A 55,656-nucleotide genomic window follows, 5' to 3' on the forward strand; every position below is an offset into this window, starting at 1 on the left:
GCTGAGCGGCGGCAACCGCGACGGTTCCCGGTTCCCGGACCCGGACCGGCTCGACATCACCCGGCAGGCCGCCGGGCACCTCGCGTTCGGCCACGGCATCCACTACTGCCTGGGCGCGCCGCTGGCCCGGATGGAGGGCGAGATCGCGATCGGGACGCTGTTCGACCGGTTCGACGTGGCGCTGACCGTGGAGCCGCACGAGCTGCGGTGGCGCCCGGGGGCGCTCATCCGCGGCGTCGAGGAGCTGCCGGTTAGCCTGACTCCCCGTGGAGCACGATGAGCTGCTGAAGCTGGACCAGGCGCACGTCTGGCACCCGTACGGCCCGATGCCGGGCACCCACGAGCCGCTGGTGGTCTCCTCGGCCGAGGGTGTCCGGCTCCGGCTGGACGACGGGCGCGAGCTGGTCGACGGCATGTCGTCGTGGTGGGCCGCGATCCACGGCTACCGGCACCCCGTGCTCGACGCGGCGGTGCGCGACCAGCTCGGCCGGATGAGCCACGTGATGTTCGGCGGCCTCACCCACGAGCCCGCGGTGGCGCTGGCCGCACGGCTGGTGGAGATCACGCCCGAGCCGTTGCAGCACGTGTTCCTGTGCGACTCGGGGTCGGTGTCGGTCGAGGTCGCGATCAAGATGGCGTTGCAGCACTGGCGCTCGCAGGGCAGGCCGGCGAAGCGGCGGTTGCTGACCTGGCGCGGCGGGTACCACGGCGACACGTTCCAGCCGATGGCCGTGTGCGACCCGGAGGGCGGGATGCACTCGCTGTGGCGGGGCGTGCTGCCGGAGCAGGTGTTCGCCTCCGCGCCGCCGCGCGACCTGGAGACCGCCTACGTCCAGGAGCTGTCGGACCTGGTCGAGCGGCACGCCGACGAGCTGGCCGCGGTCATCGTGGAGCCGGTCGTGCAGGGCGCCGGCGGGATGCGCTTCCACGACCCGCGCTACCTGCACGTGCTGCGGGAGCTGACGCTGGCCAACAACGTGCTGCTGATCTTCGACGAGATCGCCACCGGCTTCGGCCGCACCGGTGAGCTGTTCGCCGCCGACCACGCCGGGATCAGCCCGGACATCATGTGCCTCGGCAAGTCCCTGACCGGCGGTTACCTGTCGTTGGCGGCGACCCTGTGCTCCCCGCGCGTGGCGGACGGCATCTCGCGCGGCGAGGTGCCCGTGCTGGCGCACGGCCCGACGTTCATGGGCAACCCGCTGGCCTCGGCGGTGGCGCTGGCCTCCACCGACCTGCTGCTGGCGCAGGACTGGCGGGCGTCGGTGCGGCGGATCGAGGCCGGGTTGCGGTCCGGGCTCGCGCAGGCGCCCGGTGACGTGCGGGTGCTCGGCGCGATCGGCGTGGTGCAGCTGGACCACCCGGTGGACATGGCCGCCGCCACCGCCGCGGCCGTCGACCACGGCGTGTGGCTGCGGCCGTTCCGCGACCTGATCTACACCATGCCGCCGTTCATCAGCACGGACGACGACGTGGCCGCGATCGCCGCCGCCGTCGTCGCCGCGGCCGAGGCGTCACATGCGCAGCAGGGTTGAACCCCAGACCAGCAGCAGCACGCCGTAGCCGATCGACGCCCACCCGACGACCTGGTCGGACTTGTCGCGCAACGACCGCACCACCCGCGACAACGGGTACAGGACCAGCGCCACCACCGGGAACACCACCAGCGAGCCCACCAGGCCGTAGGCGCCCGCGAACACACCGGCCCAGTAGTCCGTCGGGAGGTAGATGTCCTCGGCCCACCCGACAGGCAGGCACAGGACGGCCACGCCCATCCACACGATCGCGATCCGCACGAGGCGCAGTCCGGCGACCTTCCCCGCGGTCTTCTCGTTCACCACGGCCACACCGAGGGCGATCCACGCGCCGCCCCCGAACAACCAGCCCACGACGGTCGACACCACGGGGATCCGGCCCACCACCACCCCGACCGGTGGAATCACCCAGTGCCACAACGCGTAGTGCGCGCCGATCGCACCGATCACGGTGCCCACGACGAGCCCGGTCCACCCCCACCCGCCCAGCCTGTCCAACCAGTGGGGCGGCTTCCGCCCGGGCCGGGGGTTGCGCGGGTGTCTCCGCGTGCTGACCTCCGCGCCGTCGCGGCCCTGTCTTCGCTTCTTCCTGCCCAAATCAGGCCTGCTGCCGGACGGCGTCGGCCAGTTGCGCGTTCGTCGGCTCGACCAGCACCCGGCCGTCGGGCAGCACGATCACCGGGATGTTCTTGCGCCCGCCGGCGAACTCGATCGCGCGGTCGCGGGCCGCGTCGTCCTGCTCGACGTCGACGTCGGTGAACGGCACTTCGTGCTCCCGCAGCCAAGCCTTCGCGCGCCGGCAGTCGGCGCACCAGTCCGCACCGTAGAGAACGATCTCACTCATGGAGGTGACTGTAGAACGCGGACGACCACCACGCTCCGTATAGGCCTAGGGTGGTTGCCCGTGAGCGTCCTCGTGATCACCGGCACGGGCACCGAGGTCGGCAAGACGGTCGTCGTCGCCGCCCTGGCGGCCCTGGCCGCGGCCGACGGTCGGCGGGTCGCCGTGCTCAAGCCCGCGCAGACCGGTGTCGCCGACGGCGAGCCGGGCGACCTCGCCGAGGTGGTCCGCCTCGCGGGCCCCGTCACCACCCGTGAACTGCGCCGCTACCCCGAACCACTGGCCCCGGCCACGGCCGCGCGCCGATCCGGGCTGCCCACCCTGCACCCCAGCGACATCGCCTCGGCGGCCGTGGCGCTGGACGAGACGCACGACCTGGTGCTGGTCGAGGGCGCGGGCGGGCTGCTGGTCCGGTTCGACGGCGCGGGTTCGACCATCGCCGACGCGGCCTGGGCGCTCAACGCCCCGGTGCTCATCGTCGCGCACGCGGGCCTGGGCACGTTGAACATGACCGCGTTGACCGCCGAGGCCCTGCTCCGCCGCGGCCTGGAGTCGATCGGCGTGGTGGTGGGCCGCTGGCCCGCCGCGCCCGACCTGGCCACCCGCACGAACCTGGTCGACCTGCCCGAGGCCGCGGGCGCGCCGCTGCTGGGCGTGCTGCCCGACGGCCTGGCGGCGCTGGGGCGGGCCGAGTTCGTCGAGCGCGCCCGGGAAGGCCTGTCGCCGTGGTTCGGCGGCACGTTCGACCCGGAGAAGTTCGCCGCGCCGCACACCTGCTGAAGCCCGGGGTTGAACGAACCAGTGACGCACATCGCTGAGTAGCGCACGGGCCCGTGCGGCAGACTGCACGGCGGACCACCGCCTGAGTTGATCGAGGAGAAGTCGTGACCGCAGCCCCCGAACAGGTCGATGTCCTCGCCGTTGCCCGCGAGCAGGTGCTGGAGCAGGGCGTCGGGCTGTCCGAGGAGCAGGTGCTCGACGTCCTCCGGCTGTCCGACGACCGGATCCCGGAGCTGCTGGAGCTGGCGCACGCGGTGCGGATGCGCTGGTGCGGGCCGGAGGTCGAGGTCGAGGGCATCGTGTCGCTCAAGACCGGCGGCTGCCCCGAGGACTGCCACTTCTGCTCCCAGTCCGGCCAGTTCCCCTCGCCGGTGCGCTCGGCGTGGCTGGACATCCCCGGCCTGGTGAAGGCGGCCCGGCAGACCGCCGAGACCGGCGCGACCGAGTTCTGCATCGTCGCCGCCGTGCGCGGGCCGGACAAGCGGCTGCTGTCGCAGGTGCGCGACGGCATCAAGGCCATCCGCGAGGACGGCAACGACATCCAGATCGCGTGCTCGCTCGGCATGCTCACCCAGGAGCAGGTGGACGAGCTGGTGGACATGGGCGTCCACCGCTACAACCACAACCTGGAGACCGCGCGCTCCCACTTCCCGAACGTGGTCACCACGCACTCGTGGGAAGAGCGGTGGGACACGCTGACGATGATCCGCGCGGCGGGCATGGAAGTCTGCTGCGGCGGCATCATCGGCATGGGGGAGACGTTGGCGCAGCGCGCGGAGTTCGCCGTGCAGCTGGCCGCGCTGGAGCCGGACGAGGTGCCGCTGAACTTCCTCATCCCCAACCCCGGCACGCCCTACGAGAACTACCCGGTCGTGGAGGGCCCCGACGCGCTGCGGACCGTCGGCGCGTTCCGGCTCGCCCTGCCGCGCACGATCCTGCGCTTCGCCGGCGGCCGTGAGCTGACCTTCGGCGACCTCGGCGCGAAGCAGGGGATGCTCGGCGGTGTCAACGCGATCATCGTCGGCAACTACCTGACCAACCTCGGCCGCCCGGCGCAGGACGACCTCGACATGCTGAGCGAGCTGGCCATGCCGATCAAGGAACTGAGCAAGACCCTGTGACCACTGGGCTGGGTGCGGTGACTTTCTGCGGTTATTGCGGCAAGGCGCTCGCGGAGGCGGACCACTCCGCGTGCGCGTCACGGCTGGGCGTGATCGACCCGCCGCGGTTCTGCGCGGAGTGCGCGCGCCGGATGGTGGTGCAGGTGACGCCCGCCGGGTGGACGGCCACGTGCAGCCGTCACGGGGAGATCACCTCCGCGCGGTAACCTGCCCTGCATCTGGTCACGGGTGCAGGGAGGTCGTCGGGTGGCGGAGCAACCGGTGGACGAGCGGGCCGCGCCCGTTCGGGTGCCACCCGCGCCGGCGTTCGAGTACTACTACGTGGTGCAGCGGCCGCGCGTCGTGGTGAAGCGCGACCTGCTGCCCGCGTTCTCCGTGCTCTCCGCGATCTCGCTGTTCGGGCTGCCCGTGGGCTGGCTGTGGGCCTGGCTCGCGCCGCCGCAGAACGTGGTGGCGCAGCAGGACGGGTCGATGATCCCGGTCACCGGCGAGAGCTACCACCGGCTCGACGGGCTGATGCTGTTCGTGCTGATGGGCCTGGCGGCCGGGCTGATCACCGGCATCGCGGTGTGGCTGCTGCGGGAGCGGCGCGGCCCGGTGGTGATGCTCGCGGCCACGCTCGGCGCCCTCGTGGCCGCCTACCTGGCCCAGTCGACCGGCGTCGGCACGGCGGGCGGCAGGTACGCCGTCAGCGCCGCGCCCGAGGTCGGTGACGTCATCGCCCTGGCCCCGGTGCTGGAGACGTGGTGGGGCTTGCTGGCGTGGCCCTTGGGCACGGCGCTGGCGTACGGCTGCCTGGCCGCGTGGAACGGTCTGGACGACCTGGGTCGGCGGTTGGGTTAGAGCCGGTAGGCCGTGTCGGGCACGTCGGTGACGAACATGTGCCCCGGCGCGTGGGTGATCGCGAACGGCGGTTTCGACGCCATCACCGCGGCCTGCGGCGTGACACCGCACGCCCAGAAGACCGGCACGTCGCCGTCGTGCGGATCGGTGCGGTCGCCGAAGTCCGGCCGGTCCAGGTCGTCGATGCCCAGCGCCGCCGGGTCGCCCACGTGGACGGGGTCGCCGTGGACGGCGGGCATCCGGGCGGTGACCTCCCTGGCGGTGTCGACCAGGTCGGCCGGGAGGTAGCGCATCGAGACGACCAGCGGGCCGTGCACGCGGCCGGCCGGGCGGCACTCGCGGTCGGTGACGTACATCGGCACGTTGCGCCGCTGCTCGACGTGCCGCAGCGGGACGTGCGCCTGCTTCAGGGCGGACTCGAAGGTGAAGCTGCACCCGATGAGGAACGCGACCAGGTCGTCGCGCCAGTGCGCGGAGGCGTCGGTGGGCTCGGCGACCAGTTCGCCGTGCTCCCAGATCCGGTAGCGGGGCAGGTCGTGCATCAGGTCGGCGTTGCCCGCGAGGACCGTGGTGGTGCCGCCCCGGTCGGTGACGTCCAGGACGGGGCACGGCTTGGGGTTGCGCACGGTGAACAGCAGCACGTCGTAAGCCCAGTCCTGGGGCACCGCGATCAGGTTGGCCTGGGCGTAGCCGTCCGCGAGCCCGGCCGTGGGTCCCTGGTGGCTCCGCCGCACCTCCTGCGGCGTCATCGTGGTCATCGCAGTTCGACGCCCTTCGTCTCGGGGAGGCCGAGCAGGGCCACGACGGCGATGCCGTAGGCGATCGCGCCGAAGATCATCGCGCCGCCGACGCCCATGCCCTCCGCGAGGAATCCCACCAGCGCGGGGAAGAACGCGCCCACCGCGCGGCCGAAGTTGTAGGTGAAGCCCTGGCCGGTGCCGCGCAGCTCCGTCGGGTACAGCTCGGCCAGGAACGAGCCGAACCCGCTGAAGATGGCCGAGGTGGTGAAGCCGAGCGGGAACGTGACGAGCAGGATCAGCCCGTTCGCGCCGGCCGGGATCTGGGTGAACACCACGATGAGGATCGCGCTGAGCACGGCGAACAGCGTGAACGTGCGCTTGCGGCCCAGCAGGTCGGTCAGGTAGCCGCCGGTGATGTAGCCCGCGAACGCGCCGCTGATGAGCAGGGCCAGGTAGCCGCCGGTGCCGACGACGCTGAGGCCCCGTTCGGTCTTGAGGAACGTCGGCACCCAGCTGGCCAGGGTGTAGTAGCCGCCCTGGACGCCGGTGGCGAGGAGCGCGGCGAACAGCGTGGTGCGGCCGAGCTTGCCCTGGAAGACGGCCTTGAAGCTGCCCCGGCGCGGGCTGGTCTCCAGGGCCCGTTCGGCCCTCGGCGCGTCCTTGACGTTGCGGCGGACGTAGAAGACCAGGATGGCGGGGATCGCGCCGGTCCAGAACAGCACGCGCCAGGCGACGTCCTGCGGCAGGAAGCTGAACACCACGGTGTAGACGATGACGCTCAGGCCCCAGCCGACGGCCCACGAGCTCTGGATGAACGCGACCGTCCGGCCCCGGTACTGCGGCTTGCAGTACTCGGCGACCAGGATCGCGCCCGCCGCCCACTCGCCGCCGAAGCCCAGGCCTTGCAGGGCGCGGAAGACCAGCAGCATCTCGTAGCTGGTGGCGAAGCCGCACAGGACCGTGAAGACGGCGTAGGTGATGACCGTGATCATGAGGGTGCGGACGCGGCCGATGCGGTCCGCGAGGATGCCCGCGATCGCGCCGCCGAGGGCGGAGACGACCAGCGTGACGGTGTTGAGCAGGCCCGCTTCGCCCGTGCTGATGCCGAAGTAGGCGGTGATGGCGAACAGTCCGAGGGGCAGGACCTGGAAGTCGTAGGCGTCCAGGCCGAAGCCGCCGAACGCGCCGACGAAGGCGCGCTTGCCGTTGCGGCCCAGCGTGTGGAACCAGGCGAACGGGCCTTGACCGTTCTTGGTGGTGTCGACGTCCGTGGTGCTCATGTCGGGATCACCTCGCAGCCGTGTGGGTGTGCCGTGGCCCACACGTTAGAGGATTGTTGAACAATCCCACTAGAGGGCAATAGGACGAACCAACACGTCAACACTCGATCGTGACGGTACCGCTCCACGCGAAAACGGGGGCCCGCCGCGATGGCGGGCCCCCGTTCGTGGATGTCGGGTCAGCCGGGCTGCGAAGACGCGGCGTACAGGCGTTCCCGCTCGCGCTCGTCGTCGGTGACCTCGATCCGCTTCACCGCGTAGCGCAGCATCGGCGGCGCCATCAGCGACGTCACGACCGCGACCAGCACGACGATCGTGTACCCGGCGGTGGTCAGGACCCCCAGGCGCAGGCCCACCATCGCCACGATCACCTCGATCACCCCGCGCGCGTTCAGGCCCGCGCCCAGGGCCAGGCCCTCCCAGTGGTTCAGCTTGCCCAGCCGCGCGCCCAGGTACGCGCCGACGAACTTGCCCACGATGGCGATGACCAGCACCACCGCCGCCGACAGCAGCACCGCGGGCTCGGCCAGCAGCGTCAGGTCCATCCGCAGGCCCGCCGTGGCGAAGAAGATCGGCGCGAGGACGCCCATCACGAACGTGCGCAGCGGCGCGATCTTCGTCCGGTCGAGGATGCCGGAGGTGCTGATCAGGATGCCGCACAGGAACGTGCCGAAGATCGGCTCCAGGCCGAGCGCGTGGGTGCCCGCGGCGCACGCCAGCAGCATCACGACCACGACCGCGATCGTCACCGCCGGGTCGGACGACTTGTTGGCCAGGGTCAGGCCTGCCTTCACCACCGGACGGCCGACCAGGTACGTCAGCAGCAGCACCGCCACCAGGCTGCCGATGGTCAGCAAGAGGTGCCCGGCGCGCAGGCCGGTGGTGGCCATCGCCGACACCACGGACAGCAGCGACCACCCCACGATGTCGTCCACGGCCGCCGCGCCGATGGTCAGCTGGCCGATGTTGCGGTGCAGGATCTTCAACTCGACCAGGGTCTTGGCGATCACGGGGATGGCGCTCACGCACATCGCCACGCCGAGGAACAGCGCGAACGCCAGGCTGCCCTTGTCGCCCGACAGCAGTGACGCGGGCAGCGCGAAACCGACCGCGACACCGGCGGCCAGCGGGATGAGCAGGCCGCCCAGGCTGACGTAGACGGCCGTCTTGCCCTTGCGCCGCACCAGCGTCATGTCGATGTGCATGCCGGTGAAGCCCACCAGCAGCAGCACGCCGAGCTGGCCCACCGCGTCGAGCAGGTGGATCTGCGCGGCCTCGGCCGGGAACAGCCAGCTCGACGGGCCGGGCAGCACGTGGGCGAGCAGCGACGGGCCCAGGATGACGCCCGCGGTCAGCTCGCCCACCACCGCGGGCAGGTTGAACCGGGTCGCGAGCTTGCCCAGCGCGAACGCGACCCCGAGCAGGACGGTCAGCTGGAGCAGGAAGACGAGCATCGGGTGGGCGCCGATGGGGCTGGGCGGTGCCGCGAGGACGAACATCTGGGTACCTCCGCCAGGCTGGTGTCGCCCACAGGGGTACGTCGTGAGGCGGCCCGAGCGGAAGTGCGGACTCGGGCCGGACGCCCGATCGGTCAGCGCGTTGTCAGCGCGCCGTCAGCGACGGGCCCGCCTCAGGCGTCGACCGCGCTCTTCCTCCGGTCGTACCCGGGGTAGAACTTGCGCAGCAGCCCGAACGTCTCGGCGAAATCGAGTTGGCCCGAAGTGGGCTGGTGACCGATGAACGTGTAAGTCACCCGCGAACCGAGCGCGGGGAAGAAGATGCGGGACGCGGTGCCGATCTCGCCCATGGCGATGACAATCATCTCGGTATCCCCGGAATTCACCAACAATGACGCCAACACCTTCACGTCCGCGCCAGTGGTGGCCATTGTGGAGATTTTCACGATATCCGCACCGACCGCTTTGGCGTCGCGCACGATCGTGTCGAGCTCACCGATTTCCGGCGTGTGGTCGAAATTGTGGTACGACACGATCGCCAACGCGTCGTGCGCGTGCGCGGCGGCGACCACGTCGGCCACCACCTCCCGCGAGGACAACTCCACGTCCACGGCCTCCACCAGCGGCGCGACCTCGCGGAACAGGTCGAGCCGCGCCGCTTCGGCACCGCTCCACCCACCGCCCTCGGCGGCCGAGCGCACGGTCGCCAGCACCGGCAGGCCCTCGAACGCGCGGACCTGCTCCAGAACGTGCGCGACATCGGTCCGGGAGAACCGGTCGATGCGCAATTCGGCCACGTCGACCCCGGCCGAACGCGCTGCCGCGGCCGCGCGCTCGCTGTCGTCGTCCGCGAAACTCACCGCGACCAACGGCGGGTCGAGTTCGAGCAGCGCGCGCATGGTGTTCATTCGCGGCATCTTACACCGCCGGGGGGAAACGGTCAGTTGCGATGCGGCAGGTGACCCAATTCCGACAACGGCGCGGGCACGGCGCTCAACGCGTCCAGGATGCCCGCCTCGCGGTGCAGCACTTTCCGCACCATGCGCAACCGCCGGGCCGGCGAGGTCTCCTCCAGCAGCCGCTGCCGGTCCTCCAACGTCAGCAGGCAGTCGCCCGCCAACGCGTACGCCAGCTCGGGCAACGGGATGTCCGGTCCCGGCGGCCGCCGCCCCACGCTCTGGTACGCCGCCTGCCGGTACCGGCCGTGCGCCGCCCGCGCGCTCTCCGCCAGCAGCGGCAGGACCTCCTCGACCTCCGGCGGCGCGGCCGTGTCCGGCAGCCACCGCACCGAAGCCACCAGGTACGGCGCGCTGTCCTCGTGCACCTCCAGCAACCGGAACCGCCGCCCGCCCCTCGTGGTCAGGTCGAACCGCCCGTCCGGCAGCCGCCGCGCCTCCTGGAGCACCGCCGTGCAACCGATCTCGGACAGCGCCTCGACGTTCTCCGCCCCGACCTCCCACCCCTGCTTGATCGACACCACGCCGAACGTCCGCTCCGGCACCGCGCCCGTCACCAGGTCGACGGTCAACTGCCGGTACCGCGGCTCGAACACGTGCAGCGGCAGGGACGCCCCGGGCAGCAGCACGGTGCCCAGCGGGAACAGCGGGAGCGTCGTCGTCACGAACCCAAGCTACGGGCGGCCGGTGGCCTCAGCACGGCGAACGGGTCGGTGACGCGCATTTCGCCCGACACGAACCGGAACAGCGCCGCAGGCCTGCCGCCGGCCGGTCCGGGCTGCACGGTCCCGCCGGTCGGCTCCAGCAGCCCCCGCCGCGACAGCACGCGTTGCAGGTTGGTCGCCGACACCTTGTACCCCAGGGCCGCGGAGTACAGCGCGCGCAGCGCGGAGATGGTGAACTCCGGCGGCGCCAACGCGAAGCCCAGGTTCGTGTACGACAGCTTCGACGCGAGCCGGTTGCGGGCACGGCGGCAGATCGCCTCGTGGTCGAACGCCGTCGCCGGCAGCGCGTCCACCGGGTGCCACTCGGTGTCCGACGGCACCACCGGGTCGATGTGGGAGGGCACCAAGCCGAGGAACGCGGTCGCGACCACCCGCGGTCCGGGCACCCGCGCGGGGTTGCTGAACACGGCCAACTGCTCGACGTGTGACAACTGTCGCACGTCGACCTTCTCCGCCAGCTGACGGCGGATCGAGGCCTCGACGTCCTCGTCGCCGCCGAGCCCGCCACCGGGCAGTGACCAGCGGTGAGCGTGCGGTTCCCGAGCGCGCTCCCACAGCATGACCTGGAGTGATCCGGCTCTCACCTGGAGCACCGCGGCCAGCACCTCATGTCCCGCGAGTCCCACTCGGCTGATACTATCGGCCACGTTTTCGACCGATAGGCGAAAACCTGGCTCAAGGGAGGAACCCATGGTCGCCACCGCCTACGTGGAGCGAACCTCCGACGGCGCCTACGACGGGATCGCGCCGGACGCCGCGTGGCGGGACGAGGTGCTGGAGCTGGCGCGGGAGCGGGACGCGGTCATCCTCGCGCACAACTACCAGCTGCCCGAGATCCAGGACATCGCCCACCACACCGGTGACTCGCTGGCGCTCAGCCGCATCGCGGCCGCGAGCGACGCGTCCACCATCGTGTTCTGCGGCGTGCACTTCATGGCCGAGACGGCCAAGATCCTCGCCCCGCACAAGACCGTGCTCATCCCGGACAAGCGGGCGGGCTGCTCGCTGGCCGACTCGATCACCGGCGACCAGCTGCGCGCGTGGAAGGCCGAGCACCCCGGCGCGGTCGTCGTCTCCTACGTCAACACCACGGCCGAGGTGAAGGCGGAGACCGACATCTGCTGCACCTCGTCGAACGCGGTGGACGTGGTGCGGTCCATCCCGGCCGACCGCGAGGTGCTGTTCCTGCCGGACCAGTTCCTCGGCGCGCACGTCAAGCGTGAGACGGGCCGCGAGAACCTGCACATCTGGGCGGGCGAGTGCCACGTCCACGCGGGCATCAACGGCCCGGAGCTGGCCGAGCGCGCGGCGGCGAACCCGGACGCCGACCTGTTCATCCACCCCGAGTGCGGGTGCGCCACCTCGGCGCTCTACCTCGCGGGCGAGGGCACCGTCCCGGCGGAGAAGGTGAAGATCCTCTCGACCGGCGACATGATCGTCGCCGCCCGGCGGACCAGCGCGAAGTCGGTGCTGGTGGCCACCGAGATCGGGATGCTGCACCAGCTGCGCCGGGCCGCGCCGGAGATCGACTTCCGCGCGGTGAACGACCGGGCGTCGTGCCGCTACATGAAGATGATCACCCCGGCCGCCCTGCTGCGGGGCCTGCGGGAGAACAAGGACGAGGTGCACGTGGACCTGGAGACCGCGAAGCGGGCGCGGGGCGCGGTGCAGCGCATGATCGAGATCGGGCAGCCCGGCGGCGGCGAGTGAGTGCGCCCGTGTGGGAGGCCCGCGCCGACCTGCTGGTCGTCGGCACGGGAGTGGCCGGTCTGACGGCGGCGCTGCGCGCGCGTGAGCTCGGACTGCGGGTCCTGGTCGTGACCAAGGCCGCCGCCGAGGACGGCAACACCCGGTGGGCGCAGGGCGGCGTGGCCGTCGTGCTGCCCGGCGAACACGACGAAGGCGACACGGTCGACGCGCACGTGCGCGACACGCTGGTCGCGGGCGCCGGGCTGTGCGACGAGGCCGCCGTCGAGGCGATCATCGCGGGCGGTCCGGCGGCGGTGGCCCGGCTGCGCGAGCGCGGCGCGGTGTTCGACGCCGCGCCGACCGGTGGACTGGCCCGCACGCGGGAGGGCGGGCACAGCGCGTTCCGGGTGGTGCACGCGGGCGGTGACGCGACCGGTGCGGAGGTGGAGCGCGCGCTGTTGGCGGCGGCGTCCGACGGGCGGGTGCCGGTGCTGGAGCAGCACATCGCGGTGGACGCGGTGCGCACCCCGCTCGGCCAGGTGTGCGGTTTGCTGGTGCTGGACGGCCGTGGTGTGCCCGGCGTGCTCAGCGCGCCGGCGGTGCTGCTGGCCAGCGGCGGCCTCGGGCAGCTCTACCAGGCCACGTCCAACCCGGAGGTGGCGACCGGCGACGGCCTGGCGCTGGCGTTGCGCGCGGGCGCGGTGGCGGCGGACGTCGAGTTCGTCCAGTTCCACCCGACCGTGCTCTACACCGGGCGCGGCGCGCGTGGCCGCTGCCCGCTGGTCACCGAGGCGGTGCGCGGCGAGGGCGCGGTGCTGGTGGACGCGACCGGCGCGCGGGTCATGCGCGGCGTGCACCCCTTGGCGGACCTGGCCCCGCGTGACGTGGTGGCCGCGGCGATCACCCGGCACATGGCGGGCGCACCCGGTGGGGTGGACGACCACGTGTTCCTCGACGCCACGGGCATCTCCGACTTCGCGCGCCGGTTCCCGACCGTGCACGCGGCCTGCCTGGCGGCGGGCGTCGACCCGGCGGGGGAGCCGATCCCGGTGGCCCCGGCGGCCCACTTCGCGTGCGGCGGCGTGGTGTCCGACGTGGCCGGCAGAACGGGTGTGACCGGCCTGTACGCGGCCGGCGAGGTGGCCCGCACCGGGCTGCACGGTGCGAACCGGCTGGCGTCCAACAGCCTGCTCGAAGGCCTGGTCGTGGGCACGCGGGCGGCCGAGGCCGTGGCGGCGGACCTGGCGCTGGGCGTGCTCGCCCGCCCGGCCGCGGTCGCCTCGGTGCGGCTGCCGACGGCGCCGGTCGCCGACCGGGACTCGCTGCAACGCGTCATGTCCCGGTACGCGGCGATCGGCCGGGACGCCGAGGGCCTGGCCGTGGTCGGCTCGGTGCTCGACCTGTCCACTGTGGAGCGCACCTTGGACAGCCGGGAGCTGGTCGAGGACGCCGCGCTCACCGTGGCCGCGCGGGCGTTGATCGCGGCGGCGGCGCAGCGCCGGGAGTCGCGCGGCTGCCACGTGCGCACCGACTTCACCGAGCGGGACGACGTGGGGTGGCGGCGCAGCCAGGTGGTCCGGCTCAACCCGTCCGGTCAGCCGGTGCTGGCCGATCCCGTACCGGCCAGGGGAGTGGCATGAACACCGAAGACGTGCTCGCCGGTGCGAGCACCGCACTTGAGTTCGACCTGGCCGACGCGCGTCGCGTGATCGCGACGGCGTTGGCCGAGGACCTGCGGTACGGCGCGGACGCGACGACCGAGGCGACCGTGCCCGCGGACGCGGTGGCCGTGGCGGAGTTGACGCCGCGCGCGGCCGGTGTGCTCGCGGGCATCCCGGTGGCGCTGGAGGTGTTCCGGCAGGTCACCGACGTGGAGGTGCTGGAGCGGCGGCGTGACGGCGACAAGGCCGTGCCCGGCGAGCCCGCCCTGGTCCTGCGCGGACCGGTGCGCGGCCTGCTCACCGCCGAGCGCACCGCGTTGAACCTGCTGTGCCACCTGTCCGGCGTGGCCACGCTCACCGCGGCCTGGGTGGACGAGATCGCGGGCACGAAGGCGCGGGTGCGCGACTCCCGCAAGACCCTGCCGGGCCTGCGGCTGCTGGAGAAGTACGCGGTGCGGTGCGGCGGCGGCGTCAACCACCGGCTCGGCCTGGGCGACGCGGTGCTGATCAAGGACAACCACGTGCGGGCCGCCGGGTCGGTGCGGGCGGCGTTGGCCGCCGTGCGCGCCCACGCGCCGCACCTGGCGTGCGAGGTCGAGGTCGACTCGTTGGACCAGCTGGACGAGGCCGTGGCCGAGGGCGCGGAACTGGTGCTGCTGGACAACTTCACCGCCGCCGACTGCGCGGAGGCGGTGCGCCGGGCGGGCGGTGTCCGGCTGGAGGCGTCGGGCGGGCTGACCCTGGACGTGGCCAGGGCCTACGCCGAGACCGGCGTCGACTACCTGGCCGTCGGCGGCCTCACGCACTCCGCCCCGGCGCTCGACCTGGGGCTGGACCTGCGCTAGCCGCGAGCAGGGGACGGCCCGCGCCCAAGGTCCAAGGCCCAGGCGCGGGCCGGGTTCGGTCAGGAGTCGCGCCGGTTCATCCGGTCGTCGCGCTCCACGTCCACCCGTTCGCCGCGGACCTCGCCGCGGACGTGCTCCTGCTCGGTCACGGTCTCCTTCTCCAGCCGCACCTTCTCCACCGGCTTGGCCTTCTTCTCGACCACCGGCTCCTGCCTGCGCAGGGTGACCTCGGTCTCCTCCTCGGCGAACGCACGGCCGGTCGGCGCGCCGTCGGCGGGCTCGCGCACCACGCGCACCTCCTCGTGCGACACGGGGACGGACACGTCCTTCTGCTCGGTCACCGTGTGCTTGACCAGGCGTACCCGACCGGCCTCGACGTCGCGGGTGCCGACGTCCATCTCCTCCTCGTACCGGGTGATCGAGTCGCCGTCGCGGGTCTGGTGGCGGCCGCCCTGTGCAGTGGGGGTCTGGGTGGCGGGGGTCTGCGCGGTGGGTGTCTGGCCGGCGGGAGCCTGCCCCATGGGTGCCTGGCCGCGCATGTCGTCCCTCGACGGGCCGGGCATCGGCCGGTCGGTGCGCCCGGCGGCGGGCATGGGCCTGGTCTCGGTGCGGCCGCGGCCCGGCAACCGGTCGTGGTCACCGCTGCGGTGGGCCGGGATGAGGCCGTAGTACTCGTACAACTCGTCCTGCTGCCGGTCGGACATGTGCTCGTCGGACACGTCGATCCGGGGCGCGTCCTTCACCTGCTGCTTGTCCACGGGCACGGTGATGACGCCGTTGCCCAGGGTCGCGTCCTGGATCGGCACGAACGACTCCTTGAGGCCGAACAGGCCGGTGTGCACCGAAGCCCACATCGGCCGGCCGTCCCGGTCGTCGAGCCAGACCTGCTTCACCGAGCCGATGCGGTCACCGTGCTCGTCGATCACTTCGCAGTCGTACAGTCGGTCCACTTCGGCCTGCTTGATCATGGCCGGTCCCCTTCGCGTGTCGTTTCGAGTCCCGGGAAGGGCTTCCCGGCGCGAAGGGCCACCTATTCGGCCGCCACCCGTTCGTGTAAGGCAATGTGCCCCGAAAGTGATTCAGAACCGGCGATTCGCCAAGACCGGCAACACTTCCCGCGCCCGCACGACGCTCTGCGCGTCCACTTCGGTCAGGATCGAACCCGGCTCGCCGGCCAGCTGCTCGACCACCTCGCCCAACGGCGACGCGACCGTGCTGAAGCCGATGCCCGTCGGCGCGCCGCCGTGGTCGGCCCGCGGATCGGCCTGACCGCAGGCCAGCACCCACGACGTGCAGTCCAGCGCCCTGGCGCGCACCAGCAGCTCCCACTGCTCCCGCTTGCCCGGTCCGGCGCCCCACGACGCGCACACCAGCACGGCCTGCGCGCCCCGGTCGGCCAACGCCCGGAACAGCTCCGGGAACCGCACGTCGTAGCAGGTGGCCAGGCCGAGCGTGACGCCGTCGACCTCGACGGTCACCGGCGTGGAGCCGGGTGCGACGGTGCGCGACTCGGTGAAGCCGAACGCGTCGAACAGGTGAATCTTGTCGTAGCCCAGGTGGTGGCCGCCGCCGGTGACCAGCAGGGTGTTCGCCACCCGGCCGTCCGGCGCCGGCGTGAACATGCCCGTCACGACGACCACGCCGTGCTCGTCGGCGATGTCGCGCACCGCGCCCGCCCACGGCCCGTCCAGCGGTTCGGCCACCGGGCCGAGTGGCACGCCGAACCGGCACATCGTGGCCTCCGGGAACACCACCACGCGCGCGCCGGCCGCCGCCGCGCGCCCGGTCTCCGAACGCACCAGGTCGAGGTTCGCCGCCGGGTCGGTGGAGGAGTTGATCTGGCAGAGGGCGACACGCATGTGGCCCACTCTAGGTAGTGTCGGGTCTCGTGCGCTCCCTCCTGCCCCCGCTCGTCCTCGTGACCGCGCTCGCCGTCGCGGGGTGCACGGGCACGACGACACCGAGCGCCGAGGGCACGTCGGACGGCAGCGCGCTCGTGCTGGCCGACCCGATCGAGCCGACCACGCTGAACCCGCTGCTGGGCTACGGCCGTGAAGGCGTGTCGAAGCTGTACGACGGGCTGGTGGAGCACCGCGCGGACGGCTCGGTGCGGCCGCAGCTCGCGGCGGACGCGCCCACGCCGGCCGCCGACGGGTTGAGCTGGACCGTGGAGCTGCGCGAGGGCGTGAAGTTCACCGACGGCACGTCGTTCGGGCCCGAGGACGTGGTGGCGACCTACCGGGCGCTGCTCGACCCGGCGTCCGGCTCGACCGAACGCGCCTCGTACGCCGAGCTGACCGGCGTGGAGCAGCTGGACATGCACACCGTGCGGTTCACGCTCGCGCGGCCGTGGGCGGCGTTCCCGCACACGCTCGTGCTCGGCATCCTGCCCAGCGAGGCGTTCGGCGGCCCGCTGCGCGACGTGCGACCGGTCGGCACGGGGCCGTACAAGCTGGTGGAGTGGCGCAAGGGCGACCGGATGGTGTTGGAGGCCAACGCCTCCTACCTCGGCGGTGAGCCGAAGATCCGCAAGCTGACCGTGGTGTTCGTGCCGGACGACAACACCAGGGCGCAGCGGATGCAGGCGGGCGAGTTCGACGGCACCGAGCTGCCGCCCCGGCTGGCCCAGTCGTTCGGCAACGCCAACGGCATGCGGGTGATCACGCACCGCAGCGCTGACCTGCGCGCGGTCACCCTGCCCGGCGGCCCGGTGACCGGCGACAGCGCGATCCGGATGGCGTTGAACCACGCGGTCAACCGCAAGGGCATGGTGGACAACCTGCTGGGCGGCAAGGGCGCGGTGGCGAGCACGCCGGTGCCGGACACGTTGCCGGAGTTCGTGGAGACCGGCGCCCGGTTCGCCTACGACAAGGCGCAGGCCGAGCTGCTGCTCGACCAGGCGGGCTGGGCGCGCGGCGCGGACGGCGTGCGGGCGCGCGACGGCGTGGCCGCCCGGTTCACCCTGATGTACCCGATCGGGGACGTGGTGCGCGCCGACCTGGCCACCGCGTTCGCCGCGGACGCCAAGGCGGTCGGGGTGGACGTTCAGCTGGCCGGGCTGGGCTGGGAGGCCCTCACGCCGAGGCTGGGCGTGGACGCGGTGCTGCACGGCGGCGGCACGCCGTTCGACCCGGACCTGATGACCTACCAGCCGCTGCACACCGGAAACCCGTGGGGCTACTCGAACCCGCAGGTCGACGCCGCCCTCGACGTCGGGCGCTCGCTGCTGGACCCGGCGCAGCGGGCGGCGGCGTACAAGCAGTTCCAACGCGCGTACGTGGCCGCGCCGGGCATGGTGGTGCTGGCGACGGTGCAGCACACGTACGTGGTGCGGGAGAACTGGAACGGCTACCAGGAGGTCGTGGACCCGCACGGGCACGGCGCGCTGTCGTGGGGGCCGTGGTGGAACCTGGAGGAGTGGACGCCCCGCTAGGTCAGCCCGGCAGGTCCCAGACCACGACGTCGAGCGTGATCGACGGGTCGAGCCGATCGCGCGGGGACGTGCCGGTCGCCACGGTCCCCCGTCGTGAAACCTTCCTGCGGCGGGGCTCGTCGAAGAACCAGCCGCCCCTCGGGCCGCCGTCCCCGCGCAGCTTCACCGCGCCCCGACCGCCCCCGGCTCTCGCCGTGTGCCTGCGACATGGTGTACACGAAGTACAGCAGTGGGCCGACCCGGAACCGCCGGACCGGCCCCGGACACCGGGGGGCGAACGTGCACGACCGGATCTTCCTCGACTCGGCCGGTTCCTCCCTGCCACCGCGCGAGGTGCTGGACGAGGTGGTCGGCCACCTGCGGCGGGAGGCGGAGGTCGGCGGGTACCTGGCCGCGCGGGAGCGGGCGGATGACCTGGAGGCCGGGTACGGGGTGTTCGCCGAGCTGCTGGGCGCGTCGCCGGACGAGGTCGCGTTCACCGACAGCGCGACCCGGTCGTGGCTGACCGCGTTCGACGCGGTGCCGCTGGCGGCGGGCGACCGGGTGCTGTTCAGCGAGGCCGAGTACGCGGGCACGGCGATCCCGATCCTGCGCCGGGCGCGTGAGGTCGGCGCGTCGGCGCAGGCCGTGCCGTCCGACGAGTTCGGGCAGGTCGACGTGGACGCGTTGAAGGACATGCTGGACGAGCGGGTGAAGCTGGTCTCGCTGGTGCACGTGCCGACCAACAGCGGGCTGGTGAACCCGGCGCGCGAGGTCGCCGACGCGGCGCACGAGGTGGGCGCGCTGGTGCTGCTGGACGCGTGCCAGTCGATCGGGCAGCTGCCGGTGCGCGCCGACGAGCTGGGCGTCGACCTGATCGCGGGCACCGGCCGCAAGTGGTTGCGCGGGCCGCGCGGCACCGGTGTGCTGGTCGTGCGCCGTGAAGCCGCCGCGCGGATGAACCCCCGGCTGATCGACCTGCACAGCGCCGAGTGGGTCGCGCCGGACGAGATCCGGCTGCGCGACGACGCGCGGGTCTACGAGATCTGGGAGACCAGCGTCGCCGACCGGCTGGGGCTGCTCGCGGCGGCGCGGTACGCGCTGGCCAGGGGCCTGGACGTGATCGAGCGCGAGGTCGGCGAACGGGCCCGGCGGCTGCGTGACGGGCTGGGCGCGCTGCCCGGCGTGACGGTGCGCGACCCGGGCGTGCGCAAGGCGGGCATCGTCACGTTCACCGTCGACGGGGTGCCGGCGGCCGACGTGCGCGACCGGCTGGCCCGCGAGGGCGTCACGGTCACCGTCAGCGGCGCGTCGTCCACGCTGCTGGACATGACCCGGCGCGGGCTCGACGAGGTGGTCAGGGCCTCGCCCCACTACTTCGTCGAGCCCGCGCAGGTGGATCAGGCCGTGGCGGCCGTCAGCAGGTGCGCCCGGTGAATAGTTCTGCGTGATCGGCGATACCATCCGCCCGTGACGATGGCCGATATGCCGTGGACCGATGTCGAACCTCTTCCCGCGCTCAATGGCGATCTCCAGTCGTTGCTCGACACGGTCAGTGCTATCCAGGGCGCTTGGAAGTCCGTTGTGGCGGCCAACGACGAGGCATTCCACGAGGCACGTCGCAGGTCGTTGCGGCGTCACGCCATCGAAACGGGCATCATCGAGCGGCTGTACGACATCGACTGGGGTGTCACCGAAGCGTTGGTCGCCGAGGGGATCACTGCCGATGCGGTGGCCCGCGTAGGTGAGGGCTCGGTGAACGAGGATGTCCTCGAAGTCGTCCGGTCGCAGTACGAGACCTTGGAATTCTTGGTCCAGTCGGCCCGTGAGGGCCGCGACCTTTCGGTGTCCTTGATCAAGGAACTGCACGTCGCACTGACCAGGCATCAGCCGACGTACACGGCCACCGGTCCCACCGGCATGGTGTTCCAGGCGACCTTGCACCACGGTGAGTGGAAGCAACAAGTCAACCACGTGACCCGCCCGGACGGGTCATTGCTGGAATACACACCACCCGAGCAAGTGGCATCGCAGGTGGACCGGTTGGTCGAACTGTACCGTGCTTATGGCGATCGTGATCCGATCATCCAGGCATCGTGGTTGCACCACCGCTTCGTCCGGATTCATCCGTTCGAGGACGGCAATGGCCGGGTCGCCCGATGCCTGACGTTGCTCATCCTGCTCAAGCACGACTTGGCGCCGCTGGTCGTCGACCGACGCGAGCGCACGCGTTATTTGCAGTGCTTGGACCGAGCCAATGAGGGCGACCTGCGCCCGTTGGTGCGGTTCTTCGCCGAGCTCGAAATCGGTGCTCTGCGAAGCGAGTTGGAGCGCCCGGTGGCCGCCGAGCACGCACTCGCCGAGGGGGGAGGCGCGCTGACCGTGCTCGAAGCCGGCATCGGACGGCTTCGCGAACTTCGGTCCGCGAGTGGAACGGCTGATCGTTCGGCCCGCGTGAGCGCGCTCGCCGACGGGATCCAACAGCGGATCAACCAGTGGCTCGAAGGCATGAAGGACAAGATCGGCGCGCTCCTGCGCGAAGGCATCGACGACGATGCGAAGGCCACCGTCGTGAGCGCCGCGCCGCCGAGCCCCGAGGCGCGTTACTGGCGGCGCCAAGTCGTTCGGGCCGCACGGAGCGTCGACTTCTACGCCAACCTGAGGGAAGGCGTGTGGTGGACTCGACTGCACCTCGTTGCTTTCGAGCAGAAGCTGCGTTACCTGGTCTTCCTGCAGAAGACCGGTATCGGTGAGACCGGCGTGCTCACGCTCACCGTCTACGCCGAGATGTTGAGTTCGGACAGCAGCGAGGACGGCTCGTCGGTGGCGGATCCGATCGTCGAGTCGTCGCCGACCGAGACCGTGACCTGGACCTGGACGCACTCGCCTGATGACCAGTGGACGAATGTGGTCGAGGTCCTGGATACGACGTTGGCGAGTGCGCTGGCCAAGTTCACCTCCGGCCTCGGGTAGGCGCAACCCGGCGCGGGCTCGACGAGGTGGTCAGGGCCTCGCCCCACTACTTCGTCGAGCCCGCGCAGGTGGATCAGGCCGTGGCGGCCGTCAGCAGGTGCGCCCGGTGATGCGCGGGACGCAGTCGGAGTAGTCCAGGAACAGCTGCACCGCGGTGTCGTTGCGCGAGGTCTGCGCGGCGATCACGGTGTCACGCGGGTAGAAGCCGCTGGTACCGCTGGCCGACCTGGGGTACATCTCGAACGTGTAGCTCCAGATGCCGTGGGCGGCCCACATCCAGTCGTCCACGCTGCCGTCGGTGATGTAGAGGTCGCTGGCCTGCTGGGGCGTGTAGCCGTTCAGCGCCGCCATCCGCCTGCCCATGGTCTGGAACACGTTGGCCTGGGTGGCGTCCAGGCCGGGGGCGGTGTCGTTGTAGGTGTAGCCGTACGGCCACAGGATCAGCTCCGAGAAGGTGTGCCAGTCGATGTGCGTCTTGATCTGCTGCACACCGCCGACCACGCGCGTGCCGACGAAGTCGCGGATGCGGGCGGTCTCCGGCGCGGAGAACGCCGACGGGCCGCGGTAGGTGTCGCTCGACCCGCTGCCGCTGGAACCGCCGCAGCAGCCCCACTGGTAGCCCCAGTTGCGGTTGGGGTCGGTGCCGGTGGCGGTGGAGTTCGGCTGCCGGTTCTTGCGCCACGCCCGGAACGAGCCGGTCGCGATGTCGTACTCGGCGCCGTCCGGGTTGACGCTTGGGATGATCCAGATCTCCCGGCTGTCGACCGCGCCCTTGATGGCCGAGTTGGACGCGTAGTTGTCGGTGTACCGCTTGATGATGTGCAGGCACATCTCCACGGTCAGGTGCTCCCGCGCGTGCTGGTTGCAGGTGAACAGCACCTCGGGCTCGGCCTCGTCGACCGACGGGTTGTCGCTGATCTTGATCATCCACAGGTCGCGGTTCTGGTACGACTTGCCGATGCTGCGCAGCGTGACGAGGTTCGGGTGGTCGCGGACGGTCTGGTTCAGCTCGGTGACCATCTCCGCGTAGTTGTGGTAGCCGGTGTAGCCGGACGGGAAGTCCTGCGTGCCGAGCTGCGGGTCGGCGAAGTCGACCTCGCCCAGGCCCGCGAGCTGCGCGTCGGCGTCACCGGCGTCCTTCACCGGCAGCCCGGTGGCGCGCAGCAGCCACTGCTGGCGCGGTTCGGCGATCACGGTGAGCGTGTCGCCGTTCTGGCCGAGGACGTCGACGCCGGTCCGGGCGACCTTGGTGCGGGCCTCCGGGGTGGTCGCGGTGACCTCGAAGACGGTCCGCTCCGGGGTGTGCGCGGTCGCCGGTTGAGCCGATCCCGGGTGCGCGGGGAGCACCAGGGCCACGCTCGCGACCAGCGCGGCGGCCACAAGGCCGCGCCGCTTGGTGAACATCAAGCCTCCATCATCAGCAGGGTTTGCGACGGAGATGAGCCGCACCCCAGGAGGGTGCACACGCAGCGTGGCCCTTCGATCACGGATCGAGGTAGCCCCCGTTTGTCGGGTTCGCCGCCGGGGTGCGGGCTGACAGTTGACGGAATTGGCGACCGCTTACCCTTGGGGGCATGCTCAGCCGCATCGACCTGCGAGGTCGGGTACCGTCCGCCGCCGAACTGCGTGCCGCGCTGCCGCGCGCCGAGGTCGACGTGGACGCGGTGCTGCATCAGGTCCGGCCGCTCGTGGACGACGTGCGCGAACGGGGTGTCGAGGCCGTGCTGGAGCACGGCGAGAGGTTCGACAAGGTCCGACCCGCCTCCATCCGCGTGCCCGCGGCCGAGCTGGAACGCGCGCTGTCCGAGCTGGACCCGGCCGTGCGGGCGGCGCTGGAGGAGTCCGCCACGCGTGCCCGCAAGGTGCACGCCGACCAGCGCCGGGTCGACACGACCACCCAGGTCGTGCCCGGCGGCACGGTCACCGAGCGCTGGGTGCCGGTGTCCCGGGTCGGCCTGTACGCGCCCGGCGGCCTGGCCGTCTACCCGTCCACCGTGGTGATGAACGTGGTGCCGGCGCAGATCGCGGGCGTCGAGTCGCTGGTGGTCTGCTCGCCGCCGCAGGAGGAGTTCGGCGGGCTGCCGCACCCGACGATCCTGGCCGCCGCCGCCCTGCTCGGCGTGACCGAGGTGTGGGCCGTCGGCGGCGCGCTCGCGGTCGCCCTGCTGGCCTACGGCGGCACGGACACCGACGGCGGTGCCCTGGACCCGGTGGACGTGGTGACCGGTCCCGGCAACATCTACCTGACCGCCGCCAAGCGGCTGCTGCGCGGGCTGATCGGCATCGACTCCGAGGCCGGGCCGACCGAGATCGCGATCCTGGCCGACGACACGGCCGACCCGGCGCACGTGGCCGCCGACCTGATCAGCCAGGCCGAGCACGACCCGCTCGCCGCGAGCGTTCTGGTGACCACGTCGCCGGAGCTGGCGGACGCGGTGGACGCCGAGCTGGACCGCCGGATCGGCGCGACCAAGCACCGCGAACGCGTGCGGACGGCGTTGACGGGCAAGCAGTCGGGCACCGTGCTGGTGTCCAGCCTGGACGAGGGGCTGCGGGTGGTGGACGTCTACGCCGCCGAGCACCTGGAGATCCAGACCGCCGACGCCCGCGAGGTCGCGGCACGGGTGCGCGCGGCGGGCGCGATCTTCGTGGGGCCGCACTCGCCGGTGTCGCTGGGCGACTACTGCGCGGGCTCCAACCACGTGCTGCCCACCGGCGGCTGCGCGCGGCACTCGTCTGGGTTGTCGGTGCAGACGTTCCTGCGCGGCATCCACGTGATCGACTACAGCGAGGACGCGTTGCGCGAGGTCGCGCCGCACGTCGTGGCGCTGGCGAACGCCGAGGACCTGCCCGCGCACGGCGAGGCCGTGACGGCGAGGTTCGGCGGATGAGGCCCGGCATCGGTTCGAGGGTCGAGTTGGCCGACCTGCCCCTGCGCGAGGACCTGCGCGGACGCACGCCGTACGGCGCGCCGCAGCTGGACGTGCCCGTCCGGCTGAACACCAACGAGAACCCGTACCCGCCCACGCCCGACTTGGTGGCGGACGTGGTGCGGGAGGTCGCGGCGATCGCGGGCGAGCTGCACCGTTACCCGGACCGGGACGCGGTGGCGTTGCGCGAGGACCTGTCCGCCTACCTGGCCTCGTCCACGGGCGTGCCGCTGACCTCGGCGAACCTGTGGGCGGCGAACGGGTCGAACGAGGTGTTGCAGCAGATCCTGCAGGCGTTCGGCGGGCCGGGCCGGTCGGCGCTGGGCTTCGAGCCGTCGTACTCGATGCACCCGATCATCGCCGCGGGCACCCGCACGGAGTGGGCGCCGACGCCCCGCCGTGCCGACTTCTCGCTGGACGTGGAGCGCGCCGCCGGGATCGTCGCCGAGCGCGCCCCGGACGTGGTGTTCGTGACCAGCCCGAACAACCCGACCGGGCAGAGCCTGCCGCTCGACGACCTGCGGGTGCTGATCGAGGCCGCGCCCGGCATGGTCGTGGTGGACGAGGCGTACGCGGAGTTCTCGTCCCGGCCGAGCGCGGTCGCGCTGCTGGACGACTACCCGGCGAAGCTGATCGTCAGCCGGACCATGAGCAAGGCGTTCGCGTTCGCCGGCGGCCGGTTGGGCTACCTCGCCGCCGCGCCCGCCGTGGTGGACGCGTTGCAGCTGGTGCGGCTGCCGTACCACCTGTCGGCGTTGACCCAGGCGGCGGCGCGGGCGTCGCTGCGGCACGCGGCGGAGACGCTGGGTTCGGTGGCCCGGTTGGCGGCCGAGCGCGACCGGGTGGTGGACTCGTTGGCGGGGCTGGGCTTCTCGGTCGTGCCGAGCGACGCGAACTTCGTGCTGTTCGGGTGGTTCGAGGACGCGCACGCCACGTGGCGGTCGTATCTGGAACGCGGTGTGCTGATCAGGGACGTCGGCATCGTCGGACATCTGCGGGTGACGGTCGGTACTCCGGAGGAGAACGACGCGTTCCTCGCGGCGAGCAAGGAGGTTGGCCGGTGAGCCGGGTCGGCAAGGTGGAGCGCACCACCAGGGAGTCGTCGGTGTACGTCGAGGTGGACCTGGACGGGACCGGCAAGGTCGAGATCGCGACGGGCGTGCCGTTCTACGACCACATGCTGACCGCGCTGGGCGTGCACGGGTCGTTGGACCTGGTGGTCCGGGCGACCGGTGACGTGGAGATCGACGCGCACCACACCGTGGAGGACGTGGCGATCGTGCTCGGCCAGGCGTTGCGGGAGGCGTTGGGTGACAAGGCGGGCATCCGCCGGTTCGGCGACGCGTGGATCCCGATGGACGAGACGCTGGCGCACGCGGCGGTGGACGTGTCGGGGCGGCCGTACTGCGTGCACGTGGGCGAGCCGGAGCAGTTCAACACCTTCACCATCGGCGGGAACTACCCGTTCGTGCTGAACCGGCACGTGTTCGACTCGCTGGCGTTCCACGCGGGGATCGCGCTGCACGTGCGGGTGGAGTACGGGCGCGACCCGCACCACATCGCCGAGGCGCAGTTCAAGGCGATCGCCCGGGCGCTGCGCGCGGCCGTGGAGCCCGACCCGCGCGTCGGCGGCGTCCCGTCGACCAAGGGCGTCCTGTAGATGCCGAAGGAATACGTGGTCATCGGCCTCATCGCGCTGGCCGGCTTCCTCGGCGGCGGCGTCTACAGCACCTGGAAGACCGCTCGGGGCCTGGCGATCATCCTGCTCGTCCTCACCGGCGTCGCCGTGGGCGCCGCCATCACCTGGCTGCTCTGACCCCACCGTTCACCTCTCACACCCTGAACGTACGACTCTCACCTCCCGAACGTAGGACTCTCGCGAGAGTCCTACGTTCGGCGCGCGTGAGTCGTACCTCCAGGTCGCGCGTGTCCTACGTTCAGGTCGTGCGTGTCCTACGTCCAGGACCCCCGAGTTGAACGTTCGGGCGCGGCGCGGGCAGCGGATTTGGCTGTCTGCGTATGGTTGGTCACATGTCGTCACCGGCTGAGGCAGCCATCACCGTCGGTCGCCCTCGGGAGAGGGCCGACGCCGCCCGCAACCGGGCCCGCGTGCTCGCCGCCGCGGAAGAGGTGTTCGCCGCCGCCGGTGGGTCGGTCGGCGTGACGATGGAGGACATCGCCCGTGCCGCGGGCGTGGGTCGGGCGACGCTATACCGGCGCTACCCGGACACGACGTCGATCGCGCAGGCGCTGCTGGACGAGCACGAGTCCGGGATCCAGGACCGCATCCTGACCGGGCCGCCGCCGCTGGGCCCGGGCGCGCCGCCGGACGAGCGGCTGGCCGCGTTCTACCGGACCATGGTCGGCCTGCTGGAACGGCACCTGCACCTGGTGCTCGGCGCGGAGACGGGCCGGGCGCGGTTCCGGGCGGGCGCCTACGGCTTCTGGCGGCGGCACGTCGCCTCGCTGGTGGACGGCGCGCCCGCGGCCGTGGTGGACGCCCTGATGGCGCCGTTGGCCCCCGAGGTCTACCAGTACCAAAGACAGGTGCGCGGCCTCGGCCCGGACGAGGTGGTCGCGGGCCTCGACTGGCTCACGAGACGTGTTCTCGCAGGTAGTTAGGCGGCACGGCGGCCACCAGCCACACGCCGTTGGCGCTCACCCGGAACTCGTGGCCGTCGGCGGCCATGGCCGCGGCGTCGACCGCGAGCACCACCGGCTTGCCCCGGCGTGACCCGACCCGTACCGCCGTCTCCACGGTCGCGGACAGGTGCACGTCGTGCCGCGCCATCGGCCGCAGCCCGTCGCGGAAGATGTCGGGCAGGACCCGGCCCACCGTCCCGTGGTACAGCTCGGCGGGCGGCTCGGCCACCGGCAGGTCCAACGACACCGCCACGGTGTGCCCCTGACTGGCCCTGATGCGCCCGTCCTCGATCGCGAACCGCTGCTTGTCGTTGTCCGCCACGACCTCCAGCACCTGCGCCCGGGTCACGCCCAGGGCGCGCACGAAATCGCCCAGGTCCACCCACCCGGCCGCGTCGAGCGTCAACCCGACCTCCTGCGGCGCGTGGCGCAGTGCCTTGGACATCCGCTTCGACAAGCGGACCATCTGCTTCTTCTCTTGCACGACCCCCAGTGCAGCACGGCGGGCAACCCGAATATCACGTGCCGCCTTCGAGGGCGGGCTTGAGCTTGGGCGCGCCGGGCCCGTCGGCGGCCTGCTCGTCCTCGAAGTTGTGCAGGAAGCAGCTGCGCAGCGACAGGCACCCGCAGCCGATGCACGAGGTCAGCCGGTCGCGCAGCCGCCGCAACGCGTCGATCCGGGCGTCGAGCTCCACCTGCCAGCTCGCCGACAGCCTGCTCCAGTCGGACTTGGTCGGCGTGCGGTTGTCCGGCAGGGTCGCCAGCGCCGCGTGCACGTCCTCCAGCGACAACCCGACCCGCTGCGCGGTGCGGATGAACGCCAGCCGCCGCAGCACGTGCCGCGGGTACCGGCGCTGGTTGCCCGCGGTGCGCTCGGACGTGATCAGCCCCCGTTCCTCGTAGAACCGCAGCGCGGTGTGCGGCACGCCGCTGCGTTCGGCCACCTGACCGATGGTCAACATCTCCGGCAACTTGCTCACGTGCGCATCCTATTGCTTGACCTCGACCTAAGTCGAAGTTGTTTCGTGGTGTCATGGCAGTCAAGGACAAGTCCGGCTTCGCGGACATCCCCGCGTTGTTCCGGCGCATGACAGGGGACGAGAAGCACGAGTGGGCGGCGGCGTCCACGCTGGACGTGCTGTGGGTGCTCTACGACCGGGTGCTGGACGTGTCGCCGGACCGGGTGGACGACCCGGACCGCGACCGGTTCCTGCTGTCCAAGGGGCACGGCCCGATGGCGTACTACGCCGTGCTGGCCGCGAAGGGCTACCTCGATCCATCCACATTGGACACCTGGACGGCGTGGGACTCGCCGTTGGGCCAGCACCCGGACCGGGTCCTGGTCAAGGGCGTGGAGATCAGCAGCGGCTCGCTGGGGCACGGCCTGCCGATCGCCGTCGGCACCGCGCTCGGCCTGTGCCTGCAACGCCGCACCGCGCGGACGTTCGTGCTGGTCGGCGACGCGGAGCTGGACGAGGGCAGCAACCACGAGGCGATCGCGCTGGCCGGGCGGCTCGGCCTAGACCGCCTCGTCGCGGTGGTGGTGGACAACGCGTCCGGCACGCACGGCTGGCCCGGCGGCGTGGCCAAGCGGTTCGAGGTCGAGGGTTGGCAGACGTCCACAGTGGACGGCCGGGACCACGGGGCGCTGCACCGGGCGTTCACGCAGGACCACCAGGGCCGGCCGTTGGCCGTGGTGGCGGAGATCGGCGAGGGGGAGCGATGACGTCGATGCGACAGGTGTTCGTGGACACGGTCGAGGACGCGATGCGGCACGACCCGCGGGTCGCGGTCGTGCTGGCGGAGATCTCGCGGGACGCGTTCGCGCCGCACGAGCGGGTGATCAACGTCGGCATCCGCGAGCAGGCAATGGTCGGCGTGGGCGCGGGGCTGGCGCTGAGCGGGTTGCGGCCGGTGGTGCACACCTACGCGCCGTTCCTGGTCGAGCGGCCGTTCGAGCAGGTCAAGCTGGACTTCGGGCACCAGGGCGTGGGCGGGGTGCTGGTCAGCATCGGCGGCTCCTACGACGACCCGGCGTGGGGCCGCACGCACCAGGCGCCCGGCGACGTGGCGCTGTTCGACACCCTGCCCGGCTGGACGGTCCGGGTGCCCGGCCACCCGGACGAGGTCGGACCGCTCGTGCGGGACGCCCTGGCGCGCGACGACCAGGTCTACATCCGGCTCTCACTGCGGCACAACGGCGCGCCGCACCCGGTGGTCGAGGGGTTCACCGAGGTGCGGCGCGGCCGGCGGGGCGTGGTGGTGGCCGTCGGGCCGATGCTGGACACCGTGCTGGAGGCGACCCGGGACGCCGACGTGACCGTGCTCTACGCCACCACCGTGCGGCCGTTCGACGCGGCCGGGCTGCGAGCCGCGGTGGACCGGTCCGGGCAGGCCGACGTGCTGCTCGTGGAGCCGTACCTGGAGGGCACGTCGGCGCACCTGGCGACCGAGGCGCTGGCCGACGTGCCGCACCGGCTGCGGTCCCTCGGCGTGCGCCGGGACGCCGAACTGCGGGCCTACGGCACCGCCGAGGACCACGATTCGGCGCACGACCTCGACGTGCTCGGCATCGCCGCGGCCGTGCGTCGGATGTTCGGCCGCCCGGTCGCTGCGGCATGATCTCTGCCTGTGAGCGTGCCGAGAACCCTGATCTGGACACCCGCGCCGACCGCGGAGTTGCAGCTGAACCTGCACCGCGCCGCCGCGGGCCCCGCGGCCCTGGTCCCGGTGGCGTCCGGGACGGTGCTGCTGCCACGCAGGCAGATCGGGTTCCCGGCGGCGCTCCGGCTGGCCGAGCGGGTGCGGGAGACCGGTGCGGCGGCGCTGCTGCTGCGCTGGTCTCCCGGCGCCGAGGTGTGGACCGACGGCGAGCGGGCGGGCTCCACGGGCCCGGCACGGCGGCTGGTCGGCCTGCTGCGCTGGTGGCGGCTGGACGCCCGCCCGGCGCCCGTCGACCTGCCCGCGGACGTGGCGGAGGTGCGCGCCCTGGTCGACGAGGGCCGCGCCGACACCTGGGTCACCGCCCTGCCCAACCGCGCCGGCCTGCCGATCAACACGGTGCTGCCCGTCGTCCCCGTCACGCAGGGCGGGTTGGCCTGACGGTCGTGGCGGACCGCACGCTCGCCGTGCGCGGCGTGGCGACTACCCTGGATGGGTGCCCAAGGTCGTTGTGCTGGACTACGGATTCGGCAACATCCGCTCCGCCGAGCGCGCGCTCCAGCGCGTCGGCGCCGAGGTGGAGGTGACCGCCGACCACCGGGCCGCGCTCGACGCGGACGGCCTGGTGGTGCCCGGTGTCGGCGCGTTCGCGGCGTGCATGGCGGGCCTGGACGCGATCAAGGGCGGTCGGCTCATCGGCCAACGGCTCGCCGGCGGACGTCCCGTGCTCGGCATCTGCGTCGGCATGCAGGTCCTGTTCGAGCGGGGCATCGAGCACGGCGTGCTCACCGAGGGCTGCGGCGAGTGGCCGGGCACGGTGGAGCGGCTGGAGGCGCCGGTCGTGCCGCACATGGGCTGGAACACCGTCCGCGCGCCCGGGGACACCGCGCTGTTCGCCGGCCTCGACCCGGACACGCGCTACTACTTCGTGCACTCCTACGGCGTGCGCAAGTGGGAGCTGGAGGCGTCCGACACGCTCCGCGCGCCGCTGGTGACGTGGGCCGAGCACGGCGGCGACGAGTTCGTCGCGGCGGTGGAGAACGGGCCGCTGTGGGCGACCCAGTTCCACCCCGAGAAGTCCGGCGACGCGGGCGCGCACCTGCTGGAGAACTGGCTCAAGAGCGTCAACTAGGCTGAACGCGTGACTTTCACGCTGCTCCCGGCCGTTGACGTGGCCGATGGCCGGGCCGTTCGGCTCGTGCAGGGCGAGGCCGGCACCGAGACCAACTACGGCGATCCGCTGGACGCCGCGCTCGCGTGGCAGCGCGACGGCGCCGAGTGGGTGCACCTGGTCGACCTCGACGCCGCGTTCGGTCGCGGCGGCAACCGTGAGCTGCTGGCGCGCGTGGTGGGCGAGCTGGACGTCAAGGTGGAGCTGTCGGGCGGCATCCGCGACGACGCGTCGTTGGCCGCGGCGCTGGCGACCGGCTGCGCCAGGGTGAACCTGGGCACGGCCGCGCTGGAGGACCCGGTGTGGTGCGCGAAGGTCGTCGCCGAGCACGGCGAGAAGGTCGCGGTCGGCCTGGACGTGCGGATCACCGAACAGGGCCACCGGGTGGCCGCGCGCGGCTGGACCAAGGACGGCGGCGACCTGTGGGAGGTGCTGGAGCGGCTGGACCGCGACGGCTGCGCCCGCTACGTGGTGACCGACGTGGGCAAGGACGGCACGCTCCAGGGCCCGAACGTGGACCTGCTGCGCGAGGTGTGCGCGCGCACCGACGCACCGGTGATCGCCTCCGGCGGGGTGTCCAGCGTGGACGACCTGGTCGCGCTGGCGGCCCTGTCCCGCGACGGCGTCGAGGGCGCGATCGTGGGCAAGGCGCTGTACGCGGGCGCGTTCACGCTCCCGGAGGCGCTGGCCGCTGTGCGCGGTTGATCGCGTCCTCGATCTCCTTGACGATGTGGGCCTCCGCGGCCGCCTCGGTCACGCCCGTGCGGGCGAGGGCCTTGGCCGCGGTGCCCTCGCCCTCGGCGAGCAGGCCCAGCAGCAGGTGCTCGGTGCCGACGAAGTGGTGACCCTGGCGCAGTGACGCCCGCACGGCCAGTTCCAGCGCCTTCTTGCAGTGCGTGGTGAACGGCTGCTGCTCGGGCCGCTGCCGGACCGTGCCGTCCAGCTCGTTGAGCACGGCTATGCGGGTGGTGCCCTCCGACGCCTCCAGCTTGGCGATCGTCTTGGCGGCCAGGCCGCCGGACTCGTCCAGCAGGCCGAGCAGGATGTGCTCGGTGCCGATGTGCTCGCTGAACCTGGCGTGGTGGCGGGCCAGCACGATGACCCGGCGGGCCCGGTCGGTGTAGCGGTCGAAGCTCGGCTTGAGGTCGGGCGACTCCTTGGGCACGAACCGCTTCTGCGCGGCCTGCTTGGTGACGCCGATGCTGTCGCCGATGTCGGTCCAGCTCGCGCCCGCGCGGCGGGCCTCGTCCACGAAGTGGCCGATGAGGTGGTCGCCCAGCTCGTCGAGCTGGGCGCTCAGCTCCACGGCGGCGGTCAGCCTGCGCAGCACGTCGGGGTGTTCCGACGCGACGGTGACGATGAGGTCCGTGAGCTGGACCGGGGGAGCTACCACCCGTCAACTGTAGGTTGACGCTCCAGCGGGGTCAACCTCGGGTTGACGGTGGCTAGGCCGGGTCGATCGCGATGCCGATGGTGCCCTCGCGGCCCCGGCGGATCCGGCTGCCCAGCAGTGAGAGCCTGCCCACCACGCCGTACTTCCGGGCGATGAGGGACCGCACGCGGTCGCTGCCCGCCCGGTCGAGCAGCCGCGCGGTGGCCGGGACCTGCGCGCCGGTGGGCTTGCCCTTGAAGTCGCACGGTCCGATCTGGACGTCGCCGCTGCGGCGGATGCGCTTGACCTTGCCCGCGTCGGCGGCCGACCACACGTAGAGCGTGCCGTTCGTGCCGGCCACCCAGACCGGTGTCGGCACGGCGGTGCCGTCCTTGCGGAAGGTGGTCAGCAACAGGTACTTGCCGGTCGCGAGGTCCATGACCGGCAACGTTAGCCGTTGGCGGGGATCGTCAGCCGTCGGTGGGGATGCGGAAGAGCCCCGCTCCCACGAGGGGAACGGGGCTCTTCCGGTCACGCTCAGGTCAGATGACCGTCACGTTCGTCGCCTGGGGGCCCTTGGCACCCTGGCCGACATCGAAGCTCACCCGCTGGTTCTCTTCCAGGCTGCGGTAGCCGCCGCTCTGGATCTCCGAGTAGTGGACGAACACGTCCGCGCCGCCATCCTCGGGGGAGATGAAGCCGAAGCCCTTCTCCGAGTTGAACCACTTCACGGTGCCCTGCGCCATCTTTGTACTCCTCATACAGCTACCAACGGGGCGAACGCACCCGCTGGGGCCGGTCCAAACGCTGACCCTGAGGAATCACACGCTCAAACAATGTTTCGCGAGCGTGGATGACACGAACACAAAACTTGCGACCTCCACAAGTGAACCACACTTTTGCCGCCACGTCGCCCACCCAGTCGTGTGAGTCCTACGTTCACGTCCCGTGAGTCGTACGTTCAGCCCCCGCGTGTCCTGCGTTCAGCACGCGCGTGTCCTACGTCCAGGACCCCCGAGTTGAACGCCCAGGCACCGGAAGCCGGCCGGTCAGGGCGCACCCGTAGGCTTTTGCCCATGTCGGTTGCGGTGCGCGTGATCCCCTGCCTGGACGTCGACCGGGGCCGGGTGGTGAAGGGCGTGAACTTCACCAACCTCGTCGACGCGGGCGACCCGGTCGAGCTGGCGCGGGCCTACGACGCCGAGGGCGCCGACGAGCTGACCTTCCTGGACGTGACGGCGTCGTCCAGCGACCGCGAGACCACGTTCGACGTGGTCAGGCGCACGGCGGAGCAGGTGTTCATCCCGCTGACCGTGGGCGGCGGCGTCCGCAGCGCCGACGACGTGGACAAGCTGCTCCGCGCGGGCGCGGACAAGGTGAGCGTGAACACGGCCGCGATCACCCGGCCGGAGCTGCTCGGCGAGCTGTCCCGCCGGTTCGGCGCCCAGTGCATCGTGCTGTCGGTGGACGCGCGGCGCGTGCCGGAGGGCGAGCGGCCCACCCCGTCGGGGTTCGAGGTCACCACGCACGGCGGGCGCAAGGGCACCGGCATCGACGCGGTCGAGTGGGCCGCACGGGGCCAGGAGCTGGGCGTCGGCGAGATCCTGCTGAACTCCATGGACGCCGACGGCACCAAGGCGGGCTTCGACCTGGAGCTGATCCGGCTGACCCGCGAGGTGGTCGACGTGCCGTTGATCGCCAGCGGCGGCGCGGGCGTGGTCGAGCACTTCCCGCCCGCGGTGGCCGAGGGCGCGGACGCCGTGCTCGCGGCCAGCGTGTTCCACTTCGGCACGTTGCGCATCGGCGACGTGAAGCGGGGCCTGCGTGCCGCCGGCGTGGAGGTGCGCTGATGTTCGGCCCGCGCAACGCGCCCGTCGAGGCGTTCGTCGCGACCCTGATCGGCGCGGCCGGCGCCCTGGCGTTCGTGCTCATGGGGTTGGTCCAGTGGCAGATCGACGGCGACCCGGCGTGGATCAGGTTCCCGGTGCTCGTCGCGGTGGTGGAGCTGCTGGTGGTGGGCGGCCTGGTGGCGGGCCTGCGCCCGGCCCGGCTGACCGCCGCGCTGGTGTTCGCCCTGGTGGCGTTGATCCACCTGCTGGCGGTGCTCAACCAGGGGCCGGTGTGGGTCCGCGTGCTGTCCGGTGTGCTCTCCGCGGTCCACGTCTACGCCGTGGTGATGCTCAACACCCGTCCCGCCCGACTCCACTTCCTCGGAGGACAGCGTTGACCAGCGCGCTCGACCCGTCCATCGCGTCCCGCCTGAAGCGCACCGCCGACGGCCTGGTGTGCGCCGTGGCGCAGCGGCGCGGCACCGGGGAGGTGCTGATGGTGGCGTGGATGGACGACGAGGCCCTGCACCGCACGCTCACCACCCGCCGGGCCACGTACTACTCGCGCAGCCGGCAGCAGCTGTGGGTGAAGGGCGAGACGTCCGGGCACACGCAGTACGTGCACGAGGTGCGGCTGGACTGCGACGGCGACGCGGTGCTGCTGGTCGTCGACCAGGTCGGCGCGGCCTGCCACACCGGCGACGCGACCTGCTTCGACGCCGCGGTGCTGCTCGGCCCGGCCGACTGACCGGCCGACTGACCCGCCGGCCGGGCGCTCAGCCGATGTCGCCGGTCAGGTAGCGCTGGAGGTTGGGCGCGATGGCCTTGACCATCGTCTCCACGTCCGCCGAGGCGAACGGCTCGAACCTGACCACGTAGCGGACCATGCCCATGCCGAAGATCTGGCTGGCCAGCAGCGTCGCGCGCAGCTCGCCGTCGGGCACGTCGAGGTGCGTCACCAGCCGCTTCAGCAACGTGTGCACGAAGAACTCGCGGAGCACCTCGGCGACCTGCTCGTGCGCGGTGACGCTGCGCATCAGCGCGGCGAACTGGCCGCCGCCGATGGGGTCCCACACGCCGAGGAAGTTGCGCACGATCCGTTCGCCGATCTCCTCGTCCGGACCGTCCAGCAGCCGTCCGATCAGCTCGTTCGGGTCGAGCGGCACCTGGAGCACGGCCTTGGCGAACAGGCCTTCCTTGCCGCCGAACCAGTGGTTGACCATCGCCGCGTCCACCCCGGCCCGCGCGGCGATGGACCGGACCGTGGCGCCCTCGTAGCCGCGCTCGACGAACACCTCCCGCGCGGCGGCCAGCAGCGCGGCCTTGGTGTCCTCGCCGCCCGACCGCCGACCGCGGCGCTTGGGCTCGGTTTGGTTCCCGCTCGGGTTCACGCCATCATCATGCGGGACGCCCCGCCGTTTTTCAACGTGCGTTGAAATAGAGCCCGGCCGAACCCCCGTATAGGCGCAACCGGCACAATGTCGCCCATGGTGAGCGTCATCGGTGCAGGTGCGGGTCTGGGCGAGGTCAGCCCGACGCGCGAGGAGTTCCGCGAGCTCGCCGCCCAGCGGCGGGTCATCCCGGTGGTGCGGCGGCTGCTGGCGGACGCGGAGACGCCCGTCGGGCTGTACCGCAAGCTCGCGGCGGACCGGCCGGGCACGTTCCTGTTCGAGTCGGCCGAGAACGGCCGCTCCTGGTCGCGCTGGTCGTTCGTGGGCGCGCGCAGCGCGGGCGCGCTGACCGCGACCGGCGGCGAGGCGTTCTGGCAGGGCCCGCACCCGGTCGGCCTGCCCGAGGGCGGCGACCCGCTGGCGGCGCTGCGCGAGACCATCGAGGTGCTGCGCACCGACCCGCTGCCCGGCCTGCCCCCGTTGACCGGCGGGATGGTCGGCTACATCGGCTACGACGCCGTGCGGCGGCTGGAACGGCTGCCGTCGCTCGCCGAGGACGACCTGAAGGTGCCGGAGCTGGTGATGCTGCTGGCCACCGACCTGGCCGCGCTGGACCACCACGAGGGCACCGTCACGCTCATCGCCAACGCCATCAACTGGGACGACTCGCCGGAGCGCGTGGACGCCGCGTACGACGACGCGGTGGCCCGCCTCGACGTGATGACGCAGGACCTGCAGAGCCCCGCGCCGCCCACGGTCGCGGTGTTCGCGCGGCCCAAGCCGGAGTTCCTCCGCCGCCGCACGCAGCAGGAGCACTACGCCGTGGTGGAGCAGGCCAAGGAGGCCATCCGCGCCGGCGAGGCGTTCCAGGTCGTGCTGTCGCAGCGGTTCGAGATGCGCACCACCGCCGACCCGCTCGACATCTACCGCGTGCTGCGCACGTCCAACCCCAGCCCGTACATGTACCTGCTGCGGTTGGACGACTTCGACATCGTCGGCTGCAGCCCGGAGTCGTTGGTGACCGTGCGCGACGGCAAAGCCACCACACACCCGATCGCGGGCACCCGGTGGAGGGGCGTCGACGACGAGGAAGACGCCCTGCTGGAGAAGGACCTGCTGGCCGACCACAAGGAACGGGCCGAGCACCTGATGCTGGTCGACCTGGGCCGCAACGACCTGGGCCGGGTGTGCAAGCCCGGTTCGGTGACCGTGGTCGACTTCTTCAAGGTCGAGCGGTACAGCCACGTCATGCACATCGTGTCCACGGTCAGCGGCGAGCTCGCCGAGGGCCGCACGGCGTTCGACGCGGTCGCGGCGTGCTTCCCGGCGGGCACCCTGTCCGGCGCGCCCAAGCCGCGGGCGATGGAGCTGATCGAGGAGCTGGAGCCGACCCGGCGCGGCCTGTACGGCGGCGTCGTCGGCTACCTGGACTTCGCGGGGGACGCCGACACCGCGATCGCCATCCGGACCGCCCTGGTGCGCGACGGCGTGGCGTACGTGCAGGCGGGCGGTGGCATCGTGGCCGACTCGGACCCGGTCGCCGAGGACAACGAGTGCCTGAACAAGGCGGGCGCGGTGCTCTCGGCGATCGCGACCGCGCAGACCATGGCCCCGGCGGTGGACCCGGCCCGTGTCTGACACCCCCGTCGCCCGACCGGGCAGGCGTCCACTGTGGATCGTGGTGGCGCTGCTGCTGCTCGGCGCGGTGGCGCTGTGGGGCGCGGCCGGCCTGACCTGGGACCCTTCGGCGGACCGAAGCGGCGCCGACGTCGTGCCCGCGCTGACCCCGTTGGCGTTGCTATGCCTGGCCGCCATCGCCGCTGCGGTGGCGTTGAGCGGCTGGGTGCGGCGAGTGCTCGGCGGGGTGGTGCTCCTGGCGGGCGCGGCGGTGGCGTTCCAAGGGGTGGACGCCGAGGGGCCGACGACCGGCCGGGGCCTCGTGCTCGTGGCCGCGGCGCTGGTGGTCTGCGCGGGCCTGCTGCTCGTCGTGCGCGGTTCGGCCATGCCACGCCTGGGAGGCGGCTACCAGACGCCCGGCGCGGCCAAGCGGACCGCCGATCCCGAGCGCGAGCTGTGGAACGCGCTGGAGCGCGGCGACGATCCCACGCGGCGGGACTGACCTCGCGCTGACGGCCGGCTGACGCACCGGCGGCGCACGTTTGCGCACGTCGGCTCGCAAGTGCCCTGGTCATCTGCGAGAACGGGCCTACCCGGTGGCCGGACGCGGTTCGCGGCGGGGTTAGCATCCTCGTGGCGGGAAGGGGAGCATGACGTGCGGGAGCTTGCGACTGAACCGGAAGGTCTGACGGAGTCGAGCGAGGTGCTCGGATGACCGTGCTGGAGTCGATCATCGAGGGCGTCCGCGAAGACCTCGCCGAGCGCGAGGCGGCACTGCCCTTCGACGTGCTCAGGGAGAAGGCGGCGAAGGTGCCGCCGGCGCAGGACGTGATGTCGATCCTGCGCTCGCCGGGCGTCGGCGTCATCGCCGAGGTCAAGCGGCGCAGCCCGTCCAAGGGGCAGCTGGCCGACATCCCGGAGCCCGCGGAACTCGCCGCGCAGTACGAGCTGGGCGGCGCGCGGGCGATCAGCGTGCTGACCGAGCAGCGCCGGTTCGGCGGGTCGCTGGCGGACTTCGACGCGGTGCGCGCGGCGGTGGGCGTCCCCCTGCTGCGCAAGGACTTCATCGTCAGCCCCTACCAGGTGCACGAGGCACGCCTGCACGGCGCCGACCTGGTGCTGCTGATCGTGGCGGCGTTGGAGCAGAACGCGCTGGTGTCGCTGCTCGACCGGGTCGAGTCGCTCGGCATGACCGCCCTGGTCGAGGTGCACACGGCCGAGGAGGCCGACCGCGCGCTGGAGGCCGGTGCGAGCGTCATCGGCGTGAACGCCCGCAACCTGCACACGCTGGACGTCGACAAGGACGTGTTCGGCCGGATCGCGCCCGGCCTGCCCTTCGACACCATCAAGATCGCCGAGTCCGGGGTGACCGGGCCGGGCGACCTGATGGCCTACGCGGGCGCCGGCGCCGACGCGGTGCTGGTCGGCGAGAGCCTGGTGACCAGCGGCGACCCCAAGGTCGCGGTGAACAAGCTGGTGACGGCGGGGTCGCACCCCGCGTGTCCCCGGCCCAGCCGATAAGCACAGCCGGCCAGACCCCGCCGGTCGGTTACGCACGCGAAGGAGAGCGCATGGCGCGCGGCCAGTTGGCTCCGACACCCCACGACCCGGACGAGCGGGGCCACTTCGGGCCGTGGGGCGGCCGGTTCATGCCGGAAGCGCTCATCGCCGCCGTGGACGAGCTCGCCGCGTTCTACGAGAAGGCGCGGGTCGACCCGGAGTTCCTCGACGAGTTCGCCCGGCTGCTGCGCGACTTCGCCGGTCGCCCGTCGCTGCTCACCGAGGCGCCGAAGTTCGCCGCCCACGCGGGCGGCGCGCGGGTGTTCCTCAAGCGCGAGGACCTCAACCACACCGGCTCGCACAAGATCAACAACGTGCTGGGCCAGGCGCTGCTCACCAAGCGCATGGGCAAGAAGCGGGTCATCGCCGAGACCGGCGCGGGCCAGCACGGCGTGGCCACCGCCACCGCCTGCGCGTTGATGGGCCTGGACTGCGTCGTCTACATGGGCGAGGTCGACACCGAGCGGCAGGCGCTGAACGTGGCCCGGATGCGGCTGCTCGGCGCGAAGGTCATCCCGGTGAAGAACGGCTCGCGCACGTTGAAGGACGCCATCAACGAAGCCCTGCGCGACTGGGTCGCCAACGTGGACGACACCCACTACCTGCTCGGCACCGCCGCCGGACCGCACCCGTTCCCGGTGCTCGTGCGCGACTTCCACCGGATCATCGGCATCGAGGCGCGCGAGCAGATCCTGGAGAAGGCCGGTCGGCTGCCCGACGTCGTCGCCGCGTGCGTGGGCGGCGGGTCCAACGCCATCGGCATCTTCCACGGCTTCATCGACGACCCGTCCGTGCGGCTGGTCGGCCTGGAGCCCGGCGGCGACGGCATCGACACCGACCGGCACGGCGCGACGCTGACCGCGGGCACGCCCGGGTCGCTGCACGGCGCGATGTCCTACGTGCTCCAGGACTCCGACGGCCAGATCGCCGAGGCCCACTCCATCTCCGCGGGCCTGGACTACCCCGGCGTCGGACCCGAGCACGCGTTCCTCAAGGACAGCGGACGGGCGGAGTACCGGCCGGTGACCGACGCCCAGGCGATGGAGGCGTTCGCGCTGCTGTCGCGCGAGGAGGGCATCATCCCGGCGGTCGAGTCGGCGCACGCCCTGGCCGGCGCGCTGGTGCTGGGCCGCGAGCTCGGGCCGGACGGGTTGATCCTGGTCAACCTGTCCGGGCGCGGCGACAAGGACATGGACACCGCGATCAAGTGGTTCGGGCTGGGGGTGGAGTCGTGAGCAGGCTTGAACCGGTTTTCTCGGCTTGTCGGGCGGAGTCGCGGGCGGCCCTGATCGGGTACCTGCCCGCCGGCTACCCCACCGTCGAGGGCTCCAAGGACGTGCTGCGGACGATGGTGTCGTCCGGGTGCGACCTGGTGGAGGTCGGCCTGCCGTTCTCCGACCCCGTCATGGACGGCCCCACCATCCAGCGCGCGGCCGAGCGGGCGTTGCGCGGCGGGTTCCGGGTGCGGGACCTGTTCGGCGTGGTCGAGTCGGTCGCGGCGGCCGGTGGGCGCGCGGTCGTGATGACGTACTGGAACCCGGTGCTCGCGTACGGGGTGGACCGGTTCGCGCGGGACCTCGCGGCGGCCGGCGGGCTGGGTGTCATCACGCCCGACCTCGTGCCCGACGAGGGCGCCGAGTGGATCGCGGCGACGGACGCCCACGACCTCGACCGGATCTTCCTGGTCGCGCCCTCGTCCACGGAGGAGCGGATCTCCCTGACGGCGCGGTCGTCGCGCGGGTTCCTGTACGCGACGTCCGTGATGGGCGTGACGGGGGCGCGCGACGTGGTGTCGTCGGCGGCTCCGGCGCTGGTCAAGCGGGTGCGTGAGCACACCGACATGCCGATCGGTGTGGGGCTCGGCGTGCGCAACGGGGCACAGGCGGCGGAACTGGCGGCGTTCGCGGACGGTGTGATCGTGGGCTCGGCCTTCGTGTCCGCCGTGGAGGACGACACCGTGGCGGCGCTGACCGAGGAGTTGGCCAGTGGGGTGCGCCAAGCGGCAGCAGCCGTGTAGCACGCACGTTCGAGTGAACTAGTCCGTTCGGCGGCTCTCGTGGCGTCGTTCTGTCGGTGGTCGTCGGCATGCTGGCCCCCATGACCACCGACTACGAGCATCCGATCCTCGACCACCACGGTCCGTGGACGTTGGCCGACGTCATGGCGCTCCCCGAAGACACCTTCCAACGAGTCGAACTCGTCGACGGGTCGCTCCTGGTGAGCCCACTGGGGATGTACCCGCACCAGCGAGCGGTCGCCTCCACCACGATGGCGCTGAGCCGCGTCACCGGTCGGGTGGGAGGCCCTGCCGGGAGTGAACGTCCTGCTGTCCCCCGACCGGATGCTCATCCCCGACTTCACCGTCAACGTCACGGGCGAAGACGGCTTGCTGCTTCCGGTGGCGGCCCTGGTGGTGGCGGGAGAAGTGCTCTCACCGAGCGGCAGCGTCAGCGACCTCGTGCTGAAGCGGAAGCTGTATGCGCAGGCAGGCGTGCCGTTCTACCTGGTCGTGGACCCGAAGGACGGCGAGGTGACCGCGACGATGTTCGAGTTGGCAGCCGGGGAGTACGTCGAGTCCGCGCGCAGCGAGGGCGGCGTGCTGAAGCTCGTGCGACCCTTCCCGGTAACAATCGAGCTGTCGCCGTAGGACGAACGGCCGCACCCACTACGGTGGTGGCCGTGGTGACGACTTACCTCGCGACGATCCCCAGCCCCGACCAGGGCGTGTGGCACCTGGGGCCGATCCCGATCCGCGCCTACGCGCTGTGCATCATCCTCGGCATCATCCTGGCCATCTGGTGGGGTGAACGCCGCTGGGTCGCCCGCGGCGGCCTGAAGGGCGAGGTCACCGACATCGCCGTCTTCGCGGTCCCGTTCGGCCTGGTCGGCGGGCGGCTCTACCACGTTGCGACGGACTACGACAAGTACTTCGGAGAGGGCCGCAACCCGCTCGAAGCCCTGGCCATCTGGAACGGCGGCCTCGGCATCTGGGGCGCCATCGCACTGGGTGGCGTGGGCGCGTGGATCGCGTGCCGGCGCAAGGGCATCCCGCTGCCCGCGATGGCGGACGCGCTCGCGCCCGGCATCGTCGCCGCGCAGGGCGTCGGCCGCCTCGGCAACTACTTCAACCAGGAGCTCCACGGCGGTCCCACCACGCTGCCGTGGGGACTGGAGATCTACGAGCGCGAGAACCCGGTCACCGGCTTCAAGGACGACCTCGGCGGCGTCGTGCGGGACCACACGCCGATCGAGATCGTGCACCCCACGTTCCTCTACGAAATGCTGTGGTGCCTCGGCGTCGCGCTGCTCATCGTGTGGGCCGACCGCAAGTTCCGGCTCGGCCACGGTCGCGTGTTCGCGCTGTACGTCGCGGGCTACACGGCCGGCCGGTTCTGGATCGAGATGATGCGCACCGACCCGGCCACCCAGGTGTTCGGCCTGCGCATCAACGTCATCACGTCGGTCGTCGTGTTCATCGGCGCCGTCGTGTACTTCCTCCTCGCCGCCAAGAAGGGCGACCGCGAGGTCATCGTGCGCGAGGAGGCCGTCACCGAACCACCCGGTTCCCAGGACGCCTCCGACGAGCCCGGAACGGACCTCGCCGCCTCCGAGCAGACGACCGTCCCCGACACCAAGACGGCACCCGACCAGCCCGCGGACACCGGCGACAAGCCGGACAAGTAGCCGCCATGCGCATCCTCGTCGTCGAAGATGACGACCGGGTGGCGCGTGGACTCCTCACCGCACTCCGGCACGCCGGCTACGAGGTGCACCGCGTGGCCACGGCCGCCGCGGCCCTCACCGCACCACCGGCGGACGTCGTGCTGCTCGACCTCGGCCTGCCCGACCGCGACGGCCTCGACGTGCTGCGCGAACTCCGCCACCGCACCGGCACCGCGATCATCACCGTCACCGCGCGCGGCGAAGAACGCGAACGAGTCCTCGGCCTGCGCCTGGGCGCCGACGACTACGTGGTGAAACCGTTCGGCACCGCCGAACTCCTGGCCCGCATCGAGGCGGTGCTCCGCCGCACCCGCGCCGCACGTGCCGCCGAACGCGAGCGCGAGGTCACCCTCGGCCCGCTCACCCTCGACCCCGCCGGCCGCGAAGCCCGCGTCAACGGCGAACCCGTACCGCTCACCCGCAAGGAATTCGACCTGCTCGCCCTGCTCGTCGGCCGGGCCGGCACCGTCGTCAGCCGCGACCTCATCGTGGACCAGGTGTGGCAGGCCCACTGGGAAGCGCCCTCACGCACCCTCGACACCCACATCGCCGCCCTGCGCGGCAAGCTCGGCCACGCCCTGCGCATCGAGACGATCAGGGGTGTGGGCTACCGGGTGGCGGCCCACACCCCCGACCCGTGATCACCACACGTGGGCGACGTCCACCACGACCCGGTTCGACAACGTGAACACCCGGAACGGCAGCAGCGCGCGCACGCCCAGCCCCACCGTCGTCTGCCCCTCGAACGACCCGGCCCACGCGACCTGCCGGAACGTCTGGTAACCCGTGACGTCCACCAGCTCCGACCCGTTCGGGTAGGTGTAGGTCGGGTTGCCGTCCTGGTCGTAGGCCGGCGAGTTCACCGTGATCTGCAACTTGCCGACACCCCGCAACGGCACCGGCTTGCCCGAACCCTCGTGCGTCACCTCGGGCACGTACTGCACTGTGTAACCGTCGTTCACCCCGGTGAAGTCGAACACCAGCCGGTCGTAGCACTCCTGCCGACCGGCGCGGATGTTCGTCAACAACCCGGTCGTGGTCTGGGACGCGTACTTCGGCCCCGACCCCCAGGTGACCGGCGTGCACGCGGCGGCCCTCGCCACCGAAGCAGCCCCGGCCGTCGACGCCGACGCGGCCACCGGCGCCACCACCGCCATCGCGGTCACCGCCGCGAGTAACAGCGCAACCTTGCGTAGCATGCTCATTCCCCCTCTCGCGGGCCGGACAGCCCGCAGACGACATGACGCACGTCACCCACAGGAGGTTGCCTCCGCGTGCTGCGCCGCCTGCTGGTCCTCATCGTGCCGCTGCTGGTCGCCCTGGTCGCCGCCCTGGGCGTGCCGCTCGCGTTCGCGGTCGTGCAGCGCGAGAGCCAGGAGACCTACCTCGACCGATTGGGTGACGCGAGCCGGTTCGCGTCGCTGGCCGAGAACGCCCTGGCGTCGGGGCGCCTGACCGCGTTGCGGGAGGAGCTGGTGCGCTACGACCAGCTGTACGGCATCTCGGCCGCGCTGGTCGGCACCGACGGTGCGGTGCTCGAATCGTCACGCCGGCCGTTCCCGTTGGACGACCCGCACGTCGAGGTCGGTCTGCGGGCGGCGTTCGGCGGGTACCGGGGCGAGACCGACCAGTCGGTGTGGCCGTGGGAGCGGGTGAACCTGGTCGTGGTCGAGCCGGTCGGGCGCGACAGCGAGGTCGTCGCGGCCGTGGTCACGATCTCCCCGACCGACGGCCTGAGGTCCGCGATCCTGCGCCAGTGGGGCGTGCTGGCCCTGGTCGGCCTCGTGCCCATGCTCGGCGTGGTCGCCGTCGCGTGGCCGATGTCGCGCTGGGTCCTGCGCCCGGTGCGCAAACTGGACGAGGCCACCGCCGCCGTCGCGGGTGGCCAGCTGGACGCCCGTGCGGACGAGCTGGGCGGCCCCCCGGAACTGCGCCGGCTGGCCGCGAGCTTCAACGCGATGGTCGACGTCGTCGGCCGGGCGCTGCGCCGACAGCGGGCGTTCGTGTCGGACGCGTCCCACCAACTCCGCAACCCGCTGGCCAGCCTGCGCCTGGCGGTGGACAACCTGGCACCCCACGTCACCGACGACGCGGGCCGCGAGGCGCAACGCATAGCCGTCGACGAGGCCGAGGAAATGGGCCGCGTCCTGGACACCCTCCTGGCCGCCACCCGCCTGGACAGCGCCTCCGCCGCCGAGCCGGTCGACGTGGACAACCTGCTGGCCACCCACGTCCCCGGCTGGCGGGCGCTGGCGGGCGACATTCGCCTGACCGTCGCCGTCCCCCCGGGCCTGCGCGTCCTGGAACCACCCGGCGGCCTCGGCAGCGTGCTGGACGAGCTGGTCGGCAACGCGATCAGGCTGTCCGGGGGCACACAGGTGAAGGTGTGGGGCAACACCGCCGACGACCAGGTGGAACTGCACGTGACCGACGACGGCACCGGCCTGTCGACCGACGAACGAGCCGCCGCCCTGAGCCGGTTCTGGCGCGCGCCACGTCACCAGAACATCGCCGGCACAGGCCTGGGCCTGGCCATCTGCGCCGAACTGATCGCCTCGGCCGGCGGCGAACTAGCCCTCCGCCCCGTCGAGCCACACGGCCTGGACGCCGTGATCCGCCTCAGCACCCGACCACCCGGCCCCTGACCACCCGGCCCCTGACCACCTGGAGCCGACTGCCTGACTGCCGGGCCCTGACTGCATGGCGCATGGCTCGGGTGCCTGCCCGGCTTGCCCATGCCGCCTGCCGGCACGTCTGACCACGCTGTGCGTGACCTGCCTGCTGTCGGCCCGCTGCCCTGCCTGGTGAGGTCGGTCTGTTGTCTGGTCGGACTGGGTCGATCGGGTTGGGTCGATCGGGTTGGCGCGGTCGGTCGCGGTCGGTGTGGCTGGGTCGGTGGTCGGTCGGGATGAGCAGGGTGAGGGTGAGTGGGCGAGTGGTGAGGGAGGTGGGGTGGTGGGTGTGGTCGTCTGGTCTCCTGCACTGGTGTTCGCCTTGGCCGCCTCCTTCTCTTCCGGCAACGAAAAAGTGGTGGGGATAGTTGCCCATCGACGGGTGGTTCGCACCTATGTGTGGCGTTGGGGCCGTGGGTGCAACCTGGGGCGGGGTGGGGAGCATGGGATATGGGGGGTCGGGGGGAGCTAGCGTTTGGTGGCGCGGAACCAGCGTTCGGCGCCCTTGTGCAGTGGCACCTGACCCGTGGCGATGCCCGTTCGCACGTTGATCCGGCTGGCCTCGGGGTGGCCGGCGGCGATTCGGGACGATTCGGTGAACACGGTCCTTGTCACGACCTCGACCACGTCGGCGTCCAGGGCCGACCTGGCCAGCAGCAGGTTCGGCACGGCGAACGTGTGGCACGGGCCGAGGTTGCCGTAGGTGGTGGCCGGGATGGTGGCGGGCACGTAAGGGCCCGGGTAGGCCTCCGCCAGGCGCTCGGCCTCGACGGGCAGGTCGAGCAGCCTCAGCGGGAAGTCGTGGAGGGTGTCGGCGATCGCCGGGGTCGGGATGCCGGTCAGCGCCAAGAACGCGTCCAGTGATCCGGCGACGAGTTCCTCCGCCGCATCGGCGTGCGCCATCCGCCGCGCGTCCACGTCGATCTCCAGCAACGACAGCAGGCGCGTCGCGGTGAACTCCGTGCCCGACTCCGACGGCCCGAACGAGACCGTCCGCCCGGCCAGGTCCGACAACGTCCGCAGCGGCGAGTCGGCGGGCACGGCGATCTGCATGAAGCTGTCGTACAACCGACCCACGGCGCTGATGCCGCCCGGGTCCTCCGCGCTGAGCAACGCCCCGTCCACCAGTGGATCCAAAGAGGACAGTCCCAGGTGGACCTGGCCCTCGCGCAGCAGGCGCACGTTCTCCACCGACGCCGCCGTGTGCCGCTCGACCACCCGGGTCGCGGGCAGCTGGTCGGCCAAAGCCTCCGCCAGCGCGCCGCCGATCTCCCGGAACACGGCACCGTCGGGCCCGGTCGCGAGGACCAGTTCCGGCAGGTCCACGGTGGGCGCGGGCGTACAGGCGGGAACGCCCGCCGCCAGGGCGGCCAGCAGCACCGAGCGCCGGGACACCTGCACGACCGCAGCCTAGCTCCGCCGAGCCCGGCGCACCCAGTCCCAGGCGGGAGCAGTGCCCGGGTAAGGCCGGGTGAACGCAGTGTTACGTCAGAGGGATCTGAAGTTTCGGCCCTGCTCCTTGTCGTGCCGCCGCACTGTGCTCAGGATCACCAACCAACTCCCAACGCGGTCCCCCTTGGAGGAGACGTGGTCAGCGCGCAAGCACGCGAGCGCAAACCGATCTACAAGCACCTCTACTTCTGGGTGTTGGTGTCGATCGTGCTCGGCGTTGTCGTCGGGTACGCCTTCCCCGCACAGGCCTCGGGCATGAAGTGGATGGCCGACTTCTTCATCGCCCTGGTGAAGGTCGTCATCGCGCCGACGATCTTCTGCACCGTCGTGGTCGGCATCGCGGGCCTGGGCAACCTGGCCAAGGCGGGCGGTCTGGCGTTGCGGACCATCCTGTACTTCACCGCGATGACCACGGCGGCGCTCGCGATCGGCCTCATCGTGGTCAACCTGGTGCAGCCGGGCCACCACGGCGCGTCGATCCCGATCAACGACGACGCGGCGGACAAGACGCTCGCCGACGCGAAGACGGCCGAGACCGGCGTCACCGGCTTCATCCTCGGCCTGGTGCCGAAGTCGTTCCTGGGCGCGTTCACCGACGGCCAGCTCATCCAGGTGCTCGTGATCGCGATCCTGGTCGCGGTGGCCGTGGCGGGCATGGGCAAGCGCGGCGAGAAGGTGGTGTCCGCGCTGGACACCGTCGCCAAGGTGATGTTCGGCGTCATCAAGATCGTCATGTACGCGGCGCCGATCGGCGCGTTCGGCGGCATCGCCTACACGATCGGCAAGTTCGGCGGCTCGATCCTGGGCAAGCTGGCGTGGCTGATGGGCTCGTTCTACGCGACGTGCCTGCTGTTCATCCTGGTCGTGCTCGGCGGTGTGTCGCTGTACGCGGGGTTCTCGATCTTCAAGTTCCTGCGCTACATCAAGGACGAGCTGCTGATCGTGCTCGGCACGTCGTCGTCGGAGACGGTGCTGCCGCGGATGCTGGTGAAGCTGGAGGCGGCGGGCGCGGACAAGTCGGTGGTGGGCCTGACCATCCCGACCGGCTACTCGTTCAACCTGGACGGCACGTGCATCTACCTGACCATGGGCGCGATCTTCATCGCCCAGGCGACGGGCACGGAGGTGGGTCTGGGCACCCAGGTGGGGCTGCTGCTGTTCATGCTGCTGGCCAGCAAGGGCGCGGCGGGTGTGACGGGCGCGGGCCTGGTCACGTTGGCGGCGTCGCTGAGCGCGTTCGAGGGCAACAGCGCGATCCCGGCGGTCGGCATCGCGCTGATCGTGGGCATCGACCGGTTCATGTCCGAGGCGCGGGCGATCACCAACGTCATCGGCAACGGCGTCGGCACCCTCGTGGTGGCCCGCTGGCAGGGCCAGTTGGACCGCGATCGGTTGCGCGAGGTGATGGACAACCCGTCTCAAGTGGACGTGGACGCCCTGATGGAACGTCAGCACGGTGACGACGACATCACGGAGCGTGAAACCGTCGGGGCCGGTAGCCGCTGACTCCTCCCCGGCCTGACCACGCAGCCCCCGTGCCGTCGTTTACCGAACGGCGGCACGGGGGCTCACCAGCGGTAACAGGGGTAGCGGAGCGTGTTGGCAAGCTCTCACCGACGCGCGCGACGGCGCCGGCTCGGTTATGCTTAACAACGCGTAACAAGCCGGCCGGGATATCGCTCGGCCGTCTCGAATCGTTACGAGTCGCGGACCTAGATCACCCGAAGGATGGTGTGGTTCGGTTTCGCGACTGTTAAAGTCGCGTCAACACGCGGGCCATCGTCGTCCCGTGCCCAGCACCCGGATTCCAGGACCTGGACACGAGGACTCGTTCTTTCACCAAGGACGACGAAGGAGGTCTGCGCAGTGATCTTCTCCGCCATCCCGTCCCCGCAGGGGCTCTACGACCCCGCCGCGGAACGTGACGCTTGCGGTGTGGCGATGGTCGCCGACATCAAGGGCCGGCGCTCGCACGACATCGTCGTCGACGCGCTCACCGCGCTGGCCAACCTGGAGCACCGGGGCGCCGCGGGCGCCGAACCGACCAGCGGCGACGGCGCCGGGATCCTGCTGCAACTGCCGGACGCGTTCCTGCGCGAGGTGCTGGACTTCGAGCTGCCGGAGGCGGGCGCCTACGCGGCCGGCATCGCGTTCCTGCCCGCCGACGCGGAGGACCGCGCGAAGGCCGTCGAGCTGGCCGGGCGGGTCGCCGCCGAGGAGGGCCTGGAGGTCCTGGGCTGGCGCGACGTGCCGACCGCGGCCGACCACGCGGGTGTGGGTCCGACCGCCCGTTCGGTGATGCCGCACTTCGCGATGCTGCTCGTGCGGAGCGAGACCGGTCGGCGGGACGTCGAGCTGGACCGCCTCACCTTCGCCCTGCGCAAGCGGGTGGAGCACGAGAGCGCGGCGGCGGGCGTCGGCACGTACTTCCCGTCGCTGTCGTGCCGGACGATCGTCTACAAGGGCATGCTGACCACGGGCCAGCTGCCCGCGTTCTTCCCCGACCTGCGCGACGAGCGGTTGGCCAGCGCGATCGCCCTGGTCCACTCCCGCTTCTCCACCAACACGTTCCCGTCGTGGCCGCTGGCGCACCCGTTCCGGTACGTCGCCCACAACGGTGAGATCAACACCGTGCGGGGCAACCGGAACCGGATGCGGGCCCGTGAGGCGCTGCTGGCCTCCGACCTCATCCCGGGCGACCTGACCCGGCTGTTCCCGATCTGCCACCCGGAGGGCTCGGACTCGGCGAGCTTCGACGAGGTGCTGGAGCTGCTGCACCTGGGCGGCCGGAGCCTGCCGCACGCGGTGCTGATGATGATCCCGGAGGCGTGGGAGAACCACATCTCGATGGACCCGAAGCGCCGCGCGTTCTACGAGTTCCACGCGAGCCTGATGGAGCCGTGGGACGGCCCGGCGTGCGTCACCTTCACCGACGGCGCGGTGGTCGGCGCGGTGCTCGACCGCAACGGCCTGCGCCCGGCCCGCTGGTGGCAGACCGCCGACGGCCGCGTGGTGCTGGCCTCGGAGACCGGTGTGCTGGACGTCCCGCCGGACCAGGTGGTGGCCAAGGGCCGCCTCCAGCCGGGCAGGATGTTCCTCGTCGACACGGTCGAGGGTCGCCTGGTCGAGGACGACGAGGTCAAGGCGAAGCTGGCCGACGAGCTGCCCTACGACGAGTGGTTGCACGCGGGTCTGCTGGAGCTGGCCGACCTGGCCGACCGGGAGCACGTGGTGCAGAGCCACGAGTCCGTGGTGCGGCGCCAGCTCACGTTCGGCTACACCGAGGAGGAGCTGCGGATCCTGCTCGCCCCGATGTCGGTGGTGGGCGCGGAGCCGCTCGGCTCGATGGGCACCGACACGCCGGTGGCGGCGCTCTCGCAGCGCTCCCGGCTGCTCTACGACTACTTCGTGCAGAACTTCGCCCAGGTCACGAACCCGCCGCTGGACGCGATCCGCGAGGAGATCGTCACCAGCGTGTCGCGGGTGATGGGCCCGGAGCAGAACCTGCTGGAACCCGGACCGGTCAGCTGCCGGCACATCAAGCTGACCTACCCGGTGATCGACAACGACGAGCTGGCCAAGCTCATCCACATCAACGACGACGGCGACCTGCCGGGCTTCGCGTGCACGGTCCTGTCCGGCCTGTACGAAGTGGACGGTGGCGGGGCGGCGCTGGCGGCGGCGATCGAGCGGGTGCGCCGCGAGGCGTCCGAGGCGATCGCGAACGGCGCGCGCACGCTCGTGCTGTCCGACCGCGACTCCGACCACCGGATGGCGCCGATCCCGTCGCTGCTGCTGGTGTCCGCGGTGCACCACCACCTGGTGCGCACCAAGGAGCGGTTGCGCGTGGCGCTGGTCGTGGAGACCGGTGACGCCCGCGAGGTGCACCACATCGCCGCGCTGCTGAGCTACGGCGCCGCCGCGGTGAACCCGTACCTGGCGTTCGAGACGATCGAAGACATGATCAGCACCGGCGCGGTGACCGGCATCGAGCCGCGCAAGGCCGTGCGGAACTACGTGACGGCGCTGGTCAAGGGCACGTTGAAGATCATGTCCAAGATGGGGATCTCGACCGTCGGCGCGTACACCGCGGCGCAGGTGTTCGAGGCCGTCGGCCTGTCGACGGACCTGCTGGACGAGTACTTCACCGGCACGGTGTCCAAGCTCGGTGGCGCCGGCCTGGACGTGCTGGCGGAGGAGGTGGCGCTGCGGCACCGCCGCGCCCACCCGGACAACCCGACCGACCGGGTGCACCGCCGGCTGGAGGTGGGCGGCGAGTACGCCTACCGCCGCGAGGGCGAGCTGCACCTGTTCACGCCGGAGACGGTGTTCCTGCTCCAGCACGCCACCAAGACCGGCAAGCAGGACGTCTACCGGCGCTACACCGACGAGGTGGAGCGGCTGTCCCGGCAGGGCGGCACGCTGCGCGGCCTGTTCTCGTTCGCCGCCGAGGGCCGCACGCCGATCCCGATCGACGAGGTCGAGCCGGTCTCGTCGATCGTCAAGCGGTTCAACACCGGTGCCATGTCGTATGGGTCGATCTCGGCGGAGGCGCACGAGACGCTGGCCATCGCGATGAACCGGCTCGGCGGCCGGTCCAACAGCGGCGAGGGCGGCGAGGACCCCGAGCGCCTGTACGACCCGGAGCGGCGCAGCGCGGTCAAGCAGGTGGCGTCCGGCCGGTTCGGCGTCACCAGCGAGTACCTGGTCAACGCCAGCGACATCCAGATCAAGATGGCGCAGGGCGCGAAGCCGGGCGAGGGCGGCCAGCTGCCCGGCTACAAGGTGTACCCGTGGATCGCGCGGACCCGGCACTCCACGCCGGGCGTGGGCCTGATCTCCCCGCCGCCGCACCACGACATCTACTCCATCGAGGACCTGGCCCAGCTGATCCACGACCTGAAGAACGCCAACGAGCAGGCCCGCGTGCACGTGAAGCTGGTCAGCGAGGTCGGCGTCGGCACGGTCGCGGCGGGCGTGGCGAAGGCGCACGCGGACGTGGTGCTGATCTCCGGCCACGACGGCGGCACCGGCGCGTCACCGCTCAACTCGCTCAAGCACGCGGGCACGCCGTGGGAGATCGGCCTCGCCGAGACGCAGCAGACGTTGCTGCTCAACGGTTTGCGCGACCGGATCACGGTGCAGGTCGACGGCGCGCTGCGCACCGGCCGCGACGTGGTGGTGGCCGCGCTGCTGGGCGCGGAGGAGTTCGGCTTCGCCACCGCGCCGCTGATCGTCGCGGGCTGCGTGATGATGCGGGTCTGCCACCTGGACACCTGCCCGGTCGGCGTGGCCACGCAGAACCCGGAGCTGCGCAAGCGCTACACCGGTCAGGCCGACCACGTGGTGGCGTTCTTCGAGTTCGTCGCCCAGGAGGTCCGCGAGCTGTTGGCGTCGCTGGGTTTCCGCACGATCGACGAGGCCGTGGGCCACGCCGAGCTGCTGAAGACCGACGAGGCGATCGACCACTGGAAGGCGGCCGGGCTGGACCTGACCCCGGTGTTCGAGGTGCCCGAGACGCCGTACCGCACGGCCAAGCGCAAGGTGCGCGAGCAGGACCACGGCCTGGCCCAGGCGTTGGACCGCACGCTGCTCCAGCTCGCCGACGCCGCGCTCAACGACGCCCGCCCGGTGCGGCTGGAACTGCCGCTGCGCAACGTCAACCGCACCGTCGGCACGCTGCTCGGCGCCGAGGTGACGCGCCGGTTCGGCGGCGACGGCCTGCCCGACGACACGATCCACGTGACGTTCACCGGTTCGGCCGGCCAGTCGCTGGGCGCGTTCATCCCGCGCGGCATCACGCTGGAGATGATCGGCGACGCCAACGACTACGTCGGCAAGGGCCTGTCCGGCGGCCGGATCGTCGTCCGCCCGCACCCCGACGCGCCGTTCGCGGCCGAGCGGCAGGTCATCGCGGGCAACGTGATCGGCTACGGCGCGACGTCCGGCGAGATCTTCCTGCGCGGACGGGTCGGCGAGCGGTTCTGCGTGCGCAACTCGGGCGCGCTGGCCGTCGCCGAGGGCGTGGGCGACCACGCGTTCGAGTACATGACCGGTGGCCGGGCCGTGGTGCTCGGGCCGACCGGCCGCAACCTCGCCGCGGGCATGTCCGGCGGCATCGCGTACGTGCTGGAACTCGACCCGGCGGCGGTCAACACCGCCATGGTCGAGCTCCAGCGGCCCGGTGCGGAGGACCTGCGCTGGCTGCGCGACGTGGTGGAACGCCACCACCAGCTCACCGGTTCGGCGGTGGCCGCGTCGCTGCTCGGCGACTGGACCCGGCGTTCCGCGTCGTTCACCAAGGTCATGCCCGGTGACTACCAGCGCGTGCTCGAAGCGATGAGGCTCGCCCGCGCGGAAGGCAGGGACGTCGACCAGGCGATCATGGAGGCCTCCCGTGGCTGACCCGTACGGTTTCCTCAAGCACTCCCGCGCCGACGCCAAGAAGCGGCCCGCCGCCGAACGGCTGGACGACTGGAACGAGGTGTACCAGGACGTCCCGGCGGAGCGGCGGGACGGTGAGGTGCGCGTCCAGGCGACGCGGTGCATGGACTGCGGCATCCCGTTCTGCCACTCCGGGTCGGCCGGGTGTCCGCTGGGCAACCTGATCCCCGAGTGGAACGACCTGGTGCGCCGGGGCGACTGGGAGTCCGCGTCGGACCGGTTGCACGCGACGAACAACTTCCCCGAGTTCACCGGCCGGCTGTGCCCCGCGCCGTGCGAGGCGGCGTGCGTGCTGGCGATCAGCCACGACGCGGGCGGCGCGGTCGCGATCAAGCGGGTCGAGCAGACCATCGCCGACGTGTCGTGGGAGCAGGGGCTCGTGCCGCCCACCCAGTCGCACGTGTCGTCGGGACGCAAGGTCGCGGTCGTCGGTTCCGGCCCGGCCGGGCTCGCCGCGGCCCAGCAGCTCACCCGCGCGGGCCACGAGGTCACCGTGTTCGAGCGGGACGACCGGCTCGGCGGGCTGCTCCGCTACGGCATCCCCGAGTTCAAGATGGAGAAGAAGGTCCTCGACCGGCGGCTCGCGCAGCTGCGCAAGGAGGGCACGAAGTTCGTCACCGGCTGCGAGGTCGGGGTGGACCTCACGGTCGAGGAGCTGCGCTCGGAGTTCGACGCGGTGGTGCTCGCGGTGGGCGCGCTGCGGGGCCGTGACGACACCACGACGCCGGGCCGTTCGCTGCGGGGCGTGCACCTGGCGATGGAGCACCTGGTGCCCGCGAACCGGGCGTGCGAGGGCGACGGACCGCCCGCGATCGACGCGGCGGGCAAGCACGTCGTGATCATCGGCGGCGGCGACACCGGCGCGGACTGCTACGGCACGGCGTCCCGGCAGGGCGCGGCGTCGGTGCTCCAGCTCGACCAGTACCCCATGCCACCGTCCACTCGGGACGACGCGCGCTCGCCGTGGCCGGTGTGGCCGTGGATCCTGCGCACCTACCCCGCGCACGAGGAGGCGGGGGAGCGGAAGTTCGCGGTCGCGGTGGAGAAGTTCGTCGGTGACGACGAGGGCCACGTGCGGCAGATCCAGCTGCGCAAGGTGCGGGTGGAGAAGGACGCCTCCGGTCGTCGCCAGGTCGTGCCGACCTCCGAGGAGGTCGAGGTGCTGCCGGCGGACCTGGTGCTGCTGGCCATCGGCTTCGAGGGCGTCGAGCACATGCCGCTGCTGGACGGGCTGGGCATCCAGCTCACCTCGCGCGGCACGATCTCGTGCGGCTCGGACTGGCAGACCCAGTCGCCCGGTGTGTTCGTCTGCGGTGACGCGCACCGCGGCGCGTCCCTGGTCGTGTGGGCGATCGCGGAGGGCCGTTCGGTGGCCAACGCGGTGGACCGCTTCCTGACCGGCTCGTCCGACCTGCCGTCCCCGGTGATCCCCAACATGCTCCCGCTGGCCGTCGTGTAGTACCCCCCGGACCGCCGTTGGTTGGATGCCCGGCCGCCCCGACAACGACGTCGGGGCGGCCCTTTTACTTCTGCCGGACCTGTGCCAGGGCCTCGGTCACCTTGGCCGCGAGGTTCGCCAACCCTCGTTCGCTGACGACCAGGTCGACGCCGCCGTCGTGGACGCCGCCGAAGCGGAACTGGATCTCCTGGCCCACCACCTCGAAGTTCATCGGGCAGTCGCCGTCGATCGCGACCCACGAGTCCACTTTGATGCCGCTCATGCACCTCTCCCGTCTTTGGATGCGATCAAATCGCATAATCGGAGTTTGCGCAGTCCTTCGATCGGGTGACCAGTGGCCGGGTCGGGCGCCGGTAGGCTCGGCACATGGCGAGGATCACGCCGACCGCGAAGAAGCTGTTGCTGGGCAAGGAGATCGCGTTCCTGCGGGAACGCGCGGGCCTGTCCCAGGCGCAGGCGGCCGCGCTCATCGAGAAGAGTCAGAGCCGCATGGCCGACATGGAGGCGGGACAGTCCAGCATCACGCCGGGCGACCTGATCCTGTTGCTCAAGGGCCTCGGTGTCACCGATGAGGCGCATGTGGAGGCGTTGCTGGAGTTGCGCCGGAACAACCACCAGCGCGGCAAGTGGACCGGTGTGCGGAGCATGTACGCGGAGTCCTTCCGCACGATGATCGACCTGGAGGAGAACTGCGACCTCATCCGCACGGTCGAGACCGAGGTGCCGCCCGGGCTGTTGCAGTGCGAGTCCTTCATCAGGGCGCTGTACGCGCTCAGCGATGACGATCGGGACCTGGACGCGCGGGTCGAGGCTCGGCTGGCTCGGCAGGCGATCTTCTACAAGCCGGACGCGCCGCAGGTGGCGTTCGTGATCTCGGAGTCGGCGTTGCGGCGGGAGTACGGGCCGCCCGAGGTCATGCGCGAGCAGGTCAACTACATGATCAAGCTCTCCAAGCTGCCCAACGTCCACCTCCAGGTGCTGCCCTTCAAGACGCGCTTGCAGAGCGACTGGATCCGCGACCGCTTCGTGCTTTTGCGCATCCCGTCACCAGGGGTCGCCGGTCCACTGGATTTTGCATACACCGAGAACAAGGCCGAACTGCGCTACCTGGACGACAAGCCGTTGGTTGCTACGTTCGAGCAGGTCTGGGTCCGGCTGACAGGGGTGGCGTTGAGCTTCGAGGAGACGCGGAGGTTCATGCGTAGAGTTGCTGCCGACTACAGCTAGGAGGCAGCCGTGTTTCGCAAGTCGAGCTACAGCGGTTCTGAGGGCAACAACTGTGTCGAGGTGTGGCGGTCCGCGGAGTCGGTGGTGGTGCGGGACAGCAAGGCGCCGCAGGGCGGGGTGGTGCGCATGAGCCCGGCGGCGTTCGACCAGTTGCTGGAGGTGCTGGGCCGTCGGACCCATATGAGTCGGCAGGTGGGCCAAATTTTGCCGGTCTCGTAATTGATCGGTGCATCGGGCGGACTCCATGCGGAGAACTGTTTCCGTTGAAGGGATTCCCGGTGAACACCCAAAGATTTTCGACACGGGTTGGAATGGTGCTCGCGAGCGCGTTGTTGGCCACCACCGGCTTGGTGTCCACGGCATCGACGGCGTCCGCGAGCACCCCGAAGGGCGTCGAACTCGGCGCGAGCGACACCGAGGCGGTGGTGACGGCGGCCAGACCCAGCGGGCTGCGGGGCGTTTCCGCGTACGAGGGCACCGGCGTGCCGGCCGACGTGACGTCCCACGGCGCGCAACGCGTGCCCGCCGGCCACAGGATCCAGGGCTACTCCTCGCCCACCGGTGACGTCACCGTCCAGTCGATCATCGGCGCGGACAACCGGACGCGGGTCAACCCGACCACGAGCTTCCCGGCGAGCGCCACGGTG

The 55,656-nt window shown here is 71.6% G+C and carries 61 protein-coding genes (2 of these 61 only partly in view); 40 read left to right on the top strand and 21 right to left on the bottom strand.

The window, feature by feature from the left end:
* Positions 1-280 carry the 3' portion of a cytochrome P450 family protein gene (locus tag ACYVLT_RS21520; protein ID WP_461121962.1) on the top strand. 950 nt of this gene lie to the left of the window's left edge, so the window shows 280 of its 1,230 coding nt (coding positions 951-1,230); its start codon lies beyond the left edge, outside the window; the stop codon is at positions 278-280.
* On the top strand, positions 267-1,535 hold the full coding sequence (locus ACYVLT_RS21525) for an adenosylmethionine--8-amino-7-oxononanoate transaminase (protein ID WP_461121963.1): 1,269 nt from the start codon (positions 267-269) through the stop codon (positions 1,533-1,535). The genes ACYVLT_RS21520 and ACYVLT_RS21525 overlap by 14 nt, the downstream gene beginning before the upstream one ends.
* Here the strand turns inward: ACYVLT_RS21525 and ACYVLT_RS21530 are convergent.
* Both ACYVLT_RS21530 and ACYVLT_RS21535 read right to left on the bottom strand, forming a co-directional pair.
* A complete protein-coding gene (locus ACYVLT_RS21530) occupies positions 1,515-1,994 on the bottom strand; it encodes a hypothetical protein (protein WP_461121964.1) in 480 nt (159 codons plus the stop codon). The genes ACYVLT_RS21525 and ACYVLT_RS21530 overlap by 21 nt on opposite strands.
* Positions 1,995-2,133: 139 nt before the next feature.
* On the bottom strand, positions 2,134-2,379 hold the full coding sequence (locus tag ACYVLT_RS21535; RefSeq protein ID WP_461121965.1) for a glutaredoxin family protein: 246 nt from the start codon (positions 2,377-2,379) through the stop codon (positions 2,134-2,136).
* A 60-nt stretch (positions 2,380-2,439) separates the two neighbouring features.
* On the opposite strand from ACYVLT_RS21535, the gene bioD reads away from it, so the two are divergent.
* The 4 genes from bioD to ACYVLT_RS21555 all read left to right on the top strand — a co-directional run bounded on the left by bioD (position 2,440) and on the right by ACYVLT_RS21555 (position 5,120).
* The gene (gene bioD / locus ACYVLT_RS21540) at positions 2,440-3,156 is read left to right on the top strand and encodes a dethiobiotin synthase (protein ID WP_461121966.1); all 717 of its coding nucleotides are present in this window, start codon (positions 2,440-2,442) and stop codon (positions 3,154-3,156) included.
* Positions 3,157-3,260: 104 nt separating this feature from the next.
* Positions 3,261-4,277, top strand: coding sequence for a biotin synthase BioB (bioB, locus tag ACYVLT_RS21545; protein ID WP_461121967.1), 1,017 nt, complete (start codon positions 3,261-3,263; stop codon positions 4,275-4,277).
* Positions 4,274-4,483: a biotin synthase auxiliary protein BsaP gene (gene bsaP / locus ACYVLT_RS21550; RefSeq protein ID WP_360459375.1), complete on the top strand. Its 210-nt coding sequence runs from the start codon at positions 4,274-4,276 to the stop codon at positions 4,481-4,483. The genes bioB and bsaP overlap by 4 nt, the downstream gene beginning before the upstream one ends.
* A gap of 40 nt (positions 4,484-4,523) precedes the next feature.
* Positions 4,524-5,120, top strand: coding sequence for a DUF2567 domain-containing protein (locus ACYVLT_RS21555; RefSeq protein ID WP_461121968.1), 597 nt, complete (start codon positions 4,524-4,526; stop codon positions 5,118-5,120).
* Here ACYVLT_RS21555 and ACYVLT_RS21560 read toward each other — a convergent pair.
* From ACYVLT_RS21560 to ACYVLT_RS21585, 6 genes are all read right to left on the bottom strand, one after another.
* A complete protein-coding gene (locus ACYVLT_RS21560; protein ID WP_461121969.1) occupies positions 5,117-5,878 on the bottom strand; it encodes a putative hydro-lyase in 762 nt (253 codons plus the stop codon). The genes ACYVLT_RS21555 and ACYVLT_RS21560 overlap by 4 nt on opposite strands.
* A complete protein-coding gene (locus ACYVLT_RS21565; RefSeq protein ID WP_461121970.1) occupies positions 5,875-7,140 on the bottom strand; it encodes an MFS transporter in 1,266 nt (421 codons plus the stop codon). The genes ACYVLT_RS21560 and ACYVLT_RS21565 overlap by 4 nt, the downstream gene beginning before the upstream one ends.
* A gap of 179 nt (positions 7,141-7,319) precedes the next feature.
* The gene (locus ACYVLT_RS21570; RefSeq protein WP_461121971.1) at positions 7,320-8,639 is read right to left on the bottom strand and encodes a cation:proton antiporter; all 1,320 of its coding nucleotides are present in this window, start codon (positions 8,637-8,639) and stop codon (positions 7,320-7,322) included.
* Positions 8,640-8,770: 131 nt separating this feature from the next.
* Positions 8,771-9,505: a type I 3-dehydroquinate dehydratase gene (gene aroD / locus ACYVLT_RS21575; RefSeq protein WP_461121972.1), complete on the bottom strand. Its 735-nt coding sequence runs from the start codon at positions 9,503-9,505 to the stop codon at positions 8,771-8,773.
* A gap of 32 nt (positions 9,506-9,537) precedes the next feature.
* On the bottom strand, positions 9,538-10,218 hold the full coding sequence (locus ACYVLT_RS21580; protein ID WP_461121973.1) for an LON peptidase substrate-binding domain-containing protein: 681 nt from the start codon (positions 10,216-10,218) through the stop codon (positions 9,538-9,540).
* Positions 10,215-10,904 (bottom strand): NUDIX hydrolase, encoded by a 690-nt coding sequence (locus ACYVLT_RS21585; RefSeq protein WP_461121974.1) that lies wholly within the window; start codon positions 10,902-10,904, stop codon positions 10,215-10,217. Before ACYVLT_RS21585 ends, ACYVLT_RS21580 begins: the two co-directional genes overlap by 4 nt.
* Positions 10,905-10,968: 64 nt before the next feature.
* Between ACYVLT_RS21585 and nadA the strand changes: the two genes are divergently transcribed.
* From nadA to nadC, 3 genes are read left to right on the top strand one after another with little or no spacing between them, the layout of a single operon-like run.
* The gene (gene nadA, locus ACYVLT_RS21590) at positions 10,969-11,988 is read left to right on the top strand and encodes a quinolinate synthase NadA (protein WP_461121975.1); all 1,020 of its coding nucleotides are present in this window, start codon (positions 10,969-10,971) and stop codon (positions 11,986-11,988) included.
* Positions 11,985-13,607, top strand: coding sequence for an L-aspartate oxidase (locus ACYVLT_RS21595; RefSeq protein ID WP_461121976.1), 1,623 nt, complete (start codon positions 11,985-11,987; stop codon positions 13,605-13,607). The genes nadA and ACYVLT_RS21595 overlap by 4 nt, the downstream gene beginning before the upstream one ends.
* The gene (nadC, locus tag ACYVLT_RS21600) at positions 13,604-14,473 is read left to right on the top strand and encodes a carboxylating nicotinate-nucleotide diphosphorylase (protein WP_461121977.1); all 870 of its coding nucleotides are present in this window, start codon (positions 13,604-13,606) and stop codon (positions 14,471-14,473) included. Before ACYVLT_RS21595 ends, nadC begins: the two co-directional genes overlap by 4 nt.
* Positions 14,474-14,532: 59 nt before the next feature.
* Here the strand turns inward: nadC and ACYVLT_RS21605 are convergent, their stop codons facing one another.
* Both ACYVLT_RS21605 and ACYVLT_RS21610 read right to left on the bottom strand, forming a co-directional pair.
* A complete protein-coding gene (locus ACYVLT_RS21605) occupies positions 14,533-15,441 on the bottom strand; it encodes a DUF2382 domain-containing protein (protein WP_461121978.1) in 909 nt (302 codons plus the stop codon).
* Between the two features lie 111 nt (positions 15,442-15,552).
* Entirely contained in the window at positions 15,553-16,332 is a 780-nt protein-coding gene (locus ACYVLT_RS21610) for a carbon-nitrogen hydrolase family protein (RefSeq protein WP_461121979.1), read from the bottom strand.
* Between the two features lie 29 nt (positions 16,333-16,361).
* On the opposite strand from ACYVLT_RS21610, the gene ACYVLT_RS21615 reads away from it, so the two are divergent.
* A complete protein-coding gene (locus ACYVLT_RS21615; protein WP_461121980.1) occupies positions 16,362-17,906 on the top strand; it encodes an ABC transporter substrate-binding protein in 1,545 nt (514 codons plus the stop codon).
* Position 17,907: 1 nt separating this feature from the next.
* On the opposite strand, the gene ACYVLT_RS21620 is transcribed toward ACYVLT_RS21615, so the two are convergent.
* Positions 17,908-18,072, bottom strand: a complete 165-nt coding sequence (locus ACYVLT_RS21620) for a hypothetical protein (RefSeq protein ID WP_461121981.1) — start codon at positions 18,070-18,072, stop codon at positions 17,908-17,910.
* 113 nt (positions 18,073-18,185) lie between these two features.
* Between ACYVLT_RS21620 and ACYVLT_RS21625 the strand changes: the two genes are divergently transcribed.
* Positions 18,186-19,322: an aminotransferase class V-fold PLP-dependent enzyme gene (locus tag ACYVLT_RS21625; protein ID WP_461121982.1), complete on the top strand. Its 1,137-nt coding sequence runs from the start codon at positions 18,186-18,188 to the stop codon at positions 19,320-19,322.
* A 39-nt stretch (positions 19,323-19,361) separates the two neighbouring features.
* Positions 19,362-20,858: a Fic family protein gene (locus ACYVLT_RS21630; RefSeq protein WP_461122263.1), complete on the top strand. Its 1,497-nt coding sequence runs from the start codon at positions 19,362-19,364 to the stop codon at positions 20,856-20,858.
* 90 nt (positions 20,859-20,948) lie between these two features.
* On the opposite strand, the gene ACYVLT_RS21635 is transcribed toward ACYVLT_RS21630, so the two are convergent.
* Positions 20,949-22,262 (bottom strand): M14 family metallopeptidase, encoded by a 1,314-nt coding sequence (locus ACYVLT_RS21635; protein ID WP_461121983.1) that lies wholly within the window; start codon positions 22,260-22,262, stop codon positions 20,949-20,951.
* A gap of 170 nt (positions 22,263-22,432) precedes the next feature.
* Here ACYVLT_RS21635 and hisD point away from each other — a divergent pair, with 170 nt between their 5' ends.
* The 5 genes from hisD (at position 22,433) to ACYVLT_RS21660 (ending at position 26,410) form a co-directional block, all read left to right on the top strand.
* Positions 22,433-23,749, top strand: coding sequence for a histidinol dehydrogenase (gene hisD, locus ACYVLT_RS21640; RefSeq protein ID WP_461121984.1), 1,317 nt, complete (start codon positions 22,433-22,435; stop codon positions 23,747-23,749).
* Complete coding sequence (locus ACYVLT_RS21645; protein WP_461121985.1) at positions 23,746-24,852, top strand: histidinol-phosphate transaminase; 1,107 nt, start codon at positions 23,746-23,748, stop codon at positions 24,850-24,852. Before hisD ends, ACYVLT_RS21645 begins: the two co-directional genes overlap by 4 nt.
* A complete protein-coding gene (gene hisB, locus ACYVLT_RS21650) occupies positions 24,849-25,448 on the top strand; it encodes an imidazoleglycerol-phosphate dehydratase HisB (protein ID WP_073899729.1) in 600 nt (199 codons plus the stop codon). Before ACYVLT_RS21645 ends, hisB begins: the two co-directional genes overlap by 4 nt.
* A complete protein-coding gene (locus tag ACYVLT_RS21655) occupies positions 25,449-25,604 on the top strand; it encodes a hypothetical protein (protein ID WP_461121986.1) in 156 nt (51 codons plus the stop codon).
* A gap of 215 nt (positions 25,605-25,819) precedes the next feature.
* Positions 25,820-26,410 (top strand): TetR/AcrR family transcriptional regulator, encoded by a 591-nt coding sequence (locus ACYVLT_RS21660; RefSeq protein WP_461121987.1) that lies wholly within the window; start codon positions 25,820-25,822, stop codon positions 26,408-26,410.
* On the opposite strand, the gene ACYVLT_RS21665 is transcribed toward ACYVLT_RS21660, so the two are convergent.
* Together ACYVLT_RS21665 and soxR are read right to left on the bottom strand one after the other, a co-directional pair.
* Positions 26,382-26,897 carry an RNA 2'-phosphotransferase gene (locus ACYVLT_RS21665; RefSeq protein WP_461122264.1) on the bottom strand — a complete coding sequence of 172 codons (516 nt, stop codon included), beginning with the start codon at positions 26,895-26,897 and terminating at the stop codon, positions 26,382-26,384. The genes ACYVLT_RS21660 and ACYVLT_RS21665 overlap by 29 nt on opposite strands.
* A gap of 52 nt (positions 26,898-26,949) precedes the next feature.
* Complete coding sequence (soxR, locus tag ACYVLT_RS21670; RefSeq protein WP_461122265.1) at positions 26,950-27,393, bottom strand: redox-sensitive transcriptional activator SoxR; 444 nt, start codon at positions 27,391-27,393, stop codon at positions 26,950-26,952.
* Positions 27,394-27,464: 71 nt separating this feature from the next.
* Between soxR and ACYVLT_RS21675 the strand changes: the two genes are divergently transcribed.
* From ACYVLT_RS21675 to priA, 5 genes are read left to right on the top strand one after another with little or no spacing between them, the layout of a single operon-like run.
* Positions 27,465-28,157: a thiamine pyrophosphate-dependent enzyme gene (locus tag ACYVLT_RS21675; RefSeq protein WP_461121988.1), complete on the top strand. Its 693-nt coding sequence runs from the start codon at positions 27,465-27,467 to the stop codon at positions 28,155-28,157.
* A complete protein-coding gene (locus tag ACYVLT_RS21680; RefSeq protein ID WP_461121989.1) occupies positions 28,154-29,053 on the top strand; it encodes a transketolase family protein in 900 nt (299 codons plus the stop codon). The genes ACYVLT_RS21675 and ACYVLT_RS21680 overlap by 4 nt, the downstream gene beginning before the upstream one ends.
* Before the next feature lie 9 nt (positions 29,054-29,062).
* Positions 29,063-29,533: a hypothetical protein gene (locus tag ACYVLT_RS21685; protein ID WP_461121990.1), complete on the top strand. Its 471-nt coding sequence runs from the start codon at positions 29,063-29,065 to the stop codon at positions 29,531-29,533.
* Between the two features lie 55 nt (positions 29,534-29,588).
* The gene (hisH, locus tag ACYVLT_RS21690; RefSeq protein WP_461121991.1) at positions 29,589-30,224 is read left to right on the top strand and encodes an imidazole glycerol phosphate synthase subunit HisH; all 636 of its coding nucleotides are present in this window, start codon (positions 29,589-29,591) and stop codon (positions 30,222-30,224) included.
* A 9-nt stretch (positions 30,225-30,233) separates the two neighbouring features.
* Positions 30,234-30,968: a bifunctional 1-(5-phosphoribosyl)-5-((5-phosphoribosylamino)methylideneamino)imidazole-4-carboxamide isomerase/phosphoribosylanthranilate isomerase PriA gene (priA, locus tag ACYVLT_RS21695; RefSeq protein WP_461121992.1), complete on the top strand. Its 735-nt coding sequence runs from the start codon at positions 30,234-30,236 to the stop codon at positions 30,966-30,968.
* Here the strand turns inward: priA and ACYVLT_RS21700 are convergent.
* The 3 genes from ACYVLT_RS21700 to ACYVLT_RS21710 all read right to left on the bottom strand — a co-directional run bounded on the left by ACYVLT_RS21700 (position 30,931) and on the right by ACYVLT_RS21710 (position 32,381).
* Positions 30,931-31,656 (bottom strand): Clp protease N-terminal domain-containing protein, encoded by a 726-nt coding sequence (locus ACYVLT_RS21700; RefSeq protein ID WP_461121993.1) that lies wholly within the window; start codon positions 31,654-31,656, stop codon positions 30,931-30,933. The genes priA and ACYVLT_RS21700 overlap by 38 nt on opposite strands.
* 52 nt (positions 31,657-31,708) lie before the next feature.
* On the bottom strand, positions 31,709-32,074 hold the full coding sequence (locus ACYVLT_RS21705) for a PPOX class F420-dependent oxidoreductase (protein ID WP_461121994.1): 366 nt from the start codon (positions 32,072-32,074) through the stop codon (positions 31,709-31,711).
* A gap of 103 nt (positions 32,075-32,177) precedes the next feature.
* On the bottom strand, positions 32,178-32,381 hold the full coding sequence (locus tag ACYVLT_RS21710) for a cold-shock protein (RefSeq protein WP_033437808.1): 204 nt from the start codon (positions 32,379-32,381) through the stop codon (positions 32,178-32,180).
* Between the two features lie 330 nt (positions 32,382-32,711).
* Between ACYVLT_RS21710 and hisF the strand changes: the two genes are divergently transcribed.
* From hisF to hisI, 3 genes are read left to right on the top strand one after another with little or no spacing between them, the layout of a single operon-like run.
* Positions 32,712-33,485 (top strand): imidazole glycerol phosphate synthase subunit HisF, encoded by a 774-nt coding sequence (gene hisF / locus ACYVLT_RS21715; RefSeq protein WP_461121995.1) that lies wholly within the window; start codon positions 32,712-32,714, stop codon positions 33,483-33,485.
* On the top strand, positions 33,485-33,862 hold the full coding sequence (locus ACYVLT_RS21720) for a hypothetical protein (protein WP_461121996.1): 378 nt from the start codon (positions 33,485-33,487) through the stop codon (positions 33,860-33,862). Before hisF ends, ACYVLT_RS21720 begins: the two co-directional genes overlap by 1 nt.
* Positions 33,859-34,212, top strand: coding sequence for a phosphoribosyl-AMP cyclohydrolase (gene hisI / locus ACYVLT_RS21725; protein ID WP_461121997.1), 354 nt, complete (start codon positions 33,859-33,861; stop codon positions 34,210-34,212). Before ACYVLT_RS21720 ends, hisI begins: the two co-directional genes overlap by 4 nt.
* Before the next feature lie 28 nt (positions 34,213-34,240).
* Here the strand turns inward: hisI and ACYVLT_RS21730 are convergent, their stop codons facing one another.
* The gene (locus ACYVLT_RS21730) at positions 34,241-34,855 is read right to left on the bottom strand and encodes a TetR/AcrR family transcriptional regulator (RefSeq protein ID WP_461121998.1); all 615 of its coding nucleotides are present in this window, start codon (positions 34,853-34,855) and stop codon (positions 34,241-34,243) included.
* Between the two features lie 96 nt (positions 34,856-34,951).
* On the opposite strand from ACYVLT_RS21730, the gene ACYVLT_RS21735 reads away from it, so the two are divergent.
* From ACYVLT_RS21735 to ACYVLT_RS21770, 8 genes are all read left to right on the top strand, one after another.
* The gene (locus ACYVLT_RS21735; protein ID WP_461121999.1) at positions 34,952-36,493 is read left to right on the top strand and encodes an anthranilate synthase component I; all 1,542 of its coding nucleotides are present in this window, start codon (positions 34,952-34,954) and stop codon (positions 36,491-36,493) included.
* On the top strand, positions 36,486-36,974 hold the full coding sequence (locus ACYVLT_RS21740; RefSeq protein ID WP_461122000.1) for a Trp biosynthesis-associated membrane protein: 489 nt from the start codon (positions 36,486-36,488) through the stop codon (positions 36,972-36,974). Before ACYVLT_RS21735 ends, ACYVLT_RS21740 begins: the two co-directional genes overlap by 8 nt.
* Positions 36,975-37,183: 209 nt before the next feature.
* Complete coding sequence (trpC, locus tag ACYVLT_RS21745; RefSeq protein WP_461122001.1) at positions 37,184-37,993, top strand: indole-3-glycerol phosphate synthase TrpC; 810 nt, start codon at positions 37,184-37,186, stop codon at positions 37,991-37,993.
* 50 nt (positions 37,994-38,043) lie between these two features.
* On the top strand, positions 38,044-39,267 hold the full coding sequence (gene trpB, locus ACYVLT_RS21750; RefSeq protein WP_360459441.1) for a tryptophan synthase subunit beta: 1,224 nt from the start codon (positions 38,044-38,046) through the stop codon (positions 39,265-39,267).
* On the top strand, positions 39,264-40,049 hold the full coding sequence (gene trpA, locus ACYVLT_RS21755; RefSeq protein ID WP_360459443.1) for a tryptophan synthase subunit alpha: 786 nt from the start codon (positions 39,264-39,266) through the stop codon (positions 40,047-40,049). Before trpB ends, trpA begins: the two co-directional genes overlap by 4 nt.
* Before the next feature lie 297 nt (positions 40,050-40,346).
* Positions 40,347-40,679, top strand: coding sequence for a Uma2 family endonuclease (locus tag ACYVLT_RS21760; protein ID WP_461122002.1), 333 nt, complete (start codon positions 40,347-40,349; stop codon positions 40,677-40,679).
* A gap of 35 nt (positions 40,680-40,714) precedes the next feature.
* On the top strand, positions 40,715-41,716 hold the full coding sequence (gene lgt / locus ACYVLT_RS21765; RefSeq protein ID WP_461122003.1) for a prolipoprotein diacylglyceryl transferase: 1,002 nt from the start codon (positions 40,715-40,717) through the stop codon (positions 41,714-41,716).
* A gap of 5 nt (positions 41,717-41,721) precedes the next feature.
* Positions 41,722-42,396, top strand: coding sequence for a response regulator transcription factor (locus tag ACYVLT_RS21770; RefSeq protein ID WP_461122004.1), 675 nt, complete (start codon positions 41,722-41,724; stop codon positions 42,394-42,396).
* Here the strand turns inward: ACYVLT_RS21770 and ACYVLT_RS21775 are convergent, their stop codons facing one another.
* Positions 42,397-42,954: an AMIN-like domain-containing (lipo)protein gene (locus ACYVLT_RS21775; protein WP_461122005.1), complete on the bottom strand. Its 558-nt coding sequence runs from the start codon at positions 42,952-42,954 to the stop codon at positions 42,397-42,399.
* A 75-nt stretch (positions 42,955-43,029) separates the two neighbouring features.
* Between ACYVLT_RS21775 and ACYVLT_RS21780 the strand changes: the two genes are divergently transcribed.
* Entirely contained in the window at positions 43,030-44,400 is a 1,371-nt protein-coding gene (locus tag ACYVLT_RS21780; protein ID WP_461122006.1) for a sensor histidine kinase, read from the top strand.
* Between the two features lie 495 nt (positions 44,401-44,895).
* Here ACYVLT_RS21780 and ACYVLT_RS21785 read toward each other — a convergent pair whose 3' ends face one another.
* On the bottom strand, positions 44,896-45,828 hold the full coding sequence (locus ACYVLT_RS21785) for a TAXI family TRAP transporter solute-binding subunit (protein WP_461122007.1): 933 nt from the start codon (positions 45,826-45,828) through the stop codon (positions 44,896-44,898).
* A 186-nt stretch (positions 45,829-46,014) separates the two neighbouring features.
* Between ACYVLT_RS21785 and dctA the strand changes: the two genes are divergently transcribed.
* From dctA to ACYVLT_RS21800, 3 genes are all read left to right on the top strand, one after another.
* The gene (dctA, locus tag ACYVLT_RS21790) at positions 46,015-47,385 is read left to right on the top strand and encodes a C4-dicarboxylate transporter DctA (RefSeq protein WP_461122008.1); all 1,371 of its coding nucleotides are present in this window, start codon (positions 46,015-46,017) and stop codon (positions 47,383-47,385) included.
* A gap of 360 nt (positions 47,386-47,745) precedes the next feature.
* Positions 47,746-52,284, top strand: a complete 4,539-nt coding sequence (gene gltB / locus ACYVLT_RS21795) for a glutamate synthase large subunit (RefSeq protein WP_461122009.1) — start codon at positions 47,746-47,748, stop codon at positions 52,282-52,284.
* On the top strand, positions 52,277-53,782 hold the full coding sequence (locus ACYVLT_RS21800) for a glutamate synthase subunit beta (RefSeq protein WP_461122010.1): 1,506 nt from the start codon (positions 52,277-52,279) through the stop codon (positions 53,780-53,782). Before gltB ends, ACYVLT_RS21800 begins: the two co-directional genes overlap by 8 nt.
* A 64-nt stretch (positions 53,783-53,846) precedes the next feature.
* On the opposite strand, the gene ACYVLT_RS21805 is transcribed toward ACYVLT_RS21800, so the two are convergent.
* A complete protein-coding gene (locus ACYVLT_RS21805; RefSeq protein ID WP_461122011.1) occupies positions 53,847-54,044 on the bottom strand; it encodes a hypothetical protein in 198 nt (65 codons plus the stop codon).
* 104 nt (positions 54,045-54,148) lie between these two features.
* Here ACYVLT_RS21805 and ACYVLT_RS21810 point away from each other — a divergent pair, with 104 nt between their 5' ends.
* From ACYVLT_RS21810 to ACYVLT_RS21820, 3 genes are all read left to right on the top strand, one after another.
* Positions 54,149-55,009: a helix-turn-helix domain-containing protein gene (locus ACYVLT_RS21810; RefSeq protein WP_461122012.1), complete on the top strand. Its 861-nt coding sequence runs from the start codon at positions 54,149-54,151 to the stop codon at positions 55,007-55,009.
* Positions 55,010-55,018: 9 nt separating this feature from the next.
* Positions 55,019-55,228: a DUF397 domain-containing protein gene (locus tag ACYVLT_RS21815; RefSeq protein WP_461122013.1), complete on the top strand. Its 210-nt coding sequence runs from the start codon at positions 55,019-55,021 to the stop codon at positions 55,226-55,228.
* Between the two features lie 92 nt (positions 55,229-55,320).
* On the top strand, positions 55,321-55,656 hold the 5' portion of the coding sequence (locus tag ACYVLT_RS21820; protein WP_461122014.1) for a trypsin-like serine peptidase. It continues 603 nt past the right edge of the window; the window shows 336 of its 939 coding nt (coding positions 1-336); it begins with the start codon at positions 55,321-55,323; its stop codon lies off the right edge, out of view.

This window comes from Saccharothrix stipae, assembly GCF_054781895.1.

Bases quoted from the DNA above. Each gene is read 5' to 3' on its own strand.
- ACYVLT_RS21535 (WP_461121965.1), bottom strand. From the start codon at position 2,379: ATGAGTGAGATCGTTCTCTACGGTGCGGACTGGTGCGCCGACTGCCGG.
- ACYVLT_RS21770 (WP_461122004.1), top strand. From the start codon at position 41,722: ATGCGCATCCTCGTCGTCGAAGATGACGACCGGGTGGCGCGTGGACTC.
- trpC (WP_461122001.1), top strand. From the start codon at position 37,184: ATGACCGTGCTGGAGTCGATCATCGAGGGCGTCCGCGAAGACCTCGCC.
- ACYVLT_RS21710 (WP_033437808.1), bottom strand. From the start codon at position 32,381: ATGGCGCAGGGCACCGTGAAGTGGTTCAACTCGGAGAAGGGCTTCGGC.
- ACYVLT_RS21635 (WP_461121983.1), bottom strand. From the start codon at position 22,262: ATGTTCACCAAGCGGCGCGGCCTTGTGGCCGCCGCGCTGGTCGCGAGC.
- nadA (WP_461121975.1), top strand. From the start codon at position 10,969: ATGGTCGCCACCGCCTACGTGGAGCGAACCTCCGACGGCGCCTACGAC.
- ACYVLT_RS21705 (WP_461121994.1), bottom strand. From the start codon at position 32,074: ATGGACCTCGCGACCGGCAAGTACCTGTTGCTGACCACCTTCCGCAAG.
- soxR (WP_461122265.1), bottom strand. From the start codon at position 27,393: ATGTTGACCATCGGTCAGGTGGCCGAACGCAGCGGCGTGCCGCACACC.
- ACYVLT_RS21610 (WP_461121979.1), bottom strand. From the start codon at position 16,332: ATGCGTGTCGCCCTCTGCCAGATCAACTCCTCCACCGACCCGGCGGCG.
- ACYVLT_RS21805 (WP_461122011.1), bottom strand. From the start codon at position 54,044: ATGAGCGGCATCAAAGTGGACTCGTGGGTCGCGATCGACGGCGACTGC.
- ACYVLT_RS21665 (WP_461122264.1), bottom strand. From the start codon at position 26,897: ATGGTCCGCTTGTCGAAGCGGATGTCCAAGGCACTGCGCCACGCGCCG.
- ACYVLT_RS21630 (WP_461122263.1), top strand. From the start codon at position 19,362: ATGGCCGATATGCCGTGGACCGATGTCGAACCTCTTCCCGCGCTCAAT.
- ACYVLT_RS21570 (WP_461121971.1), bottom strand. From the start codon at position 8,639: ATGTTCGTCCTCGCGGCACCGCCCAGCCCCATCGGCGCCCACCCGATG.
- ACYVLT_RS21675 (WP_461121988.1), top strand. From the start codon at position 27,465: ATGGCAGTCAAGGACAAGTCCGGCTTCGCGGACATCCCCGCGTTGTTC.
- ACYVLT_RS21735 (WP_461121999.1), top strand. From the start codon at position 34,952: ATGGTGAGCGTCATCGGTGCAGGTGCGGGTCTGGGCGAGGTCAGCCCG.
- nadC (WP_461121977.1), top strand. From the start codon at position 13,604: ATGAACACCGAAGACGTGCTCGCCGGTGCGAGCACCGCACTTGAGTTC.
- ACYVLT_RS21810 (WP_461122012.1), top strand. From the start codon at position 54,149: ATGGCGAGGATCACGCCGACCGCGAAGAAGCTGTTGCTGGGCAAGGAG.
- ACYVLT_RS21775 (WP_461122005.1), bottom strand. From the start codon at position 42,954: ATGCTACGCAAGGTTGCGCTGTTACTCGCGGCGGTGACCGCGATGGCG.
- ACYVLT_RS21660 (WP_461121987.1), top strand. From the start codon at position 25,820: ATGTCGTCACCGGCTGAGGCAGCCATCACCGTCGGTCGCCCTCGGGAG.
- aroD (WP_461121972.1), bottom strand. From the start codon at position 9,505: ATGAACACCATGCGCGCGCTGCTCGAACTCGACCCGCCGTTGGTCGCG.
- hisF (WP_461121995.1), top strand. From the start codon at position 32,712: ATGTCGGTTGCGGTGCGCGTGATCCCCTGCCTGGACGTCGACCGGGGC.
- hisD (WP_461121984.1), top strand. From the start codon at position 22,433: ATGCTCAGCCGCATCGACCTGCGAGGTCGGGTACCGTCCGCCGCCGAA.
- ACYVLT_RS21560 (WP_461121969.1), bottom strand. From the start codon at position 5,878: ATGACCACGATGACGCCGCAGGAGGTGCGGCGGAGCCACCAGGGACCC.
- trpB (WP_360459441.1), top strand. From the start codon at position 38,044: ATGGCGCGCGGCCAGTTGGCTCCGACACCCCACGACCCGGACGAGCGG.
- ACYVLT_RS21720 (WP_461121996.1), top strand. From the start codon at position 33,485: ATGTTCGGCCCGCGCAACGCGCCCGTCGAGGCGTTCGTCGCGACCCTG.
- ACYVLT_RS21645 (WP_461121985.1), top strand. From the start codon at position 23,746: ATGAGGCCCGGCATCGGTTCGAGGGTCGAGTTGGCCGACCTGCCCCTG.
- ACYVLT_RS21680 (WP_461121989.1), top strand. From the start codon at position 28,154: ATGACGTCGATGCGACAGGTGTTCGTGGACACGGTCGAGGACGCGATG.
- ACYVLT_RS21565 (WP_461121970.1), bottom strand. From the start codon at position 7,140: ATGAGCACCACGGACGTCGACACCACCAAGAACGGTCAAGGCCCGTTC.
- ACYVLT_RS21605 (WP_461121978.1), bottom strand. From the start codon at position 15,441: ATGATCAAGCAGGCCGAAGTGGACCGACTGTACGACTGCGAAGTGATC.
- ACYVLT_RS21655 (WP_461121986.1), top strand. From the start codon at position 25,449: ATGCCGAAGGAATACGTGGTCATCGGCCTCATCGCGCTGGCCGGCTTC.